The sequence below is a fragment of the Amycolatopsis sp. NPDC003731 genome (assembly GCF_053586895.1).
Window position 1 is genome coordinate 1 of sequence record NZ_JBSFNC010000076.1, and the last position, 43360, is coordinate 43360.

The 43360-nt window shown below is 73.9% G+C and carries 4 protein-coding genes; all 4 read left to right on the forward strand.

All coding sequences use genetic code 11. The features are described 5' to 3' along the window. A partial coding sequence (locus tag ACWDN5_RS27760) for an SDR family NAD(P)-dependent oxidoreductase (protein WP_449678351.1) occupies positions 1-8035 on the forward strand: 8035 nt, incomplete at its 5' end. Positions 8036-8178: 143 nt separating this feature from the next. Continuing rightward, complete coding sequence (locus ACWDN5_RS27765; protein ID WP_449678352.1) at positions 8179-22542, forward strand: SDR family NAD(P)-dependent oxidoreductase; 14364 nt, start codon at positions 8179-8181, stop codon at positions 22540-22542. 21 nt (positions 22543-22563) lie between these two features. Then, positions 22564-37590 (forward strand): type I polyketide synthase, encoded by a 15027-nt coding sequence (locus ACWDN5_RS27770; protein WP_449678353.1) that lies wholly within the window; start codon positions 22564-22566, stop codon positions 37588-37590. Between the two features lie 26 nt (positions 37591-37616). Next, positions 37617-43360, forward strand: a 5744-nt coding sequence (locus ACWDN5_RS27775) for a type I polyketide synthase (protein WP_449678354.1), incomplete at its 3' end; no start/stop codon positions are given.

Genomic DNA, 43360 nt, shown 5'->3' on the forward strand with positions numbered 1-43360 from the left:
CACGGCCCTGGGCGACCCGATCGAGGCCCAGGCCCTGCTGGCGACGTACGGCCAGGACCGCGCGACGCCGCTGTGGCTGGGATCGGTGAAGTCGAACATCGGCCACACGCAGTCGGCGTCCGGCGTGGCGGGCGTGATCAAGATGGTGCTGGCGATGCGCCACGGCGTCCTCCCGCAGACGTTGCATGTGGACTCGCCGTCATCCAAAGTGGACTGGTCGGCGGGCGAGGTCCGGTTGCTGACCTCGGCGCGCGAGTGGCCTGCCCACCGCCCGCGCCGGGTGGGCGTGTCGTCGTTCGGGATTTCGGGGACGAACGCGCACGTGATCCTGGAGGGGGTTTCGCCTTCGCCTGCTTCGTCTCCGTCGTCCCTTTCGGGGCCGGTTCCGTGGTTGGTGTCGGCGCGCGGGGCGGAAGCTTTGTGTGCGCAGGCCGCGGCTCTGGTGCCTTATGTCGACGAGCCTCCCTTGGAGGTCGGTGCGACGTTGCTGTCCGGCCGGGCGACGTTCGAGGACCGAGCGGTGGTGTTCGGTTCATCGGAGGCCGAGCTCCGGACGGGCCTTTCGGCTTTGGCTGCGGGCGGCGAGGCGCCCAACGTGGTGCGCGGACGGGTCGTTCCGGGCGGCTTGGCGGTGTTGTTCACCGGGCAGGGGGCGCAGCGGGTCGGGATGGGTCTGGAGCTCTATGAGCGGTTCCCGGTGTATGCGGCGGCTTTCGATGAGGTGCTTTCGCATTTCGATCCGTCGTTGAGGGCGGCGTTTGATGATCAGTCGTTGTTGGATCGGACGGAGTTCACCCAGCCCGCGTTGTTCGCGCTCGAGGTGGCGTTGTTCCGGTTGGTGTCATCTTTCGGTGTGCGGCCGGATTTCGTGGCGGGTCATTCGATCGGCGAGCTGGTCGCTGCCCACGTAGCCGGTGTCCTCTCCCTTGAGGATGCCTGCCGCTTGGTCGCCGCGCGTGCGTCGCTGATGCAGGCGCTGCCCACCGGCGGCGCGATGGTCTCGATCGCCGCCCCCGAGTCCGCGATCACCCTGGCCGAGGGCGTCTCCATCGCGGCGGTGAACGGTCCCGAGTCGGTCGTGATCTCCGGCGAGGAGTCCGCGGTCCTCGAGATCGCTGCTCAGTTCCCCAAGACCAAGCGCCTGTCGGTGAGCCACGCGTTCCACTCCCCACTCATGGACCCGATGCTCGACGAGTTCCGCGCGGTCGCCGAGCAGCTCCAGTACCACCCGGCGCAGATACCGGTGCTCTCGAATGTGAGCGGTGCTCTCGCTTCGACGTTCACGGCGGACTACTGGGTCCGCCACGTGCGAGAAGCCGTTCGCTTCGCCGACGGAGTGTCCACTTTGGAGGCTGCCGGGGTCGGCGTGTTCCTGGAGCTGGGCCCGGATGGTGTCCTCAGCGCGATGGTCGGTGAGGCCGCGATCCCGGCATTGCGGCGCGACCGCTCTGAAACGAGAGCACTGCTCACGGCGTTGAGCACTGCTCACGTTCAGGGCGTGGACGTCGACTGGACGCAGCTCCTGCCCGCCGAGCCCCACGCGGACCTGCCCACGTACGCGTTCCAGCGACGGCACTACTGGCTGACCGGCCCGCCGCCGGAGGTGTCCACGGAGGACCAGGCATTCTGGTCGGCGGTCGAGAGCCCGGACCTCGCGGAAACGCTGGGTCTCGACGAGCAGCTGGCGGAGGCCATCCGCCCGGCGTTGTCGGCGTGGCGCGACCGAAGCCGCCGGGACGGCAAGGTGGCGTCGTGGCGCTACCGGACCGAGTGGAAGCCGCTGCCCGCGTCAGCCGGAGAGCCGGGCGACTGGCTGTTGATCGCCCCCGAGGGCAGCGAAACGGCGGCGGCCTTGGCGACCCTGCTCACCGGCGTCGTGCCCCTGACCGTGACAACGGAATCCCGCCCCGAACTGGCCGACCGCCTCCGCGAGCTGCCAACCCACCACTGGACGGCGGTCCTTTCGCTGGTCGACCTCCCGGCAACGGCAACCCTGGTCCAAGCCCTCGGCGACGCGGGCATCAAGGCGCCGCTGTGGTCCCTGACCCGCGGAGCGGTGACGATCGGCCGATCCGACGGGCTGAAAGCCCCGGAACAGGCGTCCCTCTGGGGGTTCGGCCGGACGGCGGCCCTGGAGCACCCCGACCGCTGGGGCGGTTTGGTGGACCTCCCGCCAACCCTGGACACCCGCGCGGCTGCCCGGCTCCTGGCGGTCCTGGCCGGCGACGAAGATCAAGTGGCCATCCGAGCGTCGGGATCATTCGCCCGCCGCCTGGTTCCCGCCCCGCCCGCCGGCCCCGCCCGGAACTGGCATCCTCACGGCACAGTCCTGATCACCGGAGGCACAGGAGCGCTGGGCGCGCGCGTCGCCCGCTGGGCCGCCGCCAACGGAGCCGACCGGCTCGTCCTGGTCTCCCGCCGCGGCCCCGACGCCCCCGGCGCAGCGGACCTGGCCGCCGAACTCACCAACGCGGGCACCGAAACCACCATCAAGGCCTGCGACGTCACCGACCGCGTCGCCTTAGCGGCCTTGATCGACTGGATCGGCGACGACCTCCGCGTCGTAGTCCACACGGCAGGCATCCTCGACGACGGCATCATCGACACCGTCACACCCGAGCGCCTCGCCAACGTCGAAGCGGCCAAGGTCACCGGCGCTGTCCACCTGAGCGAACTCACCCGCAACCTGGACGCATTCATCGTCTTTTCGGGCCTGGCGGGCACCCTCGGAGCGGCGGGCCAAGCCGCCTACGCGGCGGCCAACGCCCGCCTCGACGCCCTGGCCGAAGCCCGCCGAGCAGAGGGCGAGCCGGCGCTCGCGGTGGCATGGGGCCCCTGGTCCGGAGGCGGCATGGCAGGAGCCGACATCACGACACGGCTAGCCGCAGCCGGCCTCCGCCCGCTGGACCCCGACTTCGCTCTAGCGGCCCTCGAAGGTGCCTTGTCCGCAGGCGACACGACAATCACCATCGCCGACATCGACTGGCAGACGTTCGCCCCGGCGTTCACGGCGGTCCGCCCAAGCCCGTTGCTCGCCGAACTCCCAGCATCCGCCCACAACGCGGGCGGCATCGCTGCGCCCGCCACCACTCGCGCCATCCGCGCCGCTTCCAACACCATCGCGCGCAACACCACCGCCAACCCTGCCGCGGCGGCCGCCGCCAATCCCGCCGCGGCCGTCGCCGCCAACCTCGCTGCGGCTGCCGCCGCGAATCCCGCCGCGGTCAACGCCCCCGACTCCGCCGCCCCCGCCCGCGACTCCGCCGCTGCTGGCGCGCGCGGCTTCACCGTCGCCGGTGTTCTTGAGCTTGTCCGCGAACAGGTTGCTGCCGTGCTTGGGCATGCCTCCGCCGGCTCTGTCGATCGGCGGCGGGCCTTCAGCGACCTTGGCTTCACCTCCCTCTCGGCCGTCGAACTGCGCAACCGGCTGCGGGCCGCCACCGGGCTCGAGCTGTCCGCCACCCTCACCTTCGACCATCCCGACCCGGATGCTCTCGCCCGGCATCTGTGTGCACTGCTCCAAGGTGAGAGCAGTGCTCTCGAAATGGAGCACCCTGCCGGAATGCGGGACGACGAGCCGATCGCCATCGTGGCGATGGCGTGCCGGTTTCCCGGCGATGTTCGCTCGCCGGAAGACCTTTGGGACCTCGTTGCCCGCGGGGCCGATGCGCTGTCCGCTCCGCCGGTCGACCGCGGGTGGCCGTCCGGGCTGGGTGCCGTCAGGCCGGGCGGGTTCCTCGATGGAGCGGCAGAATTCGACGCCGGGCTCTTCGGCATCTCGCCGCGCGAAGCCATGGCCATGGATCCCCAGCAGCGGCTCCTCCTCGAGACCGCCTGGGAACTCTTCGAGCGCGCCGGCCGGGATCCGCGCTCGGTGCGCGGCGAACGCATCGGCGTCTTCGCCGGCACCAACGGTCAGGACTACCCCGCCTTGCTCACCGACGCGGGCGACGACGTCGCCGGCTACGTCGGCACAGGCAACGCCGCCGCCGTCGTCTCCGGCCGGATCGCCTACGTCTTCGGGCTCGAAGGCCCCGCCGTCACCGTCGACACCGCGTGCTCGTCCTCGCTGGTCGCGCTGCACTGGGCGCGCCAGGCGCTGCGGGCGGGCGAGTGCGACCTCGCCGTCGCCGGAGGTGTCACCGTGATGGCGACGCCGGGTGCCTTCGTCGAGTTCGACCGTCAGGGCGGTCTCGCTCCGGACGGCCGCTGTAAGGCCTTCGCCGAGAGCGCCGACGGCACGGGCTGGGGCGAGGGCGCCGGCCTGCTGCTGGTGGAGCGGTTGTCGGACGCGCGCCGCAACGGTCACGAAATCTTGGCCGTGGTCCGGGGTTCGGCGGTGAACTCCGATGGTGCGTCGAATGGCTTGACGGCGCCGAACGGCCCGTCCCAGCAGCGGGTGATCCGGACGGCTCTCGCCGATGCGGGTCTCGGTCCGTCCGAAGTGGACGCCGTGGAAGCGCACGGCACCGGCACGAAACTCGGCGACCCGATCGAGGCGCAGGCCTTGCTGGCCACCTACGGCCAGGGCCGCGACGAGCCGCTGTGGCTGGGGTCGGTCAAGTCCAACCTGGGCCACACGCAGGCCGCGGCCGGCGTCGCGGGGATCATCAAAATGGTCATGGCGATGCGGAACGGCGTCCTGCCGCAGACGCTGCACGTCGACGCGCCCTCGTCGCAGGTGGACTGGTCGGCGGGCGCGGTGGAAGTGCTCACCGAGACCCGGAAGTGGCCGTCCGACCGGCCGCGCCGCGCGGGCGTGTCGTCCTTCGGGATCTCCGGCACCAACGCCCACACCATCCTCGAGCAGGCGCCGGACGACGTCGTCGTGCACGACACCGCTCCGGCGGGCCTGCTCCCGGTGCCGGTCTCGGCGCGGACCGAGCCGGGGTTGCGCGAGCAAGCCCGCCGCCTGCTCGCTGCCGAGCGCGGCGCTCTGCCGGACGTCGCGTTTTCGCTGGCGACCGGCCGCGCGGCCCTGTCCCGGCGCGCGGTGGTGCTCGCCGAGGACGACGGTGACCTCGTCCGCGGCTTGACGGCGCTGGCGGACGGGGCGCCGGACCCGGGCGTGATCCGCGGGGACGTCGAACCGGGCTCGCTCGCCGTGCTCTTCACCGGGCAGGGCGCGCAGCGGGTCGGCATGGGACGGGGACTGTACGACCGGTTCCCGGTGTACGCCGAGGCGTTCGACGCCGTGTGCGCGGAGTTCGACCTGCTGTTGGAGCGTCCGCTGCACGAGGTCGTCTTCGCCGGGTCTGCTTTGGACGAGACCGGATCGGCGCAGCCTGCCTTGTTCGCGGTCGAAGTCGCGTTGTATCGGCTGTTCGCGTCGTGGGGAGTGCGTCCGGACTTCGTTGCCGGCCACTCGATCGGTGAAATCTCGGCGGCCCACGTCGCCGGTGTGTTGTCCCTTGTGGACGCTTGCCGATTGGTCGCCGCGCGGGCGTCGCTGATGCAGGCGCTGCCCGCCGGTGGGGCGATGGTGTCGATCGCGGCTCCCGAGTCCGCGATCGTCCTGGCCGAAGGTGTCTCGATCGCGGCGGTGAACGGCCCGGAGTCCGTGGTGATCTCCGGCGACGAGGCCGCGGTCCTGGCCATCGCCGCGGAGTTCGCCGAGCGCGGCGTCAAGACCAAGCGGCTCACGGTGAGCCATGCGTTCCACTCGCCGTTGATGGAGCCGATGCTCGACGCGTTCCGCGAGGTGGCCGAACAACTCCAGTACCACCCGGCGGAGATACCAGTGCTCTCGAATGTGAGCGGTGCTCTCGCTTTGCCGTTCACGGCGGACTATTGGGTGCGGCACGTGCGGGAGGCGGTCCGGTTCGCCGACGGGGTGTCCACTTTGGCGGCGGCCGGGGCTGGGGTGTTCCTGGAACTGGGGCCCGACGGGGTGCTCAGCTCGATGGTCCCGGGCCGGGCGATCCCGGCGCTGCGCCGCGACCGTGACGAGGTGCGGACGTTCTTCACGGCCTTGGCCGGGTTGTACACCGCCGGGGTGCCGGTGGACTGGACGGAACTGCCCGGCCGCCGGATTCCGTTGCCCACTCATGCTTTTCAGCGCGAGCGCTTCTGGCCGGCCCCGCGTCCGGCGGGTGGCGAGCTCGACGCGCAGTTCTGGTCGGCGGTCGACCGCGCGGACGTCGCCGGGCTGGCGGCCGGGACCGGTGTGCCGGAGGCGGACGTCGCCAAGGTGCTGCCCGCGCTGGCGTCGTGGCGGCGGGACCGGGCCGAAGCCGTGGAGACCGAGTCGTGGCGCTATCGGGTGACCTGGGTTCCGACGCCCGAGCCGGGGGCGACGACCCCGTCGGGCCGGTACGCCATCGTGGCCGCCCCGGGTGCGGCGCGCGGCTGGGCGGATGCGCTGGTGCGGCCCGGAGTCTGCGTGGCCGGGCCGGGAGAGCCGGCCGAGGGGCCGTTCGACGGAGTGGTCTTGATCTCGGCCCCGGGTGACGACGCCGTGGCCGACGCGGCGGCGCTGGCCCGGGCCGGGGTGGGGCCGCTGTGGTGCGTGACCGTGGGTGCGGTCGCCGTGCCCGGGGAGGAGGCTGCCGGGGATCCGGGGTTGGCCGCGTTGTGGGGCTTCGGCCGGGCGCTGGCCCTGGAGACGCCGGACCGTTGGGGCGGGCTGGTCGACGTTCCGGAGACCCCGGACGAGCGCCTCGCCGCGCAAGTGTGGGGGATCGTCGCCGGCGCAGGCAACAACAGCCGGTGGCAAGCGGCCCAGCCCAACACCGACGCAGAAGACCAAATCGCCCTGCGGCCGTCCGGCACCTACGCCCGGCGGATCGTCCGCGCCCCGCTACCCGCCTCGCCATGGACGCCCAGCGGCACCGTCCTCATCACCGGCGGCACCGGTGCCCTTGGTGCCACCGTGGCCCGCTGGGCCGCGCACGCCGGCGCCGGCCACCTCGTCCTCCTCAGCCGCCGCGGCCCGCAAGCCCCCGGGGCCGCCGAGCTCGTCGAGGACCTCCAGGCCGCCGGAGCGAAAGCGACCGTCCTCGCCTGCGACGTCGCCGATCGCGACGACCTGGCCCGGGCAATCGGGCAGATCCCGCAGGTCACCGCCGTCGTCCACGCCGCCGGGGTCAGTCAGGCCACCGCCTTCTCCGACCTCTCCGACGACGACTTCCGCAAAGTCCTCCACGCCAAAGTCGCCGGTGCCGAGCACCTCGACCAGCTCCTCGGCGACGACCTCGAAGCCTTCATCCTCTTCTCCTCCATCTCCGGCATCTGGGGCGCGGGCGGCCAGACCGCCTACGCCGCGGCCAACGCGCACCTCGACGCCCTCGCCGAACGTCGACGCGCCGCCGGGCGGAAAGCCACCTCCGTCGCCTGGGGGCCCTGGGCCGGCAGCGGGATGGCCGCCGGTGCCGCTGAGCAGGAGCACCTGCGTCGGCGGGGGCTGACGCCGCTGCCGGCCGAAGCTGCGCTCAACGCGATGCGGACCGCGGGGGAGACCTCGGTCGTCGTCGCCGATGTCGACTGGGCCCGGTTCGCCGCCGCCTTCACCGCGACCCGGCCGAGCCGGCTGCTGGCCGAGCTGCCCGAGGCGAAGCTGCCCGAACCGCAGCCGGCCGAGGTCCGGCGTCCCGCCGACCTGCTCGCCCTGGTCCGGACCGAAGCCGCGCAGGTGCTGGGACACGCCACGGCTGACGCCGTCGACGCCAAGCGAGCCTTCACCGAACTCGGCTTCGACTCGCTCACCGCCGTCGAGCTGCGGACCCGGCTCGCCGCCGCGACCGGGCTCACCCTGCCGCCGACCCTCGTCTTCAACCACCCCAACGCCACCGCGCTCGCCGAGCACCTGCGCGCGCAGCTGGACGACGGCGCCCCGAGCGTCCTGGCCGAGCTCGACCGGCTGGAAGCGGCCCTCGCCGCCGGTGCACCCGACCGGCTGACGCGGACCGAACTCGCCGTCCGGCTGCAAACCCTGCTGAGCCGCTATTCCGAACGAGAAGAAAAGACCGGTGAACTCGATTTCGCCGATGATGACGCACTTCTGGAATTCATCAACAATGATCTCGGTAAATTGTAAATCGCTCGTAGGGGCCCCTGTCGGCGGGATCTTTAGGGGTTGTAGGCCCAAAACCGGTCCCATAGCCTCGCATTGATGCCACTTCGGCGCGCGGATGTGCCGGGTGTCCGCACTTCGCTGGAGAAAAGGCTGGTGGCACTGAGATGGCCGACGAGGAGACGCTGCGCGAACACCTCAGGTGGGTCACGACCAATCTGCACCAGACGCGCCGGCGGCTGCAGGCGGTGGAAGACGCCGAACAGGAACCGATCGCGATCGTCGGAATGGGGTGCCGGCTGCCCGGCGGTGTCATCAGCCCGGAACAGCTGTGGGACCTGGTCGCCGCGGGCACCGACGCCGTCACCGGATTCCCGGACAACCGCGGCTGGGACCTCGACGCGCTCCGCGACCCCGATCCGGACCGGCCCGGCACCTCCCACACCGCGTCCGGCGGCTTCCTGCACGACGTCGCCGACTTCGACGCCGGCTTCTTCGGCATCTCCCCGCGCGAAGCCCTCGCCATGGACGCCCAGCAGCGGTTGCTCCTGGAGACGACCTGGGAGGCCATCGAACGCGCCCGCATCGACCCGGCGTCGCTGGCCGGCTCGGAGACCGGCGTCTTCGTCGGCAACACCGGCCAGGACTACGCCAACCTCATGCGCGGCGCCGGCGACAACCTCGAAGGCCACCTGCTCACCGGCACCGCGACCGCCGTCGTCTCCGGACGGCTGGCGTACTTCCTCGGCCTCGCGGGTTCCGCCGTCACCGTCGACACGGCGTGCTCGTCTTCGCTCGTCGCGCTGCACTGGGCCTGTCACGCGCTTCGCCGCCGCGAGTGCTCCCTCGCCCTCGCCGGCGGCGTGACCGTCCTGTCCACCCCGGCGGCGTTCGTCGCCTTCAGCCGGCAGCGCGGCCTGGCCCCCGACGGCCGCTGCAAGTCCTTCGCCGACGCCGCCGACGGCACCGGCTGGGGCGAAGGCGCCGGCATGCTGGTCCTCGAACGACTGTCCGACGCCCAGCGCCACGGCCACCCGGTGCTCGCCGTCGTCCGCGGCTCGGCGATCAACTCCGACGGCGCCTCCAACGGCCTCACCGCCCCCAACGGCCCCGCCCAGGAGCGCGTGATCGCCGACGCCCTCGCCAACGCACGGCTCTCGGCGAAGCAGGTCGACGCGGTCGAGGCGCACGGCACCGGCACCACCCTCGGCGACCCGATCGAGGCGCAGGCCCTGCTGGCCACCTACGGCCGCGCCCGCCCCGCCGACGACCCGCTGTTCCTCGGCTCGCTGAAGTCGAACATCGGCCACACCCAGGGCGCCGCGGGGGTCGCCGGGGTGATCAAGATGGTCATGGCGATGCGGCACGGCGTCCTGCCGCGGACGCTGCACGTCGACGCCCCGACCTCGCACGTCGACTGGGCGTCCGGCGGGGTCCGGCTGCTCACCGAGGCCCGGCCCTGGCCGGACACCGGCGAGCCGCGCCGCGCGGGCGTGTCCGCGTTCGGCATGAGCGGCACCAACGCCCACGCCATCCTCGAAGCCGCGCCGGACGCCGAGGAACCGGCACCTTCGAACGCGATCGGCCCGGTGCCGTGGGTGCTGTCCGCGCGGACCCCCGACGCGCTCAAAGCGCAGGCCGCGGCACTGGCCGGGCACGAAGCACCAGCCGCGGACGTCGGGTTTTCGCTGGTCAGCACCCGTACGGCCTTCCCGCACCGCGCGGTCGTGGTCGGCGACCTCGCCGGTGGTCTGACGGCCCTCGCCGAAGGCGTCCCGGCGGCGAACGTCATCACCGGGGAAGCCGGTGCGCCGGGCAAGGTGGCCCTCGTCTTCCCCGGCCAGGGGTCGCAGTGGGCCGGAATGGCCCTCGAGCTTGCGGAATCGTCGCCGGTTTTCGCGGGCCGCCTAGATGACTGCGGCACCGCGCTGAAGTCCTTTGTGTACTGGGAGCTTCGTGACGTGCTGGCTGACGCGGAGGCGTTGAGCCGGGTCGATGTGGTGCAGCCTGCGTTGTTCGCGGTGATGGTGTCGTTGGCGGAGCTGTGGCGGTCGTTCGGCGTTGTTCCGGATGCGGTGGTCGGTCACTCACAGGGTGAGATTGCCGCCGCGGTGGTCTCGGGGGCATTGTCGCTTGAGGACGGCGCTCGCGTGGTGGCGTTGCGGAGCAAGGCGATCCTGGCGCTGGCCGGTGGTGGCGGGATGGTGTCCGTTGCGGCTGCGAGGGAGACCGTCGAGGAGAGGCTGGTCGAGGGCATCTCGATCGCCGCGGTGAACGGCCCGGCCGCCGTAGTGGTGTCCGGTGTGCCGGACGCTCTCGATGAGCTGATCAGGTCCTGCGAAGCCGAGGGGATCCGCGCGAAGCGGGTGCCCGTGGACTACGCGTCCCATTCGCCGCAGGTCGAGCAGCTGCGTGACGAGCTGCTGGACGTCCTGGCGCCGGTCACCCCCCGCGACAGCGAGATCGGCTTCCTCTCGACCGTGACCGGCGAGTGGAACGAACGGGTGGACGCCGAGTACTGGTACACCAATCTCCGCAGCACGGTCCGGCTCGACACGGCGATCGAGCGCCTGAAGTCCGAGGGCTTCGGGACGTTCATCGAAGCGTCGCCGCACCCCGTGCTGACCATGGCGCTCGGCGAGGACGTCGTCGCGCTGGGATCGCTGCGGAAGAACGACGGCGGCCTGACCCGCTTCCACGCCGCCCTCGCCGAAGCACACGTCAAGGGCGTCGCCGTCGACTGGACGCCGGCCTTCGCCGGCGCCCGCACGGTCGACCTCCCGACCTACGCCTTCCAGCGCGAACGGTTCTGGCCCGCCGTCGTCGCCGACCCCGGCGACGCGGGCGCGCTCGGCCTCAGCGCCACCGGGCACCCGCTGCTCGGCGCGGCGGTGGCGCTGGCCGCGGGCGACGGTCTCGTCCTCACCGGACGCGTCTCCCCGCAGGCACAGCCGTGGCTGGCCGACCACGCCGTGCACGGCACGATCCTGGTGCCCGGCACCGCGTTCGTCGAACTCGCCGTGCAGGCCGGCGACCGCGCCGGCTGCGGCACGGTCGAGGAACTCACCCTGGAAACCCCGCTGACGCTGCCCGACGGCGACGCCCGCGCGCTGCAGGTCTGGGTGGGCGCGGCCGACGAAACCGGCCGGCGCGCCATCGAGGTCCATTCGCGGCGCGACGAGGACGACCCGTGGACGCGCCACGCGACCGGCGTGCTCGCGCCCGGCACCCCCGAAGCCGGGTTCACTCTGGACTCCTGGCCGCCCGAGGGCGCGGCCAGGATCGACCTCGACGGGTTCTACGACGGCCTCCGCGCGGCAGCGGGTTACGGCTACGGGCCCGCCTTCCAGGGCCTGCGTTCGGCCTGGCGCCGCGGCGACGAGATCTTCGCCGAGGTCGCACTGCCGGACGACCGCGACGCGGCCCGCTTCGGCCTGCACCCGGCCCTGCTGGACACGGCCCTGCACCCGCTCGCGCTGTCGCTGTCCACCGAGGACGGACAGACCAGACTGCCGTTCGCCTGGACGGGCGTGGCCCTGCACGCGACCGGCGCGTCGGCGCTGCGCGTCCGCCTCACCCGCCGCGGCGCGGACGAGGTCACGGTCGAGGTCGCGGACCCGGCGGGCGCCCCGGTCGCGACGGCGGAATCCCTCGTGCTCCGCCCGCTCCCCACCGGCGGTCTGGACCGTGCCGACAATCTGTACGAAGTGGACTGGACGGAAGTCCCGGCCGGAGCGGCCGAAACCGACGCCGTCTTCGAACCGATCAGCGGGGCGCCAGTCCACCGCGTGCTCGGGCTCGTCCAGGACTGGCTCACCACCGAGCGACCCGAGATGCTGGTCTTCGTCAGCAGCGGCGCCGTCGCCGTGCACGACGGCGAAGGCCCCGATCCCGACCTCGCCGCCGCGTGGGGGCTCGTGCGCTCGGCGCAGTCGGAGCACCCCGGCCGGTTCGCGCTGCTGGACACCGACGATCCGGAGCACCCGATCGTCCCGCCCGAGCCGCAGACGGCCGTCCGCGGTGGACGTCACTTCGTGCCCCGGCTTGCCCGGGTCACCGCCACCGGCGAGACGCCGGACTGGGGTGCCGGCGCCGTCCTCGTGACCGGCGCCTCGGGCGTGCTCGGCGGGCTCGTCGCCCGGCACCTCGCGCGGCAGCATGGCGTCCGGAACCTGGTCCTGCTCAGCCGCCGCGGTGCGGACGCGCCCGGCGCCGCCGAACTCGCCGCCGACCTGCCGGACGCCGTCTTCGTCGCCGGTGACGCCGCCGACCGTGACGCACTCGCCGAGGTGCTGGCCGCGCACCGGGTCACCGCCGTCGTGCACGCCGCCGGTGTCCTCGACGACGGCGTCGTCGAGGCCCTCACCCCGGAGCGGCTGGACGCGGTCCTGCGCCCGAAAGCCGACGCCGCGCGCAACCTCGACGAGCTGACCGCCGATCTCGCCGCCTTCGTGCTCTTCTCCGCCGCCGCGGGCACCACCGGCGGCAGCGGTCAGGGCAACTACGCCGCCGCCAACGCCTACCTCGACGCGCTCGCCCAGCGTCGCCGGGCGGCCGGGCAGCCCGCCGTGTCGCTGGCCTGGGGCCTGTGGGCCGAGGCCAGCGGGATGACCGGGCACCTCGACGACCGCGCGCGCGACCGGCTCGGCCGCTCCGGCGTGCGGCCCCTGGACACCGCGCAGGGGCTGGCGCTGTTCGACCGCGCCGTCGCCGCGGGCCCGGCCGCGCTGGTCCCGATCGCTCTCGACGCCGCCGCACTGCGGCGGCAGGCCGCCGACGGCACCGTCTCGCCGTTGTTCCGCGGCCTCTTCCCCGCCCCCGCGCGCCGCGCCGCCGCGGCCGGCGGGCACGTCGGCGAGCTCTCCGAAGAGGGCCTGCTCGACCTGGTCCGGACGCAGGTGGCGGCCGTCCTCGGGCACGCTTCCGCGCAGGCCGTCGACCCCGCCCGCGCGTTCAAGGACCTCGGGTTCGACTCGCTGACCGCGGTCGACCTCCGCAACCGCCTCGCCGCCGCCACCGGCCTCCGGCTGCCCGCGACGCTCGTGTTCGACCACCCGACGCCGGCGGTGCTCGCCGCCCACCTCGCCGGGCGGCGGGCGGACACCGTCGTCACGACGAAGGCCGCCGCCGACGAGCCGATCGCGATCGTCGCCATGAGCTGCCGCTACCCGGGCGGCATCGCCTCCCCGGACGACCTCTGGCGGCTGGTCGCCGAGGGCCGCGACGCCGTTTCGGCGTTCCCCGCCGACCGCGGCTGGCCCGACCTCTTCGACCACGATCCCGCCCACGGCGGGACGTCCTACGTCCGTGAAGGCGGATTCCTCCACGACGCCGCCGATTTCGACGCCGAGTTCTTCGGCATGTCGCCCCGCGAAGCGACCGCGACGGACCCGCAACAACGGCTGCTGCTGGAAGTCGCGTGGGAGGCGTTCGAGCGCGCCGGGATCGTGCCGGACGCGGTGCGCGGCAGCCGGACCGGCGTCTTCGCCGGCGTGATGTACCAGGACTACGCCACCCGGCTGCAGAACGTCCGAAGTGGACTTGACGATTACGAGGGTTATCTCGGCAACGGCAGCGCGGGCAGCGTCGCCTCCGGCCGGATCGCCTACGCGTTCGGGCTCGAAGGCCCGGCGATCACGGTGGACACGGCGTGTTCGTCGTCGCTGGTGGCGCTGCATCTGGCGTGCCAGTCGCTGCGGCAGGGCGAGTGCGACCTGGCGCTGGCCGGCGGGGTCACGGTCCTGTCGACGCCCGCGCTGTTCGTCGAGTTCAGCCGCCAGCGCGGCCTCGCGGCCGACGGCCGGTGCAAGTCGTTCGCGGACGCCGCCGACGGCACCGGCTGGGGCGAGGGCGCCGGCCTCCTGCTGGTGGAACGGCTGTCCGACGCGCGCCGCCACGGCCACCCGGTGCTCGCCGTCGTCCGCGGGACGGCGGTCAACCAGGACGGCGCGTCCAACGGCCTCACTGCCCCCAATGGCCCCGCGCAGCAGCGGGTGATCCGCCAGGCCCTGGCGAACGCGGGACTGACGGCGACCGAAGTGGACGCGGTCGAGGCGCACGGCACCGGCACGACGCTCGGCGACCCGATCGAGGCGCAGGCGCTGCTGGAGACGTACGGCCAGGAGCGGGAAACGCCGCTGTGGCTGGGTTCGCTGAAGTCGAACATCGGCCACACGCAGGCGGCCGCGGGTGTCGGCGGCGTGATCAAGATGGTGATGGCGATGCGGCACGGGGTGCTGCCGCGGACGTTGCACGTCGACGCGCCATCGTCGCAAGTGGACTGGTCGGCGGGTGCCGTGGAGCTGCTGACCGAGTCCCGCGAGTGGGTGGCCGACCGGCCGCGGCGGGCGGGTGTTTCGTCGTTCGGGGTCAGCGGCACCAACGCGCACGCGGTCCTGGAGCAGGCTTCGGAGGCTGTTCCGGAGCTGGTTGCCGGCGGTGTGGTGCCGTGGGTGATTTCGGGGCGCACCCCTGGTGCGTTGCAGGCACAGGCGGCCGCCTTGCTCGACCGGGCCGGGCTGCCGGCCGCGTCGGTCGGGGCGGCGCTGGTCTCCGCGCGGTCGCTGTTCCGGCACCGCGCGGTCGTGGTCGGCGACGATCTGGCCGGCGGCCTCACCGCGCTCGCCGAGGGTGCTCCCGCGGCCAACGTCATCACCGGTGCGGCGAACGAACCGGGCAAGGTCGCGCTGGTGTTCCCCGGCCAGGGCGCGCAGTGGGCCGGGATGGCGCTCGAACTCGCGGAGTCGTCGGAGGTCTTCTCGGCGCGCCTGGATGCATGCGCGATGGCCCTGGAGTCCTTTGTGGACTGGCGACTCCGTGAGGTGCTGGCCGACGCGGAGGCGTTGGGCCGGGTCGATGTGGTGCAGCCTGCGTTGTTCGCGGTGATGGTGTCGCTGGCGGAGCTGTGGCGGTCGTTCGGGGTGGTGCCGGACGCCGTCGTGGGGCACTCCCAGGGTGAGATCGCGGCTGCGGTTGTCTCGGGGGCGCTGTCGCTTGAGGACGGCGCTCGGGTGGTGGCGTTGCGGAGCAAGGCGATTCTGGCGCTGGCCGGTGGTGGCGGGATGGTGTCCGTCGCGGCCGCGTGGGACACCGTCGAGGAACGGCTGACCGAGGGCGTCTCGATCGCCGCCGTGAACGGACCCGCGGCCGTCGTGGTCTCCGGTACGCCGGAAGCCTTGGACGAGTTCATGACGGCCTGCCGCGCGGACGGCATCCGCGTGAAGCGCGTGCCGGTGGACTATGCGTCCCACTCGCCGCAGGTCGAGCAGCTCCGCGACGAACTCCTCGACGTCCTGGCGCCGGTGAACCCGCAGCCGGGGCACACGGCCTTCATCTCGACCGTGACCGGCGAGTGGAACGAAACCCCGGACGCCGAGTACTGGTACACCAACCTGCGCAGCACGGTCCGTCTCGACATCGCGATCGAGCGCCTGAAGTCCGAAGGCTTCGGCACGTTCATCGAAGCGTCACCGCACCCGGTCCTGACCATGGCGCTCGGGGACGACGTCGTCGCGCTGGGCTCCCTTCGCAAGAACGACGGTGGCCTCACCCGCTTCCACACCGCCCTCGCCGAAGCGCACGTCAACGGGGTCGCCGTCGACTGGACCCCGGCCTTCGCCGGTGCGCCCGCGGCCGACCTGCCGACCTACGCCTTCCAGCGCGAGCGGTACTGGCTCGACGTCCCGGAAGTAGAGCCGGTCCAGGCCGACCAGCGGTTCTGGGACGTCGTCGGCGACCAGGACGTCCCGGCCTTCGCGGGCGTCCTCGACGTCGCCGAAGACGCTGCGCTCGACGCCGTCCTGCCTGCCCTGGCGAAGTGGCGCGGCCGCCGCCACGACGAGACCACCACGGACTCCTGGCGCTACCGGATCGCCTGGCGCCCGATCGCCACCCCACCGGCTCGGCTCTCCGGCCGCTGGCTGGTCGTCGGGGACGACGGTGTCCGGGAGGTCCTGGCCGCGCACGGTGCCGAGATCGTCCAGGACGCCGAGGACCTGACCGGAGTGGTGGCCGTCCGGCCGGACGCCGCGACCGCCCTCGACCTGACCCGGCTCGACGCCCCGCTCTGGCTCCTCACCGACGCGGCGGTGGCCACCGGACCCGGCGACCGCGCGCCCGACCCGGCGCAGGCCCGCGTCTGGGGGCTCGGCCGGATCCACGGACTCGAGCACCCGACCCGCTGGGGTGGCCTGGTCGACCTGCCGCCGGTCCTCGACGAAGCCGCCGCCACGAAGCTGGCCGCCGTGCTGGCCGGGACCACCGGCGAAGACCAGGTTGCCTTGCGCACCTCCGGCGTCTTCGCCCGCCGGCTCGTGCCCGCCGCAACCGCGGAACCCGCGCGGCGCTGGCGGCCCGACGGCACCGTGCTCGTCACCGACGCCGACGGTCACGCGGCCGTCCGGCTCGCTCGCTGGCTGATCACCCGGGGTGCCACCCGGATCGTGCTCGCCGCGGCCGCCTTGCCCGGCGTCGAGACCCTGCACGGCGCCGAAGTGGTCGAGGCGCTCTGCGACGTCGCCGACCGTGACCAGCTCGCCGCGGTGCTCGAGGCCCACGGGCCGGTGCGGTCGGTGTTCCACGCCGCCGCCGTCACGGACCTGGCGCCCCTCGCCGACACCACCCCGGACCTCCTGGACCGCGCGTGCCGCGTCAAGGCGGACGCCGCCGACCACCTCGACGCGCTGCTCCCGGACGGCCTCGACGCCTTCGTCCTGTTCTCGTCCATCGCCGCTGTCGTCGGCAGCCGCGCCCACGGCGCCTACGCGGCGGCCAACGCCCACCTCGACGCGCTCGCCGAGCGCCGACGGGCCCGCGGCCAGGCCGCGACGTCGATCGCCTGGGGTGTCTGGGACGCCGACGAGGGCGTCGACCGGGACCGGCTGACGGCCGAAGGTGTCCCGCCGCTCGACCCCGACCTGGCGCTGACCGCGCTCGGCCGGGCCCTCGACCTCGACGACACGACCGTCGTCGTCGCCGACGTCGAATGGCCGCGGTTCGCCCCCGCCTTCGCCGCTGCCCGCCGCCGGCCGCTGCTCGCCGAGATCCCGGACGCCGCCGAGGAGACCGCACCCGAGCCGTCCGGATACGCCGCCCGGCTCGCCGGGCTGAGCGCGGCCGACACCCACCGCGTGCTGACCGACCTGGTCCGCGCGCAGGCCGCGGCCGTGCTGGGGCACCCTTCCCCGGCGGCCGTCGACGTCGGACGAGCCTTCTCCGAACTCGGCTTCGACTCGCTGACGGCGGTCGAGCTGCGCACCCGGCTGGCCGCCGCGACCGGCCTGCGGCTGCCCGCGACCCTGGTGTTCGACCACCCCACGGTCACCGTCCTCGCCGGGTTCCTCGGCGAGCTGTTCGGCACCGGGACGTCGGCCGAAGCCGCGGTGGCCGCGGGAATCGCCGCGGACGAGCCGATCGCCATCGTCGGCATCGGCTGCCGGTTCCCGGGCGGAGTCCGTTCGCCCGAGGACCTCTGGCGGCTGGTCGCCGCGGGCGGCGACGGCATCACGCCGTTCCCGGCCGACCGCGGCTGGGACCTCGACGAGATCTACGACCCCGAACCCGGCGCCACCGGCAAGAGTTACGCCCGCGAGGGTGGCTTCCTCGACGACACCACCCGCTTCGACCCCGGCTTCTTCGGGATCTCCCCGCGGGAGGCCCTCGCGATGGACCCGCAGCAGCGGCTGCTGCTCCAGACGTCGTGGGAGGCCTTCGAACGCGCCGGGCTCGACCCGGCTTCGGTGCGGGGCGAACGGATCGGCGTCTTCGCGGGGACCAACGGCCAGGACTACCCGGCCCTGCTCGAACGCTCGACCGAGTCCCTGGAAGGCCACGCGGGGGTCGGCAACGCGGCCAGCGTCGTCTCCGGGCGGCTGTCCTATGTGTTCGGTCTCGAAGGCCCGTCGCTGACCGTGGACACGGCGTGTTCGTCGTCGCTGGTGGCGTTGCACCTGGCGGTGCAGGCGCTGCGGCGTGGCGAGTGCTCGATGGCGTTGGCCGGCGGGGCCACCGTGATGGCGACCCCCGGCATGTTCGTCGACTTCAGCCTCCAGCGTGGCCTCGCCGCGGACGGCCGGTGCAAGGCCTTCGCCGACGCCGCGGACGGCGCCGGGTTCTCCGAAGGCGCGGGCATGCTGCTGGTGCAGCGGCTGTCGGACGCCCTGCGCGACGGCCGCCGGGTGCTGGCCGTGGTACGCGGCTCGGCGGTCAACTCCGATGGCGCGTCCAACGGCCTGACCGCGCCGAACGGACCGTCGCAGCAGCGCGTCATCCGCGCAGCCCTTGCGGACGCCGGGCTGACGCCGTCCGAAGTGGACACCGTCGAGGCGCACGGGACCGGCACGACGCTGGGCGACCCGATCGAAGCCCAGGCGCTCCTGGCCACCTACGGCCAAGAGCGGGACGAGCCGCTGTGGCTGGGCTCGGTGAAGTCCAACCTCGGGCACACCCAAGCCGCGGCCGGGGTCGCGGGCGTGATCAAGATGGTCATGGCGATGCGGCACGGCGTGCTGCCGCCGACGCTGCACGTGGACGCGCCATCGTCGCACGTGGACTGGTCGGCCGGTGCGGTCGAGCTGCTCACCGAGCCTCGGGAGTGGACGTCCCGGCGCCCGCGGCGGGCCGGGGTGTCGTCGTTCGGCATCTCGGGCACCAACGCCCACGCGATCCTCGAACAGGCGCCGGAAGCCGTGGCCGAGGAGCGCGAGCCGGTCTCCGGGCCGGTGCCGTGGGTGCTGTCCGGACGGACCGAAACCGCCCTGCGCGACCAGGCCGCCGCCCTCGCCGAGATCGACGGGCACCCGGCCGACGTCGGGTTCACGCTGGTCACGGCCCGGTCGCGGTTCCCGCACCGCGCGGTGGTGTTCGGCGCCGAGGCGCTGGCCGCCGTCGCCGAGGGGGTCCCCGCGGCGGACGCGGTCTCCGGGATCGCCGGAACACCCGGCAAGGTGGCGCTCGTCTTCCCCGGACAGGGTTCGCAGTGGCCCGGGATGGCGCTCGAACTGGCGGAGTCCTCCGCGGTGTTCGCGGCCCGGCTCGACGAGTGCGCGGCGGCCCTGTCGTCCTTTGTGGACTGGGAGCTGCGTGCCGTGCTGGCGGACGCGGAGGCGTTGGGCCGGGTCGATGTCGTGCAGCCCGCGTTGTTCGCGGTGATGGTGTCGCTGGCCGAGCTGTGGCGCTCGTTCGGCGTGGTCCCGGACGCGGTGGTCGGCCATTCGCAGGGTGAGATCGCGGCCGCGGTGGTGTCGGGTGCGCTCTCCCTGGACGACGGCGCGCGGGTGGTGGCCCTGCGCAGCCGGGCGATCCTGGCGCTGGCCGGCCGCGGCGGGATGGTGTCGGTGGCCGCGCCGCTGTCCGCCGTCGAGGAGCGGCTGACCGAGGGGATCTCGATCGCGGCGGTGAACGGCCCGGCCGCGGTGGTCGTGTCCGGCGAGCCGGCCGCCCTCGACGAGCTGATCGCGGCGTGCACCGCCGACGGCATCCGGGCCAAGCGCGTGCCGGTCGACTACGCCTCGCACTCGGCGCAGGTCGAGCACCTGCACGAGGAACTCCTCGACGTACTTGCCCCGATCACGCCGCGAACGGGGGAGACGGCGTTCTTCTCGACGGTGACCGGCGAGTGGGCCGACGGTGCTCTCGACGCCGGGTACTGGTACCGGAACCTCCGCGGCACAGTGCGGCTGGACATCGCCGTCGAGCGGTTGAAGAACGACGGGTTCGGGACGTTCGTCGAGGCGTCCCCGCATCCGGTGCTGACCATGGCCCTCGGGGACGACGTCCTCGCCGTGGGCTCGCTGCGAAGGGACGACGGCGGGCTCACCCGCTTCTACACCGCCTTGGCCGAAGCGCACGTCAACGGCGTCGACGTCGACTGGACCCCGGCGTTCCCCGGCGCCCGGTTCACCGACATCCCCACCTACCCGTTCCAGCAGGAGCGGTACTGGCCGCAGTGGACCGCGGTCACGGCGGGGGACGCTGGCGGGCTCGGCCTCACCGACGTCGGGCATCCGCTGCTCGGCGCGGCCGTGACCGTCGCGGGCACCGGCACCACCCTGCTCACCGGGCGGCTTTCCCTGAGCACCCAGCCGTGGCTCGCCGACCACGCGGTCGGCGACACCGTGCTGCTGCCGGGCACCGCGTTCGTCGAGCTGGCCGTGCAGGCGGGCGACCAGGCCGGCTGCGAGACCGTCGAAGAGCTGACCCTGCAGGCGCCCCTGGTGCTGCCCCGCCGTGGCGGCGTCGCCGTCCAGCTCCGGGTCGAGACCGCTGACGAAACCGGCCGTCGCGCGCTGACCGTCCATTCGCGACCCGGCGACGACCTCGAGTGGACCCAGCACGCCGAAGGCGTCCTGGCCACCGGTGTCGAGCCGGGCACGGCGCTCACCGCGTGGCCGCCGCCGGGCGCGGAACCGCTGCCCGTCGACGGTCACTACGACACCCTGGCCGGCCACGGCTACCGCTACGGCCCGGCGTTCCGAGGTCTGCGTGCGGCCTGGCGGCACGGCGACGACCTCTACGCCGAGGTCGTCCTGCCCGACGAGCAGCGCGCCGAAGCGGCTCGGTACGGCCTGCATCCGGCCCTGCTCGACGCGGCCCTGCACCCGATCGGCCTGACCAGCGCCCAGGCCGGCGCCCGGCTGCCGTTCGCGTGGACCGGCGTCCGGCTGTACGCCACCGGCGCGACCACCCTGCGGGTCCGGCTCGGAGCACTCGGCGCGGACGGCGTCTCGGTCGCCGTCGCCGACGAAACCGGGGCACCGGTCGCCGAAGCGGAATCCCTGGTCATGCGGCCGATTTCGGCCGGTCAGCTGGCCGCCGCGGCGGACCACGACGGGCTCTTCACGATGACGTGGCAGCGCCTGGACGCCGAGCCGGCCGCCCCGGCGGTGCCGCTGGGCGAGTCCGGGCCGGTCGTCTACACCGAGTGCCGGGGCGACGCGACGGCGGCCACGCTCGAGACCCTGCAGGACTTCCTGAGCGGAGCCGGGCGGCTGGTCCTGGTCACCGAGTCGGCCATCGGGGAGGCGCCCGCCGACCCCGCCGCCGCGGCCGTCTGGGGCCTCGTGCGTTCGGCGCAGTCGGAGCACCCGGACCGGTTCGTCCTCCTCGACGTCGACACGACCGAGAACCTCGCCACCTGGGCCGGGGTGGCCGCCGCGTCCGGCGAGCCGCAGCTGGCGGTGCGCGGCGGCGAACTCCACGTGCCGCGCCTGGCGCGGGCGACTCCGCCGCCGCGGGAGCACGCCTGGAACCCGGACGGGACCGTCCTGATCACCGGCGCGAGCGGCGTGCTCGGCGGGCTGCTCGCGCGGCACCTGGTGACCGTCCACGGCGTCCGGCACCTGCTGCTGCTCAGCCGCAGCGCTCCCGACCTCGGCGGGCTGACCGACGCATCCGTCACCGTGGTCGCCTGCGACGTCGCCGACCGGGCCGCCCTCGAAGACGCCTTGGCGACGATCCCCGCCGAGCACCCGCTGACCGCGGTGGTGCACGCCGCGGGCGCGCTCGACGACGGCGTCCTCGAAGCACTGACCTCGGAGCGGCTCGACGCGGTGCTGCGGCCCAAGGCGGTCGCCGCGCGGCACCTGCACGAGCTGACCGAGCACCTGGACCTCGACGCCTTCGTCCTCTTCTCCTCCTTCGCGGCGACGATGGGCGGCGCGGGCCAGGCGGGCTACTCCGCGGCCAACGCCTACCTCGACGCGCTCGCCCAGCACCGCCACGGCCGCGGCCTGCCCGCGACCTCGCTCGCGTGGGGACTGTGGGAGGCGCGCAGCGGCCTGACCGCGCATCTCGGCGACGACGACGTGTCACGCCTCGGCCGGTCCGGCGTCCGCGCCCTGCCGACCGACCGCGCGCTGCGGCTGTTCGACCTCGCCCTCGGGTCGGGCGAGCCCCTGCTCATGCCGGTCGCCCTGGACCTCGCCGCCTGGCGCGCCCGCGCGGACGTCCCGCCGCTGTTGCGCGGGCTGATCAGGACATCCGGACGGCGGGCCGTGCGCGACGGCGTCCCGGCCGGACCCGGGCTGGCCGAACGGCTGGCCGGGCTGCCGGAAGCCGAGCAGCTCCGGGTCGTCGACGAGGTCGTGCGCGCCCAGGTGGCGGCGGTCCTCGGATATGCCTCGGGCCACGCCGTCGAGGCCGGGCGCGGCTTCCTCGACCTCGGGTTCGACTCGCTGACCGCGCTGGAACTGCGCAACCGCCTCAACGCGGTGACCGGGCTGCGGCTGCCCGCCACGCTGATCTTCGACTACCCGAACCCGGACGCGCTCACCAAGCACCTGTGCGCCGAGCTGCCCGCGGACGGCGCGAAGGCCGTCCTGCCGGTCCACGCCGAGCTGGACCGGCTGGCCGCGGTGCTCGCCGCGACCGAAACCGAGGCCGGCGAACGCGACCTGATCACCGAGCGACTGCGCGGGCTGCTGGCCCGGTGGACCGCGACCGACGAGCGCCGGGCGGACTCCGGCACGGAACTGGCCGACGCCACCGCCGAGGAGATCTTCGACCTCCTGGACGACGAACTGGGGATGTCCTGAATGTCGAACGAACAGAAGCTCCTGGACTACCTCAAGCGCGCCACGGCCGACCTGCGCGAAGCCCGCCGCCGCCTGCAGGAGAACGAGGACCGCGCGCAGGAGCCGGTCGCGATCGTCGGCATGAGCTGCCGCTTCCCCGGCGGGGTCCGCACCCCCGAACAGCTGTGGGAACTCGTCGAAGCGGGGGAGGACGCGGTCGGGGCGTTCCCGGCCGACCGGGGCTGGGACCTCGACGCGCTGTACGACGCCGACCCCGGCAGCGCGGGCACCAGCTACACCCGGGAGGGCGCGTTCCTGCACGACGCGGCGGACTTCGACGCCGGCTTCTTCGGGATCTCCCCGCGGGAAGCCCTGGCGATGGACCCGCAGCAGCGGCTCCTGCTGGAGACGTCGTGGGAAGCCTTCGAGCGCGCCGGCATCGACCCGACGTCCGTGCGCGGCTCGAAGGTGGGCGTCTACACGGGGGTCATGTATTCCGACTACGCGGCCCGGCTGCTGCTCGCGCCCGAGGTGTTCGCGGAGTTCGAGGCCTTCCTCGGCAACGGCAGCGCGGGCAGTGTCGCCTCCGGCCGGATCGCCTACACCCTCGGCCTGGAAGGCCCGGCCGTCACGATCGACACGGCGTGTTCGTCGTCGCTCGTGGCGTTGCACCTGGCCTGCCAGGCCGTCCGGCTCGGCGACTGCTCGCTCGCGCTGGCCGGCGGGGTCACGGTGATGGCCACGCCGGGCACGTTCACCGCCTTCAGCCGTCAGCGCGGCCTGGCCGCCGACGGCCGCTGCAAGCCTTTCGCCGACGCGGCCGACGGCACCGGCTGGGGCGAGGGCGCCGGGATGCTGCTCGTCGAACGCCTTTCTGACGCGCGTCGCCACGGGCACCCGGTGCTCGCCGTCGTCCGCGGTTCCTCCGTCAACCAGGACGGCGCGAGCAGCGGCCTGACCGCGCCGAACGGGCCGGCGCAGCAGCGGGTCATCCGGGCCGCACTGGCGAACGCCGGTCTGTCCACTTCGGATGTCGACGCGGTGGAGGCCCACGGCACCGGAACGACGCTGGGCGACCCGATCGAGGCGCAGGCGCTGCTGGCCACCTACGGCCGCGGTCGTGCGGCGGACCGGCCGCTGCTGCTCGGTTCGGTCAAGTCGAACCTCGGGCACACGCAGGCCGCCGCCGGGGTGGCCGGGGTGATCAAGTCCGTCCAGGCCCTGCGGCGGGGCGTCCTGCCGCGGTCGCTGCACATCGACGCGCCTTCGTCCCAAGTGGACTGGGACGCCGGGGAAGTGCGGCTGCTGACCGAGGCGACGCCGTGGCCGGAGACCGGGCGGCCGCGACGGATCGGCGTCTCGTCGTTCGGCGTCAGCGGGACGAACGCGCACGTGATCCTGGAGCAGGTTCCCGCCGGATCCGCTCCGCCGCCGCGCGTGGCTTCGGGGCCGGTGCCGTGGGTGTTGTCGGCGGATTCCCCGGAGGCGTTGCGCGGGCAGGCGGCTGCGCTGCTTGCGCACGACGGTGATCCGGTCGACGTCGGGTACTCGCTGGTGAAGGCGCGGGCGTTGCTGAGCCATCGGGCGGTGGTCGTCGGCGCGGGCGGCCTCGCTGCGCTGGCTTCGGGCTCGCCGAGTCCCGATGTGGTCACCGGGGAGGCGTCGGCCTGCGGCAAGGTGGCCCTGGTCTTCCCGGGGCAGGGTTCGCAGTGGGCCGGGATGGCGCTGGAGCTGGCGTCGTCGTCGCCGGTGTTCGCTGCGCGTCTCGACGAGTGCGCGGTGGCACTATCGTCCTTTGTGGACTGGTCACTGCAGGAGGTCTTGGCCGATGCGGAGGCGTTGAGCCGGGTCGACGTGGTGCAGCCTGCGTTGTTCGCGGTGATGGTGTCGTTGGCGGAGCTGTGGCGGTCGTTCGGGGTTGTTCCGGATGCGGTGGTCGGTCACTCGCAGGGTGAGATCGCGGCCGCGGTCGTCTCGGGGGCATTGTCGCTTGAGGACGGCGCTCGCGTGGTGGCGTTGCGGAGCAGGGCGATTCTTGCGCTGGCCGGTCGCGGTGGCATGGTCTCGGTGGCGGCGCCCTGGGAGACGGTCGAAGCGCGGCTGACCGATGGGCTTTCGATCGCCGCGGTGAACGGTCCCGCCGCGGTGGTGGTTTCCGGTTCGCCCGCCGGGCTGGACGCTTTTGCCGCGGCCTGCGAGGCCGAGGGGATCCGGGCCAAGCGGGTGCCGGTGGACTACGCGTCCCACTCGGCGCAGGTCGAGCAGGTGCGCGACGAGATCCTTGACGTGCTCGCCCCCATCGCTCCGCGACGGCCCGGGACGGCGTTCATGTCCACCGTGACCGGCGAGTGGGCCGAAGCGCTGGACGCCGGGTACTGGTACACCAACCTGCGCAGCACCGTCCGCTTGGACATCGCCGTCGAGCGGTTGAAGAGCGAGGGCTTCGGGACGTTCATCGAAGCGTCGCCGCATCCGGTGCTGACGATGGCCCTCGGCGAGGACGTCGTCACGCTCGGCTCGCTACGCCGGGACGACGGTGGGCTGAGCCGTTTCCACACGTCGCTCGCCTCGGCGCACGTGGCCGGGGTGGCGGTCGACTGGACGCCGGCTTTCCCGGACGGCCGGATCGCCGACCTCCCGACCTATGCGTTCCAGCGCAAGCGCTACTGGCTCGACGCGCCTCGCCAGGAGGTGTCGGCGGACCCGGCGGACGCCCGCTTCTGGGCGGCGGTCGACGGCGGTGACCTGGGCGCGCTGGCGGAGCTGCTCGACGTCCCCGCGGAGACGTCGTTCGCCGAGCTGCTCCCCGCCATCGCCCGCTGGCGTCGGCTGCGCCAGGAGAGGTCCACTGTGGACTCCTGGCGGTACCGGGTGGAGTGGAAGCCGCTGCCCGAGCCGGAGGCGGGTGTGCTGTCGGGACGCTGGGTGGTGGTCGTCCCGCCCGGAGCGGACGCCGCGGAGATGACAAGCTGCCTCACGGCCGCCGGCGCGGAGCCGGTGGTGCTCGAATGGCCGGGTGATGGTTCCGCGAACAACGATTTCTCCGATGCCGCCGGCGTCATTTCGCTTCTCCCCGATGCCCCCGACACCCTCCTCCTCGCCCAGGCCCTCGACGGCACCACCGCGCCCCTCTGGCTCCTGACCCGCAACGCCGTCACCGCCCTCCCCGGCGACCGAGCCCCTGCCGCCGATCCCGCGCAGATCTGGGCCCTCGGCCGCGTCATCGGGCTCGAACACCCCGAACGCTGGGGCGGCCTTGTCGACCTCCCCGCCACCCTCGAACCCCGGGCCAAGAGGCGCCTGGCCGCCGTCCTCGCCGGGCTCGACCACGAAGACCAGGTCGCCGTCCGGGCCTCCGGGCTCTTCGCGCGCCGGCTCGCGCACGCACCCTCGGCCGAACCCGTCCACCGCTGGCGGCCCGAAGGCACCGTCCTCGTCACCGGCGGGACCGGCGCGCTCGGCGGGCACGTCGCCCGGTGGCTGGCCCGGTCCGGCGCCGAGCACCTCGTCCTCGTCAGCCGCCGCGGCGCCGACGCTCCCGGTGCCGCCGAGCTCCAAGCCGAGCTGGCCTGCCGGGTCACCTTCGTCGCTTGCGACCTCGCCGACCGGGACGCCGTCGCCGCGCTCGTCCGCGACCACCACGACATCCGCGCGGTCGTCCACACCGCCGGTCTGCCGCAAGCCGCAACCATCGCCGACACCAGCGTGGCGGACTTCGCCGAAGTCCTCGCGGCCAAGGCCGCCGGCGCCGACCACCTCGACGAGCTCCTCGGCGACGACCTCGACGCCTTCGTCCTCTTCTCCTCCAACGCCGGTGTCTGGGGCAGTGCCGGCCAAGGCGCCTACGCCGCCGCCAACGCGCACCTCGACGCACTCGCCGCTCGGCGACGCGCCGCCGGGCGGAAAGCCACCTCCGTGGCCTGGGGGTCCTGGGCCGGCGACGGCATGGCGGGCAGCGCCGAAGCGAAGGACCACCTGCGCCGCCGCGGCCTGCGGGAGATGGCCCCGGACCGCGCCATCGCCGCCCTCCAGCACGCCTTGGACGCCGACGAGACCTTCGTGGCCGTCGCCGACATGGACTGGCCGCGGTTCGCCGCCGGGTTCACCGCCGCCCGACGGCGTCCGCTCATCGAGGACCTGCCGGAAGTCCGCGTCGAGGAGGTCGTCACCGAGGTCGGGACCGGCCTCGCCGAAGCGATCCGGACGCTCGGCCCGCGGGAGGCCGCGCACCACGTCCTCGACCTGGTCCGCGGCCAGGCCGCCGCCGTGCTGGGGCACGACTCCGGCGCGGCCGTCCCCGCCGACCGGGCCTTCCGCGAACTCGGCTTCGACTCGCTGACCGCGGTCGAACTCCGCAACCGGCTGACCGCCGCGACCGGCGTCCGCCTCCCCTCGACCGTCGTCTTCGACCACCCGCACCCGCGCGCCCTGGCCGGTCACCTCCTGCGCGAGGTGACCGGAACCGAACCGGCCGCCACGACCGCCACGGCCACCGCGTCCGACGAGCCGATCGCCATCGTCGCCATGGGCTGCCGCTACCCGGGGGACGTGGCCTCGCCCGAGGACCTGTGGCGCCTGCTGGCCGACGGCGCGGACGGCGTCGGCCCGTTCCCCGCCGACCGCGGTTGGGACCTGGCCGCGCTCTACGACCCGGACCCGGCGAACCTCGGCACCAGCTACACCCGCGAGGGCGGGTTCGTGACCACGGCCGCGCAGTTCGACGCCGGGTTCTTCGGCATCTCCCCGCGCGAAGCCCTGGCCATGGACCCGCAGCAACGCGTCCTGCTGGAGACGTCGTGGGAGGTCTTCGAGCGCGCGGGCCTCGACCCGGAGTCGTTGCGCGGCAGCGGAACCGGTGTGTTCGTCGGCGCGACGTCCTCCGGCTACGGGGTCGGCGCGCGTGACGAGTCCGGCGGCTCCGAAGGCTACCTGCTGACCGGCAGCGCCCCGGCCGTCGTCTCCGGCCGGCTGTCCTACACGTTCGGCCTGGAGGGCCCGGCCGTCACCGTCGACACGGCGTGCTCGTCGTCGCTGGTCGCGCTGCACCTGGCGTGCCAGTCGCTGCGGCAGGGCGAGTGCTCGATGGCCCTCGCGGGCGGCGTCACCGTGATGGCGCACCCGGCGGCGTTCGTCGAATTCAGCCGCCAGCGCGGCCTCGCCGAGGACGGTCGCTGCAAGTCCTTCGCCGACGCCGCCGACGGCACCGGCTGGAGCGAAGGCGTCGGCCTGGTGCTGCTGGAGAAGCTGTCGGACGCCCGGCGCCACGGCCACCCGATCCTCGCGGTGGTCCGCGGCTCGGCGGTGAACCAGGACGGGGCCTCCAACGGGCTCAGCGCCCCGAACGGCCCGTCACAGCAACGGGTGATCCGGGCGGCGCTGGCGAACGCCGGCCTGCGACCGTCCGATGTGGACGTCGTGGAGGCGCACGGCACCGGCACCCGGCTCGGCGACCCGATCGAGGCCCAGGCGCTGCTGGCGACGTACGGCCAGGACCGCGACCGGCCGCTGTGGCTCGGCTCGCTGAAGTCCAACATCGGGCACACGCAGTCGGCCTCGGGCGTGGCCGGGGTGATCAAGATGGTGCTCGCCATGCGGCACGGCGTCCTGCCGCGCACACTGCACGTCGACACCCCCTCGTCGCAAGTGGACTGGTCGGCGGGTGCGGTGGAACTGCTCACCGAGGAACGCGAGTGGGCGTCCGACGGCCCGCGCCGCGCCGCGGTCTCGGCGTTCGGCGTGAGCGGGACCAACGCGCACGTGGTCCTCGAACAAGCCGAACCGGTCGCGGTCCCGCCGGCCGGCCCGGACGCGACGCCGCCGCTCGTCCCGCTGTCGGCCCGGAGTGTCCCGGCGTTGCGTGCCCAAGCCGGCCGGCTCCGGGGAACCGGGCTGACGCCGCAGGACCTCGCTTACTCCCTGACGTTCACCCGCGCCACGCACGATCACCGCGCGGTCCTCGTCGCGAGCGGCGACGAGCTCGACCGGGCCCTGGAGGTGCTCGCCGACGGTGGCACCGACGCGGCCGTGGTCACCGGCACGGCCGACCGGGACGCCCTGCTGGCGGTGCTGTTCACCGGCCAGGGCGCCCAGCGGGTCGGGATGGGCCGAGGTCTCCATGACCGCTTCCCGGTGTACGCCGAAGCGTTCGACGCGGTGCTCGCGCACTTCGGTCCGGAGCTGCGGGAGGCCTTCGAGGATGCGTCGCTGCTGGATCGCACCGAGTTCACCCAGCCCGCGTTGTTCGCGGTCGAGGTGGCGTTGTTCCGGCTGGCCGAGTCGTTCGGTGTGCGGCCGGATTTCGTGGCCGGGCATTCGATCGGGGAGATTTCGGCGGCGCACGTGGCCGGTGTGCTGTCCCTGGAGGACGCTTGCCGCCTGGTTGCTGCCCGCGCGTCGCTGATGCAGGCGCTCCCGGCCGGCGGCGCGATGGTGTCGATCGCCGCTCCGGAGTCCGCGATCACCCTGACCGAAGGTGTCTCCATCGCGGCGGTCAACGGCCCCGAGTCGGTGGTGATCTCCGGCGAGGAGGCCGCGGTCTTGGCCATCGCGGCGAAGTTCCCGAAGACCAAGCGGCTGACCGTGAGTCACGCGTTCCACTCGCCGCTGATGGATCCGATGCTCGACGATTTCCGTGCGGTCGCCGAGACGCTGACGTATCACCCGGCGCGGATACCGGTGCTCTCGAATGTGAGCGGTGCTCTCGCTTCGTCGTTCACGGCGGACTACTGGGTGCGGCACGTGCGCGAGGCGGTCCGGTTCGCCGACGGAGTGTCCACTTTGGCGGCGGCCGGCGTCGGGGTGTTGCTGGAACTGGGGCCCGACGGGGTGCTCAGCTCGATGGTCCCGGGTACCGCGATCCCCGCCCTCCGCCGCGACCGCGACGAGGAACGCACCTTCTTCACCGCGCTGGCCCGACTGCACGTCCACGGCGTCGACCTGGACTGGGAGAGCCTGTACGCCGGTTCGGCCGGGCGGGCCGTCGCGTTGCCGACGTACCCCTTCGAACACCGGCGGTACTGGCTCGAGCCCGCCCGTCCGGAGCCCGCCACCGACACTGCGGACGCCGAGTTCTGGGCCGCCGTCGAGCGCGGTGACCTGGCCCGCGACCTCGCCGTCGACGAAGACCTCGCCGACGCCATCCAGCCCGCGCTCCAGGCCTGGCGGACCCGCCACCGCGAAGCGAGCACCGTCGAATCGTGGCGCTACCGCGTCGCCTGGCGGCCGCACCCGATCGCGGCCGCACGGCTGTCCGGCACCTGGCTGCTCATCGGTACCGCGCCCGCGGGGATCGCGGAAAGCCTGGCCGAACGGGGTGCGGAGGTCCGCACCGTGCCGCTCGAACGCCTGGGTGAGGTGCAAGACATCGCCGGAGCGCTCGCCTTCCCGGCCGACCTGGCCGAAGCCCTCACTGTGCTGCAGGCCGACCTGCCCGGGCCGCTCTGGCTCGGCACCACGGGAGCCGTGCGCACCGGCCGGTCCGACGTCGCGCCCGAGCCGGCTCTCGCGCAGGTCTGGGGCCTCGGCCGGGTCGCCGCGCTCGAACTCACCGGCCGCGAAATCGGGCTCCTGGACCTCCCGGCCACCCTCGACGACCGCGGCCACGACCGGCTCGCCGCCCTCCTGGCCGCGGGCACCGGCGAAGACCAGGTGGCCCTGCGGGCGTCCGGCGCGTTCGTGCCCCGGCTCGTCCGCGCCCCGGCGGACGCCACCCCCGGCACCTGGCGACCCGAGGGCACCGTCCTGATCACCGGCGGCACCGGAGCACTGGGCGGCGCGCTCGCCCGGACCCTGGCCGCCCGCGGCACCCGGGACTTGCTGCTGCTGAGCCGGCGCGGCCCGGACGCCCCCGGCGCGGACAACCTCGCGACCCAGCTGCGTGACCTCGGCGCCGACCCGGAAATCGTCGCCTGCGACGTCACCGACCGCGCAGCACTGGCCGAAGTCCTGGATGGACGGAACGTGACCGCGGTCTTCCACGCCGCCGGGTACGGCCGGTTCACACCGATCACCGATTCTTCCACGACGGACTTCGCCGAGGTGGTCGGCGCCAAAGTGGACGGTGCCGTCCACCTCGACGAACTCCTCGGTGACCTTGAGGCCTTCGTGCTCTTCTCCTCCATCGCCGGAGTTTGGGGCAGCGGCCACCAAGGCGCCTACGCGGCGGCCAATGCGCACCTCGACGCCCTCGCGGAACGCCGTCGCGCCACCGGACGCGCCGGGACGTCGGTCGCCTGGGGTCCCTGGGCGGGCGCCGGCATGGGCGCCTCCGAAGAGGGCGACGAACTGCTTCGCCGTCGCGGTCTGCTCCCGCTCGACCCGGACCTCGGGATGCGCGCGCTCCTGCAGGCCGTCGAGCTGAACGAGACCACCGTCGTCGTCGCCGACGTCGACTGGGCGAAGTTCGCGCCGTCGTACGCGGCGGCCCGGCCCCGGCCGCTGATGAGCGAGCTGCCCGAGTTCACCGTCGACGAGAACGCCGGTGAGCGCGGCACGGCCGAGCTGACCACCCGCCTGGCCGCGCTGCCCGGCCTCGAACGCCGTCGCGTGCTCCTGGACGTCGTGCGCGTCCGCGCCGCGACGGTCCTCGGCCACGACGGCGCCGAGGCCATCGAGCCCGCGCGGCCCTTCAAGGACCTGGGCTTCGACTCGCTCACCGCCGTCGAGCTGCGCAACGGCCTCGCCGCCGAAACCGGCCTCACCCTGCCTTCGACGCTCGTGTTCGACCACCCGACCCCGGCGGACCTGACCGATCGCCTGCTGGCGGAGATCTTCGGCGCCGGCACCCCGGACCTGCCGACAGCCGTGGCTGCCGTCGACGACGACCCGATCGCAATCATCGCCATGAGCTGCCGCTACCCGGGCGGGGTCCGCTCGCCGGAAGACCTCTGGCGCCTGGTCGGCGAAGGCGGCGACGGCATCGCCCCGTTCCCCGCCGACCGCGGCTGGGACGTCGGCGCGCTGTACGACCCGGACCCGGGCAAGAGCGGCCGCAGCTACGCCCGGGAGGGCGGTTTCCTCGACGGTGTCACGGAGTTCGACGCCGGGTTCTTCGGGATTTCGCCCCGCGAAGCCCTCGCGATGGACCCGCAGCAGCGGCTGCTGCTGGAGACGTCGTGGGAGCTGTTCGAGCGCGCGGGCATCGACCCGCACGCGCTGCGCGGCACGAAGACGGGGGTGTTCGCCGGCACCAACGGCCAGGACTACGTCACCCTGCTCGGGGCGGCCGACGGCGTCGAGGGCCATCTGCTGACCGGGAACACCACCAGCGTCATCGCCGGGCGCGTCTCCTACACCTTCGGGCTGGAAGGGCCGTCGGTCGCGGTCGACACCGCGTGTTCGTCGTCGCTGGTCGCGCTGCACCTCGCCTGCCAGTCGCTCCGGCAGGGCGAGTCCACGATGGCCGTCGCCGGCGGGGTCACGGTCATGTCGACGCCGGGGGCGTTCGTCGAGTTCAGCCGGCAGCGCGGACTGGCCCCCGACGGCCGGTGCAAGCCGTTCGCCGAGGCGGCCGACGGCACCGGCTGGGCCGAAGGGGCGGGCTTGCTCCTGCTGGAACGCCTGTCGGACGCGCGGCGCAACGGCCACGAAGTCCTGGCACTCGTCCGCGGTTCGGCGGTCAACTCCGATGGTGCGTCGAACGGCCTGACCGCGCCGAACGGTCCCTCACAGCAACGCGTGATCCGCGCGGCACTGGCCGACGCCGGACTCACACCGTCCGATGTGGACGTCGTCGAGGCACACGGCACCGGGACCACGCTGGGCGACCCGATCGAGGCGCAGGCCGTGCTGGCCACCTACGGCCAGGACCGCGACACCCCGCTGTGGCTGGGTTCGGTGAAGTCCAACATCGGCCACACGCAGGCCGCGGCCGGAGCCGCCGGGATCATCAAGATGGTCATGGCCATGCGCCACGGCGTGCTGCCGAAGTCCCTCCACGTCGACGCACCGACGTCCCATGTGGACTGGTCGGCGGGTGCGGTCGAGCTGCTCACCGAGGCCCGCGAATGGCCCGCCGACCGGCCGCGCCGGGCCGGGATCTCCTCGTTCGGCATCTCCGGCACCAACGCGCACACCATCATCGAGCAGGCCGAACCCGCTCCCGAAACCGTCGCGGCCGAGGTCACGGGGTTGGTGCCGTGGCCGGTCTCGGGCCGGTCGGTCGCCGCACTGCGCGCCCAGGCCGCCCTCCTGTCCGAAGTGGACACGCGTCCGGCCGACGTCGGATTCTCCTTGACCACCGGCCGGGCGGCCCTGGACCACCGTGCCGTCGTGCTCGGGACGACGGCCGAGGACTTCCGGACCGGCCTGGCCGCGCTCGCCGGCGGCACGCCCGCGCCCGAGGTCGTCCAGGGCGAGGCGGCCACCGGCCCGCTCGCCGTGCTGTTCACCGGGCAGGGCGCCCAGCGCGCCGGGATGGGCCGGGAACTCTACGACCGGTTCGCGGTCTACGCCGACGCGTTCGACGAGGCCTGCGCGCACCTCGACCCGCACCTGGACCACTCGCTGCGCGACGTCGTCTTCGCCGAGCCGGGCGACGAGAAGCAGCTGGACCGGACGGCCTGCACCCAGCCCGCGCTGTTCGCCGTCGAGCTGGCCCTGTTCCGGCTGGCCGAGAGCTGGGGGGTGCGGCCGGACCACCTCGCCGGCCACTCGATCGGCGAGCTGGTCGCGGCGCACGTCGCCGGGGTGCTGTCGCTGGCCGACGCCGCCGAGCTGGTCGCCGCCCGCGGCCGCCTGATGGAAGCCCTGCCGGACGGCGGGGCGATGGTTTCGCTGCGCGCCGGCGAGGAGGCCGTGGCCGCCGAGGTGGCCAAGACCGGCGGCCGGGCCGGCATCGCGGCGGTCAACGGGCCCGGCTCGGTCGTCGTCTCCGGCGACAAGGACGTCGTGCTGGAGCTGGCCGCCGGGTTCGCGGCGGCCGGGGTGCGGACCAAGCGGCTCAAGGTGAGCCACGCGTTCCACTCGCCGCGGATGGACGCGATGCTCGACGACTTCGCCGCGGTCGCGCGGCGGCTGACCTACCACCCGGCCGAACGGGCCGTGGTCTCCACGGTGACCGGGCAGCTCGCCGGTCCGGAGTTGTCCACATCGGACTATTGGGTGCGGCAGGTGCGGGCGTCGGTGCGGTTCGCCGACGCCGTCGCCACCCTGGCCGGCCTGGGCGTCCGGACGTTCCTCGAAGCCGGACCGGACGCCGTGCTCAGCGCCATGGCCGCCGACTGCCTCGGCGAGGACGTCGTGGCCGTGCCGCTGCTGCGCCGCGACCGGCCGGAGGAGCGCACGTTCGCCACCGCGCTCGCCGGGCTGTGGGTCCGCGGCGTCCCGGTCGACCTCTCGGCCGCGTTCCCCGGTGCCCGCCGCGTCCCGCTGCCGACGTACGCCTTCCAGCACCGCCGCTACTGGCCCGAGGTTTCGGCGCGCGCCGGGGACGTCGGGGCGGCCGGGCTCACCGACGCGGCACACCCGCTGCTGGCCGCGACCCTGCCGCTGGCCGGGGGCGACGGTGTCGTCCTCACCGGGCGGCTGTCCCTGGCGACCCAACCGTGGCTCGCCGACCACGCGGTCCTCGGCACGGTTCTGCTGCCCGGCACCGCGTTCGTCGAGCTGGCGATCCGCGCCGGTGACCAGGCCGGGTGCCCGGTGGTCGAGGAACTGACCCTCGCCGCGCCGCTCGTGCTGCGCGAGCAGGACGCCGTCGCGATCCAGGTGGCGGTCGCCGGCCCGGACGACGACGGCCGTCGCGAACTGACGATCCACTCGCGTCCGGAGGGCCGCGACGACTGGACCGCGCACGCCGCAGGCGTCCTCGCACCGGCAGCCACGGCACAACCGGCCTCCTGGGCCGAATGGCCGCCCACCGGAGCGGAACCCATTGCGGTCACCGGCTTCTACGAGACTCTCGCGGCGTCCGGGTTCGGCTACGGACCTGCCTTCCGCGGCCTGCGCGCAGCCTGGCGCCTCGGCGAGGAGATCTACGCCGAGGTCGCGCTGCCGGAGCCGCAGGCGAGCGGGTTCGGCCTGCACCCGGCTCTGCTGGACGCCGCGCTGCACGCCCTGGGCCTGCGCGGCGGCGGCACCGGTCCGCGGCTGCCGTTCGCCTGGACCGGCGTCACCCTGCACGCCACCGGCGCCACCGCGCTGCGGGTGCGGCTGCGGCCGGGTGCCGGGGACGCGGTGGCCGTCGACGTCGCCGACACGACCGGCGCCCCGGTCGCTTCGGTGGCCGCGCTCGTCCTGCGTCCGGTGTCGGCCGAGCAGTTGCACGGGCCGGACAGCGACGCGCTGTTCCAGGTCGAGTGGACGCCGGTTCCGGTGCCGGACACCCCGGGCGGCCGGTACGCGGTCGTCGGCCCGGACCCGCTCGGCCTGGCGGCCGGGCTCGCCTCGGCCGGGGTCGTCGAGTCCTGTGTGGACCTCGCGGAACTCGGTCGCCGCACCGAAGAAAGCGGCGAAGAACCGCAGTACGTGTTTTCCGCGATCCGGCACTCGACGCAGCCGCGCGAGCGGGCCGCCTTCGCGCTCGAGCTGGTCCGGGAGTGGCTGGCCGACGAGCGGTTCACCACCGCCCGGCTGGTCCTGGTGACCCGCGGCGCGGTCGGTGCCGCCGACGGCGACCGCGTCCCCGACCTCACCGCCGCGCCCGTGTGGGGCCTGCTGCGGTCGGCGCAGTTCGAGAACCCCGGCCGGCTCGTCCTGGTCGACCTCGACGACGAAGACCCGCGCTCGGCGGCGCTGCTCGGCGCGGTCGCTTCCGGGGAGCCCCAGCTCGCGCTGCGGGACGGCCGCGCACTGGCCGCACGGCTCGTGCGCGCCGGCACCGGCACCCTGCTCCAGCCGCCCGAAGGCAACTGGCGGCTCGACAGCACCGGCCGCGGCACCCTGCAGAACCTCGCGCTCGTCCCGAACCCGCTGCCGGAAACCCTCGGACCGGGCACGGTCCGGGTGGCCATCCGCGCCGCCGGGATGAACTTCCGCGACGTCCTCATCGGCCTCGGCATGTACCCGGGCGAGCCGCTCATGGGTATCGAAGGCGCCGGCGTCGTCCTCGAATGCGGCGAAGGCGTCACCGGGCTGGCCCCCGGCGACAAGGTGATGGGCTTCTTCCCCGGCTCCTTCGGTCCGCGTTCGGTCGCCGACCAGCGGATGCTCGCGAAGATCCCCGACGGCTGGTCGTTCAGCGAAGCCGCGTCGGTGCCCATCGTCTTCCTCACCGCCTACTACGGCCTGGTCGATCTGGCCGGGCTGCGGGCGGGCGAGTCCGTGCTGGTGCACGCGGGCGCCGGCGGCGTCGGGATGGCCGCCATCCAGCTGGCCCGCCACCTCGGCGCCGAGGTCTACGCCACCGCCAGTCCCGGCAAGTGGGACGTCCTGCGCGCCTCCGGGCTCGACGACGCGCACCTGGCCTCCTCGCGCACGACCGGGTTCGCGGAGCTGTTCCGCGAGGCCAGTGGCGGCCGGGGCGTCGACGTCGTGCTCAACGCCCTGACCCATGAGTTCGTCGACGCCTCCTTCGCGCTGATGCCGCGCGGCGGGCGGTTCCTCGAGATGGGCAAGGCCGACGTGCGCGACGCGGGCGCCGTCGCCGCCACCCACCCGGGTGTCCGGTACCAGGCGTTCGACCTGGTCGAAGCCGGTCCGGACCGCATCCGGGAGCTGTTCACCGAGGTCCTCGCGCTGTTCGAGGCCGGTGCCCTGACGCCGCTGCCGGTGCGGACCTGGGACGTCCGGCGCGCGCCCGAGGCGTTCCGGTTCGTCAGCCAGGCCAAGCACGTCGGCAAGGTCGTGCTCACCATGCCGCCGTCCTTCGGCGACGGCACGGTGCTGATCACCGGCGGCACCGGCGCGCTGGGCGGCCTGGTCGCCCGGCGGCTGGTCACCGGGCACGGCGTCCGCGACCTGGTTCTGCTGAGCCGCCGCGGACCGGACGCTCCCGGCGCGGCCGAACTGGCCGCCGGGCTGCGGGACCTCGGCGCGGACGTCCGGGTCGTGGCCGCCGACGCCGCCGACCGCCGGGAGCTGGCCGCCGTGCTGGCCGGAATCCCGGCGCTGACCGGCGTGGTGCACGCGGCCGGTGTCCTCGACGACGGCGTCGTCGCGTCCTTGACGCCCGAGCGGCTGAACGCGGTGCTGCGGCCGAAGGTCGACGCGGCGCTGAACCTGCACGAACTCACCCGGGACCGGGGCCTTTCGGCGTTCGTCCTGTTCTCCTCGGCGGCGGCCACGCTGGGCAGCCCCGGCCAGGGCAACTACGCCGCGGCGAACGCGTTCCTCGACGCGCTCGCGCAGCACCGCGCGGCCCGGGGGCTCCCGGCCGGGTCGCTGGGGTGGGGGCCGTGGGCCACCGACGGCATGCTCCGCGAAGCCGACCTCGCGAAACTGGCGCGGTCCGCGTTCGTCCCGTTCACCGCCGACCGCGGCCTCGACCTGTTCGACGTCGCGGCGGCCCGGCCGGAACCGGCCCTGCTGCCGCTGCAGCTCGACCCGGCCGCGCTGAGCGCGCAGTCCGGGCTGCCGCCGCTGTTCGCGTCGCTGGTGCGGGCCCCGGCGCGCCGGACCGCGTCGGCGGCAGTGCCGGCCGAAGGCCCCGCATTGGCCGAGCGGCTGGCGGGCGTGCCCGAGATCGAGCGCGGTGACTTCCTCCTCGACGTCGTGCGCGGGCACGTCGCCACGGTGCTGGGCCACGGCTCGGCCGCCGACGTCGAAGGCAGTCGCGGCTTCCTCGACCTGGGCTTCGACTCGCTCACCGCGGTCGAGCTGCGCAACCGGCTCACCGCCGAGAGCGGGCTGCGGCTGCCGGCCACGCTGATCTTCGACCACCCGTCGCCCGCCGACCTCGCCGCGCACCTGCTCGCCGGGCTCGCCCCCGCCGCCGCCGACCCGGAAGCCGCGGTGCTGGCGGAACTGGACCGGCTCCTGGAACGCGCCGGGGACAGCCGCCGGGTCACCGCGCGGCTGGAGACCCTGCTCGCCCGCCGCCGGGGCGCGGCCGGGGACGAGGACACCGAACTGGACTCCGCGAGCGACGACGAGATCTTCGACCTGATCGACAACGAACTCGGACTGTCCTGAATGGACGGCACGCGACGGGATGGGGCCTGATGGACAACGACGCGAAGCTCCGGGAGTACCTGAAGAAGGTGACCGCGGACCTCCGGCGCGCCCGCAAGCGCGTCCAGGAGGTCGAGGACGCCGGGTCGGCCCCGGTCGCGATCGTCGGGATGGCCTGCCGGTTCCCCGGCGGCGTCCGCTCGCCCGAGGACCTGTGGCGGCTGGTCGATTCCGGCGGTGACGGGATGTCCGGGTTCCCCGCCGACCGCGGCTGGCCGGACGCGCACGACGCGGGCTTCGTCGCCGAAGGCGGCTTCGTGCACGACGCAGGCCAGTTCGACGCGGGCTTCTTCGGCATCTCGCCACGCGAAGCGCTGGCCATGGACCCCCAGCAACGGTTGCTGCTGGAGACGTCGTGGGAGGCTCTCGAACGCGCCGGGATCGTGCCGGAGACGTTGCGCGGCAGCCGTTCGGCGGTGTTCGTCGGCGCGGCCTCCCAGGGCTACGGGACCGGCGCGGGGGAGGAGGCCGAGGCGGTCGCCGGGCACCTGATGACCGGGACCGCCACCAGTGTCCTGTCCGGCCGGATCTCCTACACCCTCGGCCTGGAGGGGCCGTCGGTCACCGTCGACACGGCGTGTTCGTCGTCGCTGGTGGCGTTGCACCTGGCGGTGCAGTCGCTGCGGCGCGGGGAGTCCGACCTCGCGCTGGCCGGCGGCGCGGCGGTGATGGTCAACCCGGACATGTTCACCGAGATGAGCCGCCAGGGCGGGCTGTCCGGCAACGGCCGCTGCAAGGCGTTCGCCGACGGCGCCGACGGCACCGGCTGGGGCGAAGGTGCCGGGATGCTGCTGGTCGAGCGGCTGGCCGACGCGCAACGCCTCGGCCACCCGGTGCTGGCGGTGATCCGCGGCTCGGCGGTGAACCAGGACGGCGCGAGCAGCGGCCTGTCCGCGCCGAACGGCCCGTCGCAGCAACGCGTGATCCGGGACGCCCTCGCCGACGCCCGGTTGTCCACTGTGGACGTCGACCTGGTCGAGGCGCACGGGACCGGCACGGCGTTGGGTGACCCGATCGAGGCGCAGGCGTTGCTGGCCACCTACGGCCAGGACCGTCCGGAGCCGCTGTGGCTGGGCTCGGTGAAGTCGAACATCGGGCACACGCAGGCGGCGGCAGGGGTCAGCGGTGTCATCAAGCTCGTCATGGCGCTGCGGAACCGCCGGATGCCGCCGACGCTGCACGCCGGGACGCCGTCGGCGAAGATCGACTGGACCGCCGGCGCGGTCGAGCTGCTCCAGGAGGGCCGGGAGTGGACCGCCGACCGGCCGCGGCGGGGTGCGGTGTCGTCGTTCGGCATCTCGGGCACCAACGCCCACGTCATCCTGGAGGAGGCCGCGCCCGCGGTTGCTTCCTCGGGGGGTTCTTCCGGCTTGGTGCCGTGGGTGCTGTCGGCCAAGTCGCCGGAGGCGCTGCGGTCGCAGGCCGCTCGCCTGTCTCTTGTGGACTCTTCACCGGACGACATCGCGTTTTCACTGGCGACGACCCGGTCGTCCTTTGCGCACCGGGCCGTCGTCGTCGGAGCGGATCGTGAGCGCCTCCTCGCCGGGGTGCGTGCTCTGGCCGACGGAACGCCCGCGCCGCACGTCGTTTCGGGCGTCGCCGGGAGCGGCAAGGTCGCCATGGTCTTCCCCGGGCAGGGTGCCCAATGGGCTGGGATGGCCGACGAACTCCTGGCCACTTCTCCGGTGTTTGCCGCGCGGTACACCGAGTGTTCCCGGGCACTCGAGCCGTACACCGGCTTTTCGCTGCTCGACTCGGTCGAACCGGACCGCGTCGACGTCGTGCAGCCGGCGCTGTTCGCGATGATGGTGTCCCTGGCCGAGCTGTGGGCCGCGCACGGCGTGCGTCCGGACGCGGTGATCGGCCACTCCCAGGGCGAAATCGCCGCGGCGGTGGTGTCCGGTGCCCTGTCCCTCGAGGACGGTGCTCGCGTGGTCGCTCTGCGCAGCAAGGCCATTCTTGCCCTGTCGGGCGCGGGCGGGATGGTCTCCGTGGCCGCGTCGCGTGAGCAGACCGAGTCGCTCGTGGCGCCGTGGGGTGACCGGATCGGCGTCGCCGCGGTGAACGGCCCCTCCGCGACCGTCGTTTCCGGCGAGCCCGGCGCGCTCGACGAGTTCATGGCGGCCTGCGAGGTGCGCACGCGCCGGATCCCGGTGGACTACGCGTCGCACTCCGTCCAGGTGGAGCAGCTGCGCGACGAACTCCTCGAGGTCCTGGCCCCGATCACCCCGCGCGCGGGACACGCCGGGTTCTTCTCGACGGTGACCGGCGAATGGCTCGACGGCACGGCGCTGGACGCCGAGTACTGGTACACCAACCTGCGCAGCACCGTCCGGCTGGACATCGCGGTCGAGCAGCTGAAGAGCGCGGGTTTCGGGACGTTCGTGGAGGTGTCGCCGCACCCCGTGCTCGTCCCGGCGATCGGGGACGACGTGACCACCCTCGGTTCTCTGCGTCGCGGCGACGGCGGCCCGGACCGCTTCGCGCTGTCGGTGGCCGAAGCGCACGTGAACGGCGTCAAGGTCGACTGGACACCGTACTTCGCCGATGCTGAGCGGGTCGATCTGCCCACGTATGCGTTCCAGCACCGGCACTACTGGCTCAAGCCCGGCACCCCCGCCGAGGCCGTCGCGGATCCGGGCTTCTGGGAGGCTGTCGACAGCGGATCCCTCGCGGAAACGCTCGGCGTCGATCCCGATGTCCCGCTCAGTGAGCTGCTGCCCGCCTTGAGCGACTGGCGCCGGACGGCCCGTGATAGGTCCACAGTGGACTCCTGGCGCTACGACGTCCGCTGGCGTCCGGCCGCCGAGCCGGTGGGTGCGCTGTCCGGACGCTGGCTGGCCGTGGCCGCACCCGGTCAGTCGACGTCCATCGTGGACATGCTCGGGTGTGAGGTCGTGCTCGCGACCGGCGACCGCGAGAGCCTGGCCGCCCGGTTGCGCGAGGCCGGGCCGGTGGCGGGCGTGGTGTCGTTGCTGGGCTTCGACGAGCGGCCGCACCCGGAGTTCCCCGAGCTGCCGTCCGGGGTGGCGGGCACGCTGGTGCTGGCCCAGGCCCTCGGCGACGCGGGAATCGACGCGCCCCTGTGGCTGCTGACGTCGGGAGCCGTGGACACGGACTCGCCTTCGCCCGCGCAGGCGCAGATCTGGGGCCTGGGCCGCGTGCTCGGCCTGGAGCACCCGAACCGCTGGGGTGGCTTGGTCGACCTTCCGGCAGATCCCGACGTCCGTGCCGGGGAGCGCCTCGCCGCCATCCTCGCCACCTCCGGCGACGAAGACCAGTTCGCCGTCCGCTCCTCCGGCGTCCTCGTCCGCCGCCTCGTCCGCGCGACCCCGCCTCGCACCGCCCCCGGCTCCTGGTCCCTGACCGGCACCATCCTGGTCACCGGCGGCACCGGCGCCCTCGGCCCGCGGATCGCCCGCTGGCTCCGCGGCGTCGGCGCCGAGCACGTCATCCTCGCCAGCCGCCACGGCAGCCAAGCCGACCCCGAGCCGGGCGTCACCTTCGCCACCTGCGACGTCACCGATCGCGCGCAGGTCGAAGCCCTCGCCGAAGCCCACGACATCCGCGCCGTCATCCACGCCGCCGCGCTGATCGAACTCGCCTCGATCGACGCCACCGACGTCGCCGCCTTCGCCGCGGTCGCCAAAGCCAAGGTCCAAGGCGCCGAAGTCCTCGACGCCGTCTTCGACCGGGACCTCGACGCCTTCGTCCTCTTCTCCTCCATCGCCGGCGTCTGGGGCAGTGGCGACCACGCCGCCTACGCCGCGGCCAACGCCCACCTCGACGCCCTCGCGCAGCGCCGGCGCGCCCGCGGCCTGCGCGCCACCTCGCTCGCCTGGGGCGTCTGGAACGCCCCCAGCCCCGCCAAAGCGAACCAGGACTTCGACGCGAGCCGCCTCCTCCGCCAGGGCCTGCCGTTCCTCGACCCCGACCTCGCCTTCGCGGGCCTCCGCCAGGTCCTCGCCGACGACGAAACCTTCCTCGCCGTCGCCGACGTCGACTGGACCCGGTTCGCGCCCGTCTTCACCGCCCTGCGCCCGCGCCCGCTGCTCGACGAACTGCCCGAGGTGCGGCGCGCGCTGGCCGTGGAGAAGCGGCAGGTCAAGACGGGCTGGCTGACCGGCGTCGCCCCGGCCGACCGCGCCCGGGCCGTGCTCGACCTGGTCCGCGCCACCGCGGCCGCCGTGCTCGGGCACGACGGCCCGGACGCCGTCGCCCCCGGCGTCGCCCTGCGGGAACTCGGCTTCGACTCGCTCACCGCCGTCGAACTGCGCAACCGCCTCGCCGCCGAAACCGGCCGGAGCCTGCCAGCCACCCTCGCCTTCGACCACCCGACCGCCGAGCGCATCACCGAATTCCTGCTCGGTGCCACCAGGACGGAAACCGTCGTCGCGGTCGCCGACGACGAGCCGATCGCCATCGTCGCCATGAGCTGCCGCTACCCCGGTGGCGTCAAGAGCCCCGAGGACCTCTGGGACCTCATCACCACCGGCGGCGACGCGATCACCGGGTTCCCGGCCGACCGCGGCTGGGACGTCGACGCGCTCTACGACCCCGACCCGGACCACGACGGCACCAGCTACACCCGCCACGGCGGTTTCCTGCACGACGCCGGCGACTTCGACCCGGGCTTCTTCGGGATCTCACCCCGCGAAGCGCTGGCCATGGACCCGCAGCAACGCCTGCTGCTGGAGACGTCGTGGGAGGCGATGGAACGCGCCGGCCTCGATCCGGAAAGCCTCCGCGGCAGCGCGACCGGCGTGTTCGTCGGCACCAACTACGCCGACTACGGCATCGGCCTCGCCCAGCCCGACGGCTCGGCCGGGCACCTGCTGACCGGCGGCGCGGCCAGCGTCGTCTCCGGCCGGATCTCCTACACCTTCGGGCTGACCGGCCCGGCCGTCACCGTCGACACGGCGTGCTCGTCGTCCCTGGTCGCGCTGCACCTCGCCTGCCAGTCGCTGCGCAACGGCGAGTGCACGATGGCCCTCGCGGGCGGGGTGGCGCTGATGTCGACCCCGGCGTCGTTCGTCGCGTTCAGCCGCCAGCGCGCGCTCGCCGCCGACGGCCGCTGCAAGGCCTTCTCCGACGACGCCGACGGCATGGGCATGGCCGAGGGTGTCGGCGTCCTGCTCGTCGAACGGCTCGCCGACGCGCAGCGGCACGGCCACGAGGTCCTGGCCGTGATCCGCGGCTCGGCGGTCAACCAGGACGGCGCGTCCAACGGCCTGACCGCCCCGAACGGCCCCGCCCAGCAGCAGGTCATCCGCCAGGCCGTGGCCAACGCCCGGCTGACCTTCGACGAGGTCGACGCCGTCGAAGCCCACGGCACCGGCACCACCCTCGGCGACCCGATCGAGGCACAGGCCCTGCTGGCCACGTACGGCCGCGACCGGGCGAACCCCCTGTGGCTCGGGTCGGTGAAGTCCAACATCGGCCACAGCCAGGCCGCCTCCGGCGTCGCCGGCGTCATCAAGATGGTGCTGTCCCTGCGCCACGGCGTCCTCCCGGGCACGCTGCACGCGGGCACACCGTCGTCCCATGTGGACTGGACGGCCGGGAACGTCCGGCTGCTGGACGAAACCCGCGAATGGCCGGAGACCGGCCGGCCACGCCGGGCCGCCGTGTCGTCGTTCGGGATGAGCGGGACCAACGCCCACGCGGTCCTCGAAGCCGCACCGGAGCCGGTCGCGACGGAGTCGTCCGGGCCCGTCCCCACCCGCCCCGG

What these genes read in the sequence shown, in the direction of transcription:
- ACWDN5_RS27765 (WP_449678352.1), top strand. Translation starts at nt 8,179, where the DNA reads ATGGCCGACGAGGAGACGCTGCGCGAACACCTCAGGTGGGTCACGACC.